The sequence below is a fragment of the Pelagicoccus mobilis genome (assembly GCF_016595505.1).
In the GTDB taxonomy this organism is placed as follows: domain Bacteria; phylum Verrucomicrobiota; class Verrucomicrobiia; order Opitutales; family Opitutaceae; genus Pelagicoccus; species Pelagicoccus mobilis.
On the sequence record NZ_JAENIL010000053.1, the window covers coordinates 1 to 48,832 of the forward strand.

Below are 48,832 nucleotides of genomic sequence, written 5' to 3' on the forward strand. Positions count from 1 at the left end.
CGCGTGACAAGCACGCTCCCACCCATCTCAAATTAAGATTTCTCGTTTAATTAGACAGTCTCATCGTGAATTTCGTGGGCAAATCCATCGTCCTGCTTATTCGCTTCTCAATCAATCTTCACTCGCGGCGCTGCCAATAGCCCTGTCGCTTCCAACAAGGGCGCGTCGCTAAACTCATCGCCCTCCGTTACCCAACAAGTCGGATTATTCCAGTACCGCTTACCCACTGCATCATGCAAAGGCCCAAAGGTGTTTCTCCGACTCAAAACGACTTCTACCTGTGCCAGTTCTCCGGATACAGCCACTTCAAACGGATCCCAGCCAAGCACCACATCATCCACCTTCGCACAAGCACCGCCCACTTCCGGCAATCGCAACCAGCTCACCCCTTTCGGAAGTGGTAAGTCATAACGCACTGCCCCCGAATAAAAGGGAAGACCTTGCCCACAAAGATCGCCAATCTCCAAACGAGCCGGCAGGGCCACCAATCTCCTATCAATCCCGTCCAAATGCACACCGAAATCTCCTAGCAGATAGATCGCCTCCAAATTGCTATTTTCGGTATACCGAGTTTTCAATACGATCTCATTCTTCCCCTCCCTCAGAAACTCCGCAGGGATCCGAATCCGATGAAACGCGATATCGATCCATCGCTCCGTCTGCGAAAGATCCAAAGCCTCTCCATTCACTAAAACGGAAAAGTTCTCCGGTTCCTCGATCGCCAAATCCACTCGACCCGGCAACACCGCCGCCTCGAAACCATACCTCAGTTCAACATCGCACAAATCCCGCACTGGCTCCTGAGCGACAAACCACGGCTGCAGCATCTGCCCGCCGCGACGCATGACGCCATACGCATCACGCACCTTTTGATCGATCTTCAAGATCTCCATCGCTGGAGCCCAGTCTTCACCTTCGAAGCGATACTCCGCAAAATCCAACACGCAAATATTCGACTCCGAAAGGCTGTATTCAAAATCCCCCTCTATAGACTCTGAGAACTCTCGATCATCCAGCAACCTCTGAGCGTCTCCCGAACCATCAGGATTTTCCTCGTTCGCCACCCAAAGCTTCAGCCCGCCAACGGAAAAATCAGTCTCGAACACTTGCCAACCCTCTTCCACACGGGTGCTGACCGTTGCGATTTCCCCCGTTTCACAATCCCATTCGGCAATCGGAAGTTCCGTTTTGATACGCACCATCGCATTCTCGCGACGCTCCTTCCGGTTCACGTTCAATGCAGCGAAAACCAGCCCTCCGTTGACTTCTCTCAATTGGCCAAAAACATCCGAAGCCTCAACCGTCGCCAAAGCAGAAGGAACTGTCGCCAATACGCTCTCCTTCGAGAACTCGACAAACCGATACGCACCCCCGTCAATCGTTGCAGGCAAAGCATCCACATGCGTCGGCCCCGCTCCCGCCACGATGACCTCGCCCCCCGCCGCAACAAATCGATCCAGCAATTTCAGCGTCGACGACCGAATCGTCTCCAAGCCCGAGATTAGCACCTTCGAGTACTTCGCCAAACCGACCTTAAGCATTCCATTCTCAACCTCGCCTTTCTGAGCCAACATCGCTTCGTCTCCATAATCGAAGTCCACCTGCGACTCTAGCAGCCAAGTGAAGAGCGTTTGATAATGCTCTTCCAAACGCTTCACATTTTCATCGATCAGCCCCAATCCTTTCGACCAACCGAGATGGACCTGTGCCCACACGCTTTCGACAGGATTCAGCACCAGTAAATCGCAAACCGGCTCTCCTTGCGCCATCATCAAACCGAAACGAGCGAAGTAGCTCTCCACGTAACCATAATCCTCATACCAGGGAGATTGATGCAAAATGCTCGCCGGGTAATCGCGCTTAGCCTCCCCTCGCATCGTGTACCAAGAAAGGTGATGACAGCGGAAATTGATTCCCAACAGAGCCTGCCAATCCCCGACTGCCTTGTGTCCCGCGAACGGCATCTGCCAGCCCGTACAGCCGTACATCTCCGAAAGCAATTGCGTCTTGCCCACCTGACGAGCCGCCGAAGAAAGCTGCTTCACAATCCAGTAATTGAGGTTCTCCTCGCCTAACACATCCACTCCCGGAGCGCTCATGTGCTCATAGTAACGCATCATCGAACCCGACATCGCAGTCTGAGCCGTCAAGTTGTCCTCGTGCAGAATATGCCCGGTCAAAACCAGATTCCGCTCCTCGCACCACTCCTGGCAGGGCATTGCGAAATTCTCGAGAAACAGCTGCTGAAGCAGCTCGACGAAATGCCACTTCACCGGCGAAATCCGCTGCCCTTCTACCTGCAGAAACAATTCCGGCAACTTCGGTCTCAAATCATAACCAAAACGGGCTTCGAACTCCTCAAACAATTTTGGCGTATAAGGCACAGTCATGTGCCCGTCCTCTCGATACATTGAGAACCCATCCAACAACGCCCCCCGGTGAGGCTCATCCGTAAAGATCCCCTTGATCGATTTCCCCAAACGGTCCCCGCACTTCTCCGCATACTTCTCGTGCGTCGACTGCAAAAACGCCTCCGTTGCGGCCCGATTCATCGTATCGATGTAGGTATAGCCATTATAGAACCCGCACTTGCCTTGCTCCACCACCGAAAATCGAATCGTCTGACTCCCTGATCCCAAGTGCGTACAAACCGAACCGTCCAAGTAGCAAGTAAACTCCGCAATCACATCCTCCCCTTCGCCCGCAGGGTCTATCTCCAACAAAATCGCCTTCTGACGATACTCTGGATTTTTGGATACGATTCCTCCCGCCAATCCGGAAGGCCAACGATCCTCGTCATAGATCCATGCCTCCAAGCCGATGGACTCCGCATAGTCTGCACAGGCATTGATCAGTTCGAACCACTCATCCCCTAAGTACTCGGTCTCCAAGCCCGTCCTCGAGTGCATGAAGAATCCACCCATGCCCATCTCCTTCATCACATCGATCTGATAAAGCAGCTCCTCCTTCTCCAACTTGCCATTCCAACTCCAAAACGGCTTCCCTCGAAACATCACCGAAGGATTTTCCCACTCCTTATAAAAACTATCGTTATCCGAAAATTTCATAACTCACTCCGCTAAATACAAATCTGATTTCAACCACCGATAAAACCGATACACACCGATTCAGTCCCATAGCAGACCCCCACTTCAACGGGCTCCACAGAGCCCTCATCTTATCAAAAATATCAGTGCGATCTGCGTCATCTGCGGTCGATGACTCTTCCCAGAAGCCTATCATCGCTGAATCCCGATTCGAACTCCGCCATCAGTGCACATCAGTGTCATCAGTGGTTTGATGACACACTCAACACCCCGCGGTCCGTCCCCCTCTCTCCGTAGGAAAATAGTCCGGAGCTGGTATCAACGGCAACCTACCCCCCGTGTGCCCGGGCATGTACTTGTCGCTCACCGTATCGCCATCATCGAAAGGATCCTCTGTGCGCTCCAACCAATGCTGAAGTTTCTCCTTCAACTGCGATTGCAAAGCCACGATCGCTTCATTATCCCGATTCGTCCAAGTGATCAAATTGTTCTTCTGCAGCGGATCCGCCTTATCGTCATACAGGAGCCACGGCCCCTCCACCGTTTCCGCATAAGTATGCGTCCGCGTCACCACACCTCGAAAGGCAGGCGTCGGAATGCAGTCCACATCCACCGCGAAGTTAATGAATACCGAATCCGGCGCCGCCGACTCGTCGCCCAGAATCAATGCCGACAAATCATCGCCATGCATCCCCTCCGGAACCTCAGTCCCGGTCATCGAAATCAAGGAGGACGTCAACTCGATCAAACTGATCGGCGCATCACTCACCCGCCCCGCCGGAATATGCCCAGGCCAACGCATCAATAGCGGAATGCCCACTGACTCCCGCCAAGGCTGACTTTTATAATACTGCTCATGGTTCCCTAACATGTCCCCATGGTCCGAGGTAAAGACCACGATCGTATCCTCATAAAGCCCCTGCTCCTTCAAAGTCGCCTCCAATCGCGCCACCTGATCATCCAGCGCCATCACATGGGCATAGTAGCCGGCGATGAAATCCCGCTTCGCCTGCATGACTTCCTCGGGCACATAGATGCTGTTGGTTTCCATGAACTCCACATCCTCCGGCTTGTACCGCTCCAGCAACTCCTCCGGCATCTCACGATAAGGGTCGTGGGGCGTGCCGATCGATACGACCAAGAAAAAAGGATCCTCCCCTTTCGCTTTCTCCTTCATGAAGTCGATCGCCAGATCCGTCTGATAAATCGGCTCGTATCCATCAATAAATACAGGCTTCGGCTCATCGTTGTAGTAGAAGCCTTTCAGGTAGTTGTGGGTGCAATTCGCCACCGCCCAATAATCATCGAAACCTAAACGACGCGGCCCGGGAGGAGTAAAATCCGTACGCGCCCCCCCATCCAAATGCCACTTGCCGATAATCCCGCACTTGTAGCCTTCGGCCGTCAAGGCCCCCGCAAAACTGGGTCCATCATTTTTCACCCGTACTTCATTATTCACTACACCATGGGCAAGCGTGTGCAGTCCGGTAAAGATCGTCCCCCGCGACGGAGCGCAGGAAGGCGTGTTCGCCACCGCATTGGTGAAACGCGTTCCCTCCGAGGCCAATTTATCCAAGTGCGGCGTTTCAATCTTCTCCACGCCCACGCAACCCATGGCGGTCGAACGCATTTGGTCCGTCAGGATATAAAGTATATTCGGTCTTTTCTGTTTATCGCTCATTCTTCGTACTCCGACTGAAACCATTCGGGAAGCGGCTCTTTCATTATCTGAAAAACATTTCCTTCCGCAGGGTAAAACGTACCAAAATTCCTAGCCTTCCCTTTCGGCTTTCCTGGTTCCCATTGAGGATTGGGACGCATGCGTTGCGCTCCTGTTGCATCAAGGTGAGCTTCCAATTTCGCCTGCAAACGTCCTAACCGCTCTGGATACTTAGCCGCCACGTCACGCGACTCCCCCACGTCACGCTCAAGATTGTAGAGCTCATAGCGATCCGGCTCGATCATATGCACCAGTTTCCAATCCCCTTCGATCATTGACGACGACGGCTTCGCCCGATGCGGGAAATGCCAAAACAAACGTCTTTCCTCAGCTTCGTCACTTCCTTTCCAAAGCGGAAGCATACTCCTGCCATCCACATGAGCCTCTGGCATGAGTTCCGCTTGAGCCACTTCCAAAAAGGTCGGAAAATAATCCGAGCTATGCACCGGAAGGTTACACTCGCTACCCTGCGCAACCTTCCCCGGCCACCTCACGATCAACGGCACCCGCGTACCGCCTTCATATAAATCGCCCTTCGCACCACGGAACGGCCTGTTGCTCGTCACCGACCGCAAGCCCCCGTTATCTGAAGTGAAAATCACCACTGTATTCTCCAAAAGCCCGGTCGACTCTAAAGCCTCCATCAACATTCCGATCGATTGATCCAAATGCGAAATCATGCCCGCATATTTCTTGTTTTTCTGAAAACGCCCCGGCGGCACGCTCTCGTAAAGCGCCTCTTCCTCCGGCGGACTCGCCAATGGCACGTGAGGCGTGTGGTGCATCAAACAAAGCAGGAAAGGGCCTTCATTTCCCTTCTCCAAAAATTGAATACTCCGCTCCGTCAGAGCATCCACCCCTTTGTCTCGAGCCTTGTCGCGACCTGAAACGTCGAAGGCCTCATCGAAACCATAATCCCGATGTTTCCCCTCCACGAAGAACTCGTATTCATTTCCCAAGTGCCACTTTCCATAAAGCGCCGTGCGATACCCCTGCTCTCGCAAAGCCTTCGCAAATGTCGGCAATTCCAACGGCAACTCCTTCAAGTGGTCCGGCGGGACCAGTTTCGGATTTTCATACAAGCGATCCCATGGCAAGGCATCCGTTAGTCGCACTCGATGCGGGTAACGCCCCGTCAAAAGAGACGCCCGCGTCGGCGAACAGACATTGCACGCCGCATACGCCTGCGTGAAACGCATTCCGTCGGAGGCCAGAGCATCGAGATGAGGCGTCCGGTAAAAATCGCTCCCATAACAGCCAAGGTCGCTCACCCCAAGGTCATCGGTCACGATGAACAGAATATTCGGGGGCTGTTCAGCAGAAGCGCTAAGAACGCCCGCCGTCATAGCGCACACGAAAAGCAGAGTGTTAAGAACAGATCTCATCGGCTGATACCTTAACTTACGCCTCGTCTGCTCGCGCCTGCAACCGCGTTTGTATCTCACGCACTCTTTCACGACTCAGCGGATAGAACTTGAAAATGAACGCCGCGATCAAAAGACACCCCATCGGGAAGAAACTCAGGAAATAACGGAGCGTCTGCACTGTTTCCGGCGACGCCGTCTCAGCGCCCGCCTCATAGCCTGAGAACGCGAGTAGATAACCAAGAGCAATGCCGATCACAGTAAACGCCAACTTCACCACGAAACCAAAAGCTGAGGCGAACATGCCCTCGCGGCGGTATCCATAGGCGAGCTCGTCCTCGTCGCACACATCCGCGATGAACGCCCCATTCAGCAACCAGCAGCAATTGAGCCCGAAGCCGAACATCACGGCTGTAATCAACTGCAAGTAGGGAATATTTGGATTCACCAAGAACAGATTGAGCAAACTCGCAGCGGCACTGATCGACAGGCCGAACAACAGCACTTTCTTCTTGTCCCAAACCTGAACCAAGTAAGGCACAATGAAGGCGCTCACGAACATGCTCACCGCCAAGGTACTTCCATTCAAGGCCGCTAAAGTAGCTCCCGCATCCTTGTCGCCGTCGTAGACGTAGAAGATATTCACGTAGAGCAAAAGCGGATTCACGAAGAAGTTCCCAGTAATCACCAAAAGGATCATCCCCAAAAGAAACGCAAAACCTCTATTCTTCGAAACCAAACGCACTGATGCCCACAATTTGATTTTCTCCTGCTTTACCGTTTTGCTCACGCGTTCTTTTACCAAAAACGAAACAGGAAGAATCGCTATAACAATGAATATCGCGAAGGCGATTGCAGTATAACGCGCCCCCAACACCTCTGCCTTCACCGAAGCATCGGCCGCTAAGTCGCTGAACAAGGTCAAAGGTGTCTGATACCAACTCACATACTCCTGCTCCAGCAAGCCACGTGCATAATCACCCACTGAAAGAGCTGCTTTATATGCCCAAGGGAGAGTAAATGAAGCGACTGAATTGAATATGCTGCGATACTTCTGCACATGTGCACGCTCGTCATAATCATCCGTCAGTTCATAGCCAAGAGCCGTAAACGGAACCGAGTAAATGGTATACGCAAGATAGAAGAGAATGCAGGAAACAGTCGCGTATCCAAACAATGTCCACTGCTCCAAGTGAGGTGGCACCATGTAGATCATCGCGAATATAATCGCCATCGAAATCCCACCCCAGAAAATGAACGGCCGCCTGCGTCCCCACTTGCTGCGACAGTTGTCCGACATGTTTCCGATAATCGGATCGGAAATCATGTCGAAGAAACGCGGAATCGTCATCGCCCAACCGATCAACTTGGAGTCCAGTCCCAACCCCATGTTGAAGACCGGCAAGAACAGGTTCTTCAAGCCGTTGACCGCCACCTGCTCGCTATAACCTCCGAGCCCCCAGGCGAGCTTCTCCTTCATAGGAGGAACGTTGGCCGCTGGTTTCGGCGTTGTTGTTCTTGGGGTATCCATAAGTTAATTATCTTTTGAGATATCGGTCTTCTCCTTTATGGTCAGCTCACTCGCCGGGATCGTCCAGTCGTTGACTTCCATGGTGGTAGAACCGCCCTTCCAGCCAAACAAGAGCTTTGCAGGCCTCTTTCCTTCCGGAGAGCCCCACTTTACCAATACGCTTCCATCCTCCTCATTTTCGATTTCTACCCTATCCGCACCTTCGAGGACATAAGCATGCGTATCACGTTTTCTACCGTCCTGATCTATTAATTGGATACGGTGCGAACCGCTACGATCCGTCTGTATCTCGCTCTCCTCCAATCGAAGCGTTTCTGGTCGATTGGGCGCTCGCTTCGGACTCGAGCGACGTTTCATCGGGTTCCCTTTGAAGTCTTTGTTAGCGATCGGCAACAAGGCATCGGTACTCTTCAAGTGAGCCTCGATCAAACGGTCCAGTTCCTGAACCTTCTCCGGATAGTATCGCGACAACTCGATCGACTCATACGGATCCTTCTTCAAATTAAAGAGTTCAAAGGCATCGGAAGCCGCATTCATCCCCGCATGATGAAAACGAATCAACTTCCAATCCCCCACCCGTACTGCACTCGACGGTGCGCACATGGCGCCGAAGACATGCGGAAAGTCGGTAAAGATGGGCTGGTGCTCCATCGGCCTTCCTTCAAGCAAAGGTACAATACTTTGACCATCCACGACCTGGCCTGATTTCGGACTCGCACCCGTTACTTCCAGAATCGTCGGATAAAGATCGGTCGTCTGCACCGGAATCGTGCAAGTCGTTGCCGCATCGATCTTCCCAGGCCATAGAGCAATCCACGGTACACGGAACCCACCTTCATATGTATTCGCTTTTCCACCACGAAGCGGACGGTTTGAAGTAATTGTATTCCCATCGATTGCCTTATGGGTCACGCCCCCATTGTCCGAGGTCAGAACAATCAGGGTGTTCTCTTTCAGCTCTCGGTTCTCCGGACGGTCCAGCCAATCCAACAGTATGCCCACGCTATTGTCCATGCTCTCGATCATGGTCGCCATCTCCGGGCAACGCTGATCCGACTCGGGATCCCGCAGCTCGCGATACTTTGGCATCAAATCCTCTTTGGGAATGATCGGCGTGTGCACCGCGTAGTGCCAGAGGTTTAAATAGAAAGGCCGCCCACTCCCCTTCACCGATTCCATCCACCGAATGCTTTCCTCTGCCAAGCGTTTGTTGAGATACTCGCCTTCCGGACCTGGCTCGAGATTCGGAATCCCCGTGCCGGGTTTGCCTCGATCATAGGGCGAGTAGTAATTGGGAGGTCCAGGAAGATGCCCGCCGCCGATCACGTAGTCGAATCCATGATACTGAGCGGAAAAGCGATCATCGTTGCCCGGCGTCAAGTGCCACTTACCGATATGGGCCGTTTGATAGCCCTCATCCTTCAACGCCTCCGCCAAGGTATAGGCTTTCAGCGGCAGGAAACTTTTACTCTGCAGATCACCAGTATACTTCCCCTTGGCAGGTAGCAACGCCTTGGGCTCGGCCACGCTTTTTGGGGTCACGGCGACTGTCATGCGCAAACGTGCCGGGTACTGACCCGTCATGATGCTGGCCCGGGTCGGCGAACAAAGCGGGCTCGCCGCATACGCATCGGTAAAGAGCATGCCCTCCTCCGCCATTCGCGTCATGTTGGGCGTTTGGTAGTACTTCGAGCCGTAAGTGGAGCTATCCGCCCACCCCATATCGTCGATCAAGATCACAATCACGTTCGGCTTGTCCGCAGCCAACAAGCTATTCGCCCAGCAGGCGATCACCACTAGGGCAGATCCAATCAGCGCTCTTTTCATACTCTAGTTCTTTCCCAATTTTCCTGACAGGTACCCCGCCTCCGGGATCAACATGAGAGCTCGGTTGGCTCCCATTGAAAAACGAGCAGGAAGCTTTACCTTGCTAATCTCCCCGGTCGATGGATCCAAAACCTGGATACGCCCCGAAGAGTTCTTCGCTCGATGCCCTTCGACTGTCACCTCCAAGCCCTCTTGCTCCCGATTCACCAGCAAATACACCTGCTCGCCGTTTCGATGGAAACGCCCCACCGTCAGATGTTCCGTACCAGGCGTGAAGCTCAAGTCGAACTCCGTAGAATACGAATTCTCGATAGCTCCCGCCAGCTCGTCCACTGCAATCGCGTCGGCGTCTCGCAGAGCGTTTCGCACCACTGAATCATTACGAGCATACTCCCCTCCACCGGGGACTTGACCGACCCAAATCACCTTTCCTCCAGATGCTTCGAACCGCTCCAACTGATCAGCCACCGCCAAAGGGAGCAACTCAAGATGAGGCATCACCAAAGTATGATAGGCCCCGTAGCCGATCTTCATCCACCCATCTTCGATCTCCGCCTCGGAGACTGCCTCTGGATGAAGGATCATGTATTCGATGTCGCCATCGAGCAAAGCCTTTTCTGTATTGTCCCAATTGTCCTGGCGATTCTGATACAAATCCTTGATGGTCGGCCAAAATTTGTCGGAGGCCAGCAGATCCGCCTGAAACATGGAGATCGGATAATAGAGCCCCACCCCTGCATCTCGCCGCGCACCGCGTAAAACCTGGGTCATACGTCCGGTGTATTCATTGAAGAAACGATACTCTTCCTTCGTGTAGCCTGTCGCCTTGTTTTCGTGGCCATTCGTAAAGGTCTTCTTGCGCGTTGCCTCAAAAGGCAGGTAGGAGGTGAAAATGTTCGCCCCGTGAAAGGACGCCATGTTCACCGAGTTGAGCAAGAGCGGCAAACGCGGCGAAAGTCGGCTTCGCCCATAGCCCCCAATGATCGGGTCCAGCAACATGATCGTATCTCCCCTCTCCTTCCAAACGCCGACTGAGCTGAAGAAGCGCGTCTGCTGATAGGCGAAGTCCCGAAACTCGTCGGGGTTGGGAATAGGAATATCCAATGCCGGCACATCGAACTCCGAAACGAATTTCATCATGTCTCCATAGCCCTGCACATGCATGGAAAGAAACTGGTTCAACAAGTAGTGGCCGCTCGACTTGATGCCCCGCTCGTTACACCACTCGCGAATCTGCACGGCGAAACTCTCCGTCAGCAAATTCGCCACCGCCTGACGATAATGAATCCGCGCTCGACGCGCCTGATCATCGTTCCCCTCGAAGATTGCCGGCAAAACCGAGAAAAGCTCATAACGATGCATCTCCTCAAAGTACTCCGGCAATTCATCCGTCCAAGGCGCACAGGCATAAGGAGCATCATAGCCCCCTTTCCAATGCGTCTGCATTAGGTTCGGTTCATTGCAGTAGAAGCCCTCCACCTGGTTCGCCGGATCGTCGATCTGGGCCAAAATCGGTGCATGCATATTGGCGATGAAGCGGGACATCGCCTCGCGATTCATCAAATCAGGATAACGCCCCGCATGTCCGAACTGCCTCATGGTCGACTGCCCCTGCGTATCCTTGTCGCGTACATAACGGGCAAACACTCTCAACTCCCAAGAGCCTTTTAGGCCTTTGGTCTGCAAGCTCTTCTTCGCAGCCGAAACCCGCCTCCCCTTGTCCAATGCAATCTTCCCTCCCTTCACAGGGTAAAGCGTCGCGTAGACGATATCGTGCAGGTCCTGCGGCAATTCGTAGTCAATCCGTTCAGGCCCATTTCCTGAAACGCTCAGCATGGTCAAGCTCTTGACCTCGAATTCCGGATTCTCCGCAACGACTCGCCCCCCCGCAGATCCGCTCGGATAGCCCCAGTCATCCGCCAACCACACCTTGTAGTCGATCGCTCGAGCCGCATCAACCAAGTCTCCGATCACTGCAGCACCCTTCCCCCCTGTATCGTAAGCCAACTTCCCCGATTCCGGATAAAGCGCTGAGTAAAAGAAGCCCATCACTCCCCCGACGCCATATTGCGGGTACTTCTTCAAAGTCTGCGGCGTCAGCTGGTACTGTGTAATCCTGTATTCATTCGGTGGATTCCTAAAGGTTTCCTTGGAGATATCCAAAGGAGCTCCAGCGGCAATCACCGATGAGAAGCATAGTCCCAGAGCTAGGGCAGTCGAACTTCCAAAACTGAGTTTCATGAAAATGAGAGTAATGAGGTGATGCGAAAATTTAAAAGAGCCCATCGAGGCTCCTAAGACACAGCCTAGCAGCTTTTTGAGCGGATCGCCTCGTTCTGAATGCCATTAACTAGCACATGAGTGCCACGCAACTCAACAACGCAACCGGAAACCCCAAACAAATCCATCGCAGGTCAAGGGAATCTCTACAAAGAACCGCGACCTGGCACCCCAGTGCTAGAACGCGGCACCGAAGCTACGAGTCTCCGATCATCCCCTCGTAAAATGACCGAGACGTGTATCCTGCACCGCAGTCATGGATACAATAAAAGCGGCGCCAAACGAACGTCTGGCACCGCTTTATAACGTACTAATACTAATAGAACTCGAACTCTAAAACTTAAGAGTATTGGTCAATTGGAAGGAACGCGGCGTTTGATAGTTCCAACGCACCACTGTGTCAGACCGATCGCCAGCCGTCATAGCTGGAAGAAGATCATCCTCACCGAGCAGATTGCGGACATTCAACTGGATGCTCCAATCTACCTTGGAATCGAACAGCTTTCTGCCGTAGCGAAGCATCGCGTCCAAGTAGAGCGTACTTCCTCCCTTGTAAGCGTTCGCCGTATCCAAGCCGCCCTCATCATCGAACGGGAATCCTAGGAAACGATCCCCCCTCCAACGAACGGTACCGCCCACTCTCACACCTTTGAACATAGAGTCCTGCTTGAAGGAATAGGAAGTCACTAAGTTGTACGAAGCCAATGGTTGACGCGTATCGGATGAACCATCCAATGTCTGAATACGCTGATAATCCTTTTGGATAGCCTCGAGCAGTCCGCCCAAGGTCCTTACCGCACCCTCTGGATAGGGTTCGCCAGTTGCTGGATCTATCTCGCCGGGCCCGAACTCGCCCTCCGCGAATATTTTATTTTCCGACAAAGGTTCATCGTTCCATTCGGACTTCCATTCGCTTGGTATGAATTCATTATAATACTCATCCATCCGCGGACCTATATTCGAGAGGATGCCTTCCTGCTCGCTGTAGTTGAACATGATGCGCCACTGCTTGGTCGGATTATACACCATTTGGACTTCCACACCCGTGGAGCTGTTCGAAATCGTCGGCGTAAACCACTTCCCTTGGTCGAAGTAGTAAGGCAATGTCATGTATTTATCATCACCGGTCAGATTCGCGATCTCCTCCCATAGGAAGTTCGTTGAAGTATTGAAGGGGTTGGAAACTCCTTGAGCCCCCGCTCGGACATGGCCGGAAGGCAGATTATTCGCGCTCGTGTCGAAAAAGGAAACGGAAGCGGTCAGCTTGTTGTCCATGAGGAAAAGCTTGATTCCATAGTCCTCCCCTTCTCCAGATTGGAACGCGACAGGCTCGCCGAATATATCTAGCACCTGTCCACCTGGCACGAAGTTGTCGGAACGATTGTAGAAAACACCCAACCAATCGAGTGGATGGGCCACCACTCCTGCAGTAGAGGTACTCCCTTCGTAAATGGCGAATGGATCCGTCTCTGTTCCATCTGCGAGATACTTCGCGTCATAGTTTCTCGGATCCGGATAAAGCCAAGTGTCTGGATTTCTATCCGCAATGATTCGGCTGGTGGCATTCCAATTCTCTTGCTCGTCTTTACGCCAACCGAATGTGCCGACGACCTTATCGTTGAGGAGAAACCATTGCAAGGCAGCAACCTTGGACTTGTTAACGCTCAAGCTATTGGTTCCTTGGAAGTCGGCGACCATACCTAGAGTCACACCGCTTTCATCTGCCATGTCAGTCGGAATCGGATCGTCTGCGAAGTAGATCTTCGAAGGGTATCCATACAACTCCGACACTGGATTCGGCGCGGTCATCGTTCCGTCAGCATTGAAATAATGCCTGAGCTTGGCACGGTTTTGAGGGTTGCCGGGCTTTGCGTTGAAGGCACTAGGACCTTTTAAGCCCAAAGTCGTATTCGTTAAAGCGGGCGTCAAGTTATGCAAACCTACAAATTGCAGGAGATGGTCATTGTCCGAACGCTCATATGAAACAGCCGCACGAATACGCCCCAAATGCTTGATGACATTATCACTTTCCGTAAAGTCATAATCATAGGATAAGGAGTACCGCTGATTTTCCCCCGTCTTCTCACTAAATGGCTGATTCCGCACGATGGGGCCATCGATGTAAAAGCGACCAGCATAAGGATTTACGTCACCATTTGGCAAATACACATTGGGATCGACCATCAGATGACTGGAGCGGCTTTCTTCAACCGAATTCCGGTCGTAAGTCTGACTATTTAGAGCCGCCTCGAAATGAAGCCCCTCGAAGAGCTTCTTGTTCAGAATAACCTGAGTATTGTCGAAACTATCCGTGTACCGGCGAGTACCCCCGAGGTAGTTCACATCAAAAGGCATAATACTTTCGTCGAGAAGAGATCTATTCCCTTTGATATCGCCCTCAGCCTGCGTAGGCCTGGCCCCCATGGCCATGCGGCGCCAACTTAGGTTGGGAACGCCGCCATTCGTCACCGAAATGAGCCATCGGTTATTATTCACTGACGTCAGGCCTTCCCCCGCATTGCCAGACGTTGTGACACCAACCGTTTCAACCATCGGACGTCCGGCCTCGATCCATGGCGTCACGCGGTCGAGAATTGGGCTATTCCCTCCGAGACGTTGCGAATCCGTATGCCCTTCTTCGTAATTGAAGTGGAACTCAAGATCATTCAACCAACCATCAACCTTGCCGAAAGGCCGCAAGTTTCCGGCGAAATACGTACGAGCGGAATCTTCCCACTCTGGATCCCTCCAGTACTCTTGGTTGTTTGACATCGCCGCAAAACGAACCGCCAAAACGTCCTCGATCAAGGGCTTGTTCACATCGATGGTAAAGCGCTCGCTCCCTTCGTCGTCGATCCGGTTCGATATCGTCGCAAAAGAGCTTCCACGACGAGCGCGCTTGGAAATTGCATTCGTCACCCCGCCCGGCTGAGCAATGCCAAAGAGGATGGAGTTTGGACCACGGGAGAAGGTCAAACGCTCCGTGCTGTATACGTCTGGCCGATACAGAGTGGGAAAAAAGTCGCGGCTCAATGAACTGTTGGTGAAACCACGAACGCTGTACACGTTCTCGCTACGTGTGCTAGTGCCCTCTAAATCAGTAAGATGCCCGCCCTCATAGGATGAGGTATTGGGAGCATACTCCAGAGCTTCCTCAAAGCTGGTTGCCCCGATGTCCTCGAGAAACTCCTCCGTCATGATTGTGATAGCGGAACCAACATCCTTGAGCTCAGAGCTCATGCGGGTGCCGGCAAGGGTTTGAGTCGCACGGTAGCCCTGATCCTCCGATCCATCTATCGTGAATGGAGAGAGTTCAAAAACTTCTTCTCCGCCTTCTTCGCTCTGAGCAATCAAAGCGGAGGACGAACAGAAAGCGAGCATTGGAACGAGGAAAAGGGCCGCTCCAGGATACCGCGATAAGCGGCTCCCATCCTTGGAATCATTCATAGGTGTCATATTTGCAGTTCTAAGATTCCCCTCTCATTGCACATAGCGAAACAACAAGGACCATTGCCACAAAACGTGGCACGTTATCGCATCGACTTGGTAAGTTCAACTTGGGGTATTTGCTAGGAACAAAACCTTACAATATCACTTTTTTAATGACCATAACTCGAGTGCCAAAAAATAGCACAACCGTGCCAGAGCACTTTCGCACCTACCACTAGCGTCCTACTAAGGACTTATAAGTTAATTTTACAGAATGATAGGTCGTCTTTGCTTTTTTGACGTATGTGAAAAATCCAAATATTGCGGAACCTAAGCGGAGTTTTATCCACTATTTCAATACATGAACAGCCAGGGATTTGCCGATATTGAGCACTCCCTCGCTATTGTAATGCACCTGGTCGTATTTGGGAAAGTCATCCGGTTGCTCCACTGTTGAGCTTGGAATAACAAAAACATTATCCATTTCCACGGCCAATTCCTCCTGACTCCTTCGAACCTCCTCAATAAAGCGAGATTTCATATTGTTCACCTGCAAGTAGACGAACTTGAACTCGGAGTCCGGCAAGTCCCGCCTGAGATTCCCGATGAACTTTTTCAGGTTCTTTTTGTAAGCTTGCGCTGAAAACTCGCGTCCCGCATCGCTCTCTCCCTGCACCCAGGCCACTGCCTGAATATCAACTCCCTGATACCCCTTCTGCTGGGCGAATACTTCAAGAGCCTCAATTTTTTCCAGCATCAGCGCATAAAGCCGATGCTTAATCTCGCGCGTCTCCTTCACCTGTTCGGCCTTTTCCCGCGTCCACTCCTTTTCCCATGCCGCGTAGAGCGTCGTCCCGCCAACCGCATACTTGAAAAACAACAGCTCTTCTTCGGAGTAGGCCTGGGAGACCGAATCGATGAAGCTATACTCCGGTCCAAAGGTGCCATTTACTTTGTACGGTTTCTCCACCGCTCTGCGGCTGGGGCTCAAGCCGGAAACCTCCCACCTCGTCTCTTTGCCACAGAAATGGATTCGATCACTCTCCTCCAGGCTCTTCGTCCATTCGGAATCCAGCGAGGAATAATCCCCCCATCCCGCCATATTCGACTGTCCGAGCAGCAAATAGGTTTTGAGCTTTCCCTTCGACGCCTCCGCGAAGCCCGCCGCAATCGGCATCAGTAACAGCGCGAACAAAACGCCCTTCAGCTTAAGGTTCATATTTCTTTTTTTGCTTTGCGCTTCGATTTACTCACCCAGCTTACGCTGCTGGATCAACGTTCGCACTTCATCACCTGCGGGGAGCGGTTCATCTACGTAACCGTTTTGGGCGAGGAAATTAAAGTAGCTGAAATAGATATGCATTAGCTCCGGCGTCAGATAGGACTTATTCTGCGCAGTAAGGCCGTGCCCTTTGCCCGGAAAAACCCACCATTCGAAATCAGAACCGGCATCGATCACGCCTAGCCCGAAGATCTCCATCGTTTTCATTGGGATGACTCGATCGGAGTCGCCGATTATCGCGATGGTATTAGGCAGATTTTCATTCAAATTGTGCACTGGCGATATATCCTTGCCGAAGTACCCGCCCAGGTCCAAAGCCGGAGACCCCAGCAACAACAGGTTTGGGGTGGTTTTGATCGAGAGATCGTCGGCCGGGTGGTTATGGCCTTCAAGCGTTGCCAGCGCAGCCGCAAGATGACCACCCGCAGAGTTTCCACCAACAGCGATCCGTTCTGGATCGACGCCCAGTTTCTCCGCATTGGCACGCAGCCAGCGCATGGCGCTTTTGGCATCCTCTACGCAAATCGTCGGCTTGCCGCGCTTTTTCCTGTCCAAAAGCCGATACTTGAGCGCGAAAGCCGAAACCCCGTGTTCTGCGAGATAACGGCTCCATCGATAGAATCCTCTGGGGCTCCCTCCCCGAAAGCTGCCACCGTGGATATAGATATGTGCTACGTTGTTGCCAGGAGCACGTGCATTCGCCGGAGCAAAATAATGCAGCTCTACGCCTTCGCGCACCCTAAAGATCTCTGTCGGCTCCAAAGCGCCTGCTTTATAAGACGCCCAAATCTCGTCCGAAAACTCACTCGCGCCGCCGGAGCAAACCAATGCGAGCATTACCACCATCCCAATGATCGATCTATTTCTATTCATAACGCTTCCCTTAAGTTGCTAGTGCAAGCTTTACCCACTCCCCCTCCGCCAAGGTCTTAGCTCACGACTATTCGTAATCGGTATTCGGATACTCCTCGTATAGATTCGCGACAATCAATGCACTTGCCTAGAATCGAGAGAATTGGTCTATCAGCGATTACTCCAAGTGATCTCCAATGCCATTTCCATTCTCGTCCGTAACTCCCGAGAGAGGATGCTCCACGACCGCTTTCCAAGCGATTTCACGGAAGATCTTGTCTAATTCCTCGCTCATGAAACTTGGATTGTTCTTGAACTTGATAGGCTCTGAAATGAGTTCGGGGGATTTGCCGTAAATCGTAGCATAGAAGACATAACCCTCCAGACGATCGAAGCCGGGTCCCAAGTGTCCACGTTGGTCATTCCAGATAGAATACTCTTTTCCACCCACTACCTTATACAGGCCCTGAACCCCAGGAAGCTCGCCCCGATTGAACCGCTTGGCCGCCTCGGTCATGGCGGCATTGGTCGGAAGGATGTACACTTTCTCTGAGGTTTCGCGCAGCGCAGTCACGAGCTCCGCAAAGGTTTTGTTCGCGGCATCGTTGAGCTCATCGAAAACCTCATCGGTAAAAAATGATTCCGATTCCGGGTTTCCTTTCCGCTTATATTGCATCTGAACCTGACCCAGCGTAGGCCACGCGTCGATGAGGAAGTACTTCATGCCCGGATTGTATCGTTCGCAAAAATCGATCCAGCTCGTGTAGAATTTCGGTCGATCAGCGGTGTAAGGGCCCCATATCATCCCTTCCCATTCCGCATTGGAAATAGCGGCCAGGAGTTTCGGCAGAGGCTTACCGTCGAATTCGAATATGCCGTTTTCCTGCTCCCACTTGTAACTCACGCTACCCGTGCGCCCACCGCCATTGTGCAGACTAAGCGGTTGTTCGAACCCAGCGGCGCGGGTGATGGACGGAAAGGTTCTATAACCGGGCGCTGTAAAGCTGTGGCCCGTCCCCACAATGCGGAGAATACCATCGTCAGGTTTGGGAAAGGACATGGCGTCTCTAGAGTCTGCATACGTGCGTCCAGACTCGCCGCGCTTATAAATGGCCATAATCTCTTCCGGCGTTTTGAGACTGACCGCGTGAGGCGGGAATTCATCCTTCTCCCAACCGGGATCGAATGTCGGAATCGCTCGCGCTGCAGCGGCCTGACGTGCATTTCGCTGCTCGGAGTCTTGTGACTGTTGACGGGCATTGCGCTGCCTGGATCGCTGTAATTGTTGGCGAGCAGCTTTAAACTCCTCCGGCGTCAGTTTGCCATCGCCATTCAGATCCGCTTTGGGAAAACGCTTGAGCACTTGAGCCAGACGCTCCTCGGTGAGCTGTTGGGCTTGCACTTGAGAGAACGGAACGGCAGCCCCTAACGCGAGACCAGCAAAGAACAGAATTGAGAGTTTGCATTTCATAATCGATATTTCCTTCAAGGTCCCTTCGTATTTGTTATTCGACGACAATAATTTTTCCAACAACTAGGAGCTACATCCGGACAGACCTGGATAGCAGAGTCAACAGTCGGCACAAGCAGTTCGTCCCTACAGTCATAAGCACTCTTTTTTGAGTTTTCAGATCTACTCACCTTACTTCACTCCAAAGTAGTGTCGGTACCATGCAGCTTCCCTTCCGAACTTATTGGAAAATCCCGGTCGTTGCTGAGCGTCGCGCCAGCGTTCTAATTTTTGCTGAAGTCGGTCCGCAATTTCTGGATACCTCTTTAGTACGTTCTTAGTTTCATGAGCTTCGCTATCCATATCAAACAACATTCGTACTCCGTTTTCCAACTCGTAAAACTTCCACTTTCCTTCGCGAATAGCGGACTGCCCCCAGAAACGCCAATAGAGAGTCTCGTGCGGGTCCTTTGTGTTCCCTCCCACCAAATGCGGCATCAGATCAACGCCATCGATTTCTCCGGGCTCGGTTTCGACGCCCGCCAACGCTAAGGCGGTCGCTCCCGAATCAAGCGACAAGACGGGAGCCTCATAGACCTGAGCTGGAATATGATTTTTCCAATACACGAGATAAGGCACGCGAATTCCGCCTTCCGAGATCATCCCCTTCTCGCCGACCATCGGGCCATTCAACGAACCATCCCAGCCAGGCTTATTAAAGGGATCGTCAGCCATGTGAATTTTGAGCGGTGCGCCGTTATCACCGAAATAGAAGATGATCGTATCGTCCTCGATACCGTATTCACGCAGAGCCTCTACGATCGCCCCCACCCCGTCATCAATGGCGGCAATGGAAGCCAAAGCCCAACGGCGACGTTCCGGCATATCTCCGGGAAAACGATCAAAGTGTTTCTTAACCACCTCTATCGGAACATGCGGGGCATAGTAAGCGAGATACAAAAAGAAAGGCTCGTCCTTGTGCCGCTTGATGAAGGCCAGAGCCGCCTCGCTTTGCTTATCGACACGAAAGGTCTCCTGATCCACTTCGCGCTCCAGTGGCAGGTCATTACCCTCCAAATCGAAGTTGCGCAGATAGGTGTTCATTGTGCCATCATAGACATCAGTAAAACCTCGGCTAACTGGGAGGTAAGGTCTTCGTAGCCCCTCAGGAACCCTTGGGTTCTTTTGCTTCAGACCTTCCGACCAATCTCTCTCCATCCAAAATCGACTATTGCGGTTCGGCTCGAGGTGCCACTTGCCGACGAATCCTGTCGCATAACCCGCCTCTCGCATTCGCTCCGCTATTGTGACCTCCTTAAGGTCCAACGGGGCACGATGATTTTCATCCAACCCGAACCGAGTCTGATAACGCCCCGTAACGATGCCCGCCCGCGACGGGATGCACTGCGGAGCGGTCACATAACCTTGCGTCATCAATGCTCCGCCCTTGGCAAGAGCATCCAAGTGCGGTGTGCGAATGTCCCCAGAAAGTCCATACGCCCCGAGATCGACGTACCCGTGGTCATCGGTGACGATTATGATGACATTCGGGGAGCGCGAAGCTACCCCCTCTGAGGCCGATGCGTTTCCAATCATTGAAAAAACCAGCGCGGAGAACAGCAGCCTTTTCGCAAACTTAACACTTCTCATTTTCATCTCCTTCTAAATTCGTTTTTCTTCCGCAAATGCATAGGGAAAGAGCATGTGCATTCCCTACTTAACTTTGAGCAAACGGACCGGACCAATCAGGCCTGAGGGATGCAATGCATCGGTTTGTTTCCAGTGCTTTGCATTCCCCCCACCGAAGCGAAACTCAAAGGTCTTTCGTTGACTATCGGCAGGAAACGGTTGGCCGTCGCGAATCTGCGGATAGATGTTTTCATACGAAGCCAGATACTCGTCGCCGATGAAGCGATTGATCCAAAGGTTCGTGACTTCAATCTCCAGCACATTCTTTCCGGGCTTTACCGCCTTGCTGATGTCCACCTGGTACGGGGAGCACCAGAGCAGGCCCAGATCCCTGCCGTTGAGCTTCACCCGGGCCATAACCCCCACTTCGCCGAGGTCGAGCATCAGCGAATCCGATTTGGGAACCCTAGGAAGCGTGAAGGATCTACGGTAGATCGCGCTACCCGAATAGTATTTAATTTCTTGATACGCGTGTTCGTTCCATGGAAGTAAGGTTTTAAACTCAACAGCGCCTTCCGGCCCCCAGTTCGAATCGAAGGTAGCCGTCCAATCCTCGTTGAGCTGCATAACTTCCTTGGGCTTTGGCAGGGGCGCGGTTTCGCCGGTTGCCTGAGTGGGCGAGCGAAAAGCGACAAAGATGGAGCCGGAGGCAGGCATCTGAAGTCGCACTTCCGTACGGCCATCTTCGAGAGCTTTCCAGCTTGAAGCCGGTTGCGTTTTACCCGTCACCGGATTCCACAACTCAGGCAATTTTCCTTTGATCCGGAAGCTCGCAGCTACCTCACGTGGACGATCCGTCTGATTGGAAAGGAAATAAAAGTCGTCTTCTCCAACCCGGTGATGATTGAAGAAAACCTTTTCCGGAACTTCGCAGTCCTTGGTCAGTTTTGCAACGGCAGCCTCAAAGGCGTCTGGGCTTTGGATGAGTCCGCTGTCCCAATATTTCTCCACTAGCGCAGCCAGTTTCGCATCCTGCGCTTCATGGTTGCGGTATGAAGGCGAACGCAACGGTCTCGGCGCGAAAATTTTCGCCCCCTGTTCTGCAAGCTCCCCGAGTTTGGCCACACGCTCCGGAAGCATTAGTTCGGCTCGTTTGAGCAACAAAACCTGATAGCCGGTATCGAGCCGTTTGCCCTTATGCGTTACTCGGATCACACCCTGGTCATCCACCGAAAGATCGTTCAACGAAGCCATGCCTCCGAGATCAAAATTGAAGCCGGGGATGTCCTTCATATCAACGGGCTCGTTGCCTGCGATGAACGAATTGAACCCGCGCCCATCTCCGTAGAGCGCCAGCACGTCCGCCTGATAGCTGCCCGACTGCATCAGAAACTGACACCGCGCGATGTAGTCCATCCAATCGCGGGACTTGCTGAACCAGGTATTGTTGCGGTGGAAATTTCCGCCATACGGCCCAAACGTCATGCCCGGCTGAACCGAATCGTCGAAGGGCTGGTGCGCGAAGGTGTGGAAATAATAACGGTTAATCCCCCGGGCAAAGGCGCGATCGCCCCATTTTTTAATGCGTCCGGGATGCGCAGTCCAGTCGGCTTTGAGGCTGGTGAATGCCTCGGCACCGACAATCGGGTTCCCGGAAAGATGGGCACCGGATGGAATGATCTGCGCCGTCCAGGTCCACAAATTCCGATCCGCTTCCCGCTGCCAGAATTCGGTCAATACCGTATCGCCGATCAGGGCGGTGGCGGTGGCGTCAAACGCTCCGCTCCCATAGGGTTCAAGCTGCAGCTTAAATCCTTGCTCATGGCATTTTTCCTCAAAATACCCAAAGTAGTTCTCCTGCATCAATTCAGCAACGGTAACCCGCATGTCCCAGAGCACCCGCTCGGTCGTTTCGGTATCATCCACGACGCGTCCCGTAATACAGAGCAACCAGGGTAAAAAGTCATACCCTCGCCGCTGGGAAAACTCTCGCGGAAGCGCCTCGGTCCAGTTCTGCATACCCACTTCAAAGCTATCGATACAGATCGTCGTTAAGGCCTCGCGGCCTTGGGCGTTGGCGATGAGCTTGTTGATATATTCCTCCCAGTGCAGATCAACGGCTTCGCGACTGAGCTTATCGATTTCCAACCCGGTTCCCCCTTCAGTTGCCGGTTTGTTCTGGGCACCGGTTGACATGTATCCAAATCGTAAGACCGTCCACTCGCCGTTTTCCGGAGCCCAGTCAAGATTGCCCTCGGCATTCATCCGGTCGGTCAAATTGATAATCGAATCGGCGGATATAATGGCATCGGCCGGAGCCTTGCGGAGGTCGGGAATAAAATGGATTCCCTTTGCATGATGGTCATGGAGCCCCTTCTGTTCCCAGCGCTCGATACGATAGTCATCATTTGTCGGCGTGGGAAACGCCATGACAGCGATATCGCGGTAAAAATCGACATCCTTCATGTGAGGTCGTTTGTCTCCCACCCTTTTGCCGATACCCAGCGTCACCGACTCGGCATCACCAGCGCGGATGGTTGCTTCACTCCAAACCACCATTTTCATGGAGTGCTCCGGCGGCACCCACGGACCGCCCGTACTCGACCAGCCGGACGCATTGTTAAACCCTGCATCCAGCCCAAGGCGCTCGGCCTCGGCAACCGCAAAAGACCGAAGCTGATGCTCCTCCTTTGAATTGTATGCAACGGGGCCGACCGGAATACCCACCGATGCATCAAACAGCACGAAACCACCAATGCCCACGGCCTTCATGGCCTCCAGGTCTTTAGTGATCCCCTCCTTCGACACATTGCCGTTTACCCAGTGCCACCAAGTGTAGGGCCGGGCGCTGTCCGGTGGTGACCTAAAAAGCTGCTCAAGGTTCTGCGCATGCGCCGCTGTTGCGGCTGCAATCATCAATCCGACAATCCACTTCTTCATTACTTACTCACTCTCGACGGGCGGCCTACCGGCCAATCCATATTCTGCTTCTCAAAAACGTTTTCAAACGACCTCGCTTCGGCATGCGTCGCATCGTAGCGACTGTTGGTCTTCGGGATGTAGCGAGTTTCGACGTTTTCATTGATCCACCCAACCAACTCTTTGAATAGCGCCTGCGTACGCTCAGGCTCGCTCGCCGAGAGCTCCCTTGTTTCCGAAATATCCTGGCGAACATTATACAGCTCCAAGTGACCTTCCCAATCGAGGATCAGCTTCCAGTCCCCTTTACGAATGGCGGAGCGCGGCGCGGTGAGCTCGCCCTTTTTCAAGCCAACGCCCACATAATAAGGGTAGTACCAGAAAAAAGTGTCGCGGGAATACTCGCCGGCTTTGTTCTTCGGATCGTGCAGCAAAGGCATCAACGATTCGCCGTCACCAGAGTTCGAATACTCTCCACCGAACTGAAGCAGAGTTGGATAGAGGTCGTTGCAATCGACCGGCACATCGCACAGGGCCGGGTTGAACCCTTCGGGATACCAGACCATTAGCGGGACGCGGATACCTCCTTCGTAGACGAGCGCCTTTTCACCTTTGAGCGGAGCGTTACAGCTAAAGGTGGGCTTTCCATTTCCATCCAGGCGTTCAATGCCACCGTTGTCGGACATGAAGACGATCACCGTGTTATCCGCCTGCCCAGTCTTCTCCAGAGTTTGACGTAATGCCCCGATGGAGTCGTCCAAGCTGCGAAGCATGGCCGCATAGGTCGGGTTGTTCTGCTGGTTCCAGCCACGCGTTTTCTTGTTCTCAAAATGCACGATATCCTCTGGCTTAGCGCCAAACGGGGTGTGTACAGCGAAGTGGCAGAAGTAGAGGAAGAAGGGATTATCCGACTTCGCCTGCCGTTCGATATAGCGGCAAGCCTGCACCGAAAGATCATCCGTCAGGTAGTCCTCTCCAGTCTCCTCCCCGGAGTATCCTTGATGCAACTCCGCCTGAGCCATTTTGGGATGCTCCTTCTCTTTCCGGTCCCAGCGATCGCGCCAGTTGAAGTAAACCGATCCCCCAGAGTCGAACCAAGCCAGCTCTTCAAAGCCCTGGTCGGACGGCGAGAAGCCTTCCGATCCATGCCCGCCCAAATGCCACTTGCCGATAAAAGCCGAATCGTATCCAGTCAACGCTTCGGCGATCGTGGTCTCCTCGAGAGGCAACGCGATATTGGACATCCCCTGTGTCAAAGGCCAAAAGGGGCGATCGGTCTTATTTTCAAAACCGTCATGATCGTAGAACCCGTCCGGCGTATCCAATCCTTGGTTATAGTGAGTCTTAAACGCCCCCGGCGTAGCAGTCATGAAGCCAAGACTGGCAGAGTTTTTGCCCGTAATCAGGCTTGCCCGAGTCGGCGAACAGAGCTGGTAGGCGTAGGCCTGCGTAAACACCACCGACTCGTCAGCCAACTGATCGAGGTGCGGCGTTTCGTAGTAGCATTCCGAACGTTCGACTCCTTTGACCCGTGCCGCATAGGACACCAGATCCATGTAGCCTAGATCGTCCGCTAAGACGAATATGATATTCGGTTGCTTTGCAAAGGCAGATCCAGCGCCACCTAGGATGGCGATAGCAATAAGTAGATTCTTCATGCGTTCTCTTTCAGGGTACCGGGGTAGCTTTCTGAAATCCTGATAATCAATTTGCCCATCCCCTTCACGCATGTCAGTCAGGAGATCGCTTGACTGTCAATTACCCCAAGTCTTGCGAGCCGTGCCAGCCCAGAGCCAACTGATGCTGCAACCACCTACCCTTGCATAAATGACCTCTCTTCGCCCCCTACTCGCACTCGCAAGCACAATAATCATCGCTCTAAGCACACAGGCTAGCGAACGCTACAATGTGCTCCTCATCTCAATTGACGATTTGAATGATTGGACCGGAAGCCTCGGAGGCCACCCGCAAGCAAATACGCCCAATATCGATCGACTCGCCGCCGACGGGATTCTTTTTGAGAACGCCCACTGCCAGGCCCCCGTTTGCCAGCCCTCGCGGGCCAGCTACATGACGTCCCGCTATCCCTCTTCCACCGGTCTTTACTTCCTCAATCCAGGCATCCGCTCATCCCCTGCGCTTGAAGGTAGCCTTACCCTTCCGGAACGCTTTGCCAAGGAAGGCTACAAAATTATGGCAGGCGGCAAAGTCTTCCATTCCACCGAAAGCGAAGAGATCCTCGATCCAATCGGCGAATACGCCGGCAGAATGGGCGGCTTCGGTCCAATTCCCGAAGAGAAAATCAGCCAACCTTTTGGTCATCCCCTTTGGGACTGGGGAGTGTATCCTGAAAACGACGACGAACTGCCCGATTATAAAGTCGCCAAATGGGCTGAAAAACGCCTGCTCGAAGAGCACGACCAACCATTCTTCATGGCCGTAGGATTCTTCCGACCCCACGTCCCCATGTACGCGCCAAAGAAATGGTTCGACCAATTTCCCCGCGACCAGGTGATGCTACCGGAGGTAAAAGACGACGATCGGACTGACCTGCCATCCTACGGAGAGAATCTCACCCGTCTGGAACACGTTTCACCTCCCCACCAGTGGCTGGTCGAAAGCGGCGAATGGAAACACGCGGTACAAGCCTACCTCGCCACTACAACATTCGCGGACTACTGCTTGGGGATCGTTTTGGATGCTCTCGAAAGAAGTCCCCATAAAGACAATACAATCATCGCGCTCGTTTCCGACCATGGTTTTCATTTGGGCGAAAAGAGCCACTGGGCCAAACGCACGCTTTGGGAAGACGGAACCCGTGTGCCTCTCATCTTCGCTGGTCCGGGCGTCAAACCCGAACTGCGCAGCAACCGCTCAGTCGGCCTCATCGACCTCTACCCGACACTTCTGGAGCTCAACGGACTCGACGCCGATCCAAAGCACGAAGGCCTATCGCTAATGCCTCTGATCGAGGATCCCGAAACGAAATGGAATAGACCCATTCGCACCACTTTCGGAAAAGGCAATCACGCCCTACGAAACCAACGCTGGCGCTACATTCGATACGCAGATGGTTCGGAAGAACTCTACGATCACAAGAATGATCCCAACGAATGGGACAACCTCGCATCAAATCCCGAATACAGCAAAATCAAGAGACGACTGGCCAAGCATCTCCCCACAAGCGAACAGCCCATCCTAGGCAAAGGCTCTACCGGACACAAAGCCCTCTCAGCAACCGAAGCCGCCTTACGCAAGCAGTGATATCCAAGCTCAAGACACCGTTAATCGAAAAACCGAGCATGCTCTTCTCCAGCTATCGAGTAGAGCAGCAACAGACTCAGACCGCTTCTCCCCCGTCTCCAAACGGCACTCTCATCTTTCGCAGCTTCCCGATCTAGGACAGAAGCGACATAGCTTCTCTCCGCACAGATATACCGAGGGCAGGAAAGCCTTCGTACCACTACGACGCATCGCCGTCCTCATCGCCAGCCTGCATGAACCTGCTCCCGTTCGAGAACTGCGTTTTCGAGTGGCGTTGAGGAATTTTTTGTCCTACTGCCCATTCGATCCAGCCGACCTACCAGCCCCATTCGGAACTGGCACGGTAGGAGGGACTTGAACCCCCGACCCACGGATTAGAAATCCGTTGCTCTATCCAGCTGAGCTACTACCGCACATCCGCCAAGCAAGCCTCAACTCGCTCAGCTTCGGCAGGTTAAAAGTCCTGCAACCAAGCTTGTCAAAACGGAAACTCGAATAAACACAAGCCGAGCGCCGCAAACAATTTCATAGACAGGCGCTACAATAGGACTAGCTTCTTGCCCTATTTCCTAGAGCTCAAGAGATATGGCACACCAACTACACCCAAACATCGACCTCGAGACATTCGAATCGCTCGCCCAGAAGGGGAACGTTATCCCTGTCTACGCAGACCTGATGGCCGATCTCGAAACGCCGCTCACAGCCTACGCGAAGCTCAAGACCGACGGTCCCGCATTCCTGCTCGAGTCCATCGAAGGCGGCGAGCGCCTCTCCCGCTACACCTTCATCGCCTGCCGTCCTCGCAAGGTATTCAAGTGCTACTGGGAAAAAACCATCATCGAGGAGTCCGGGCTCGCCCCTCGCGAGATCGATACCCCGCAAGACCCTCTCTCTTTAATAGAAGAGGAGATCGCCAAACACAACCCGGTCGAAATGCCCGAGCTCGCCCCTTTTACCGGCGGAGCAGTCGGGTATGTCTCCTACGAATACATCTCACGCGTCGAAACGGTAGTGCCTATCGCTAAGGCAAACCAGCACAGCTCGCCACTCGCTTACTACATGCTAGCGGACTCCATGGTCATTTTCGACCGGGCCAAGCAAACCATGCGTCTCCTCGTAAACGCTCGCCTCGAAGGTCACGCCTCCCCGACCGAGGCTTATCAAGCCGCCCTCGAAGAACTCGCCCAACTTAAGGCCAAGCTCGAGAGCCAATGCTCGCTCGCTCCCGCCACCCTCAACCCTCCTTCCGAAATCAAGGTCCCCCAGGGCAATTTCGTGAAGAAGGATTTCGAAGACATGGTCGAGCGCACTAAAGAGTACATTCGCTCCGGGGACATTATCCAAGTCGTCCTCAGCCAGCGCTTCGAGAAAGACTTCGGCAAAAGCGCTCTCGACCTCTACCGCGCCCTTCGCACCGTAAACCCATCCCCTTACATGTTCCTTCTCGAGACCGACGACTTCGCTATCGTCGGCGCCTCTCCAGAAGTCCATGTACGCCTCACCGGAGACAAGGTCGAAATCCGCCCCATCGCCGGCACACGCCACCGCGGCAAGACCGAGGAACAGGACCTCGCTCTCGAGAAGGAACTGCTCGCAGACGAAAAGGAAAAGGCGGAACACCTCATGCTGGTCGACCTCGCCCGAAACGATATCGGCCGCGTTTGCGAGTACGGCACCGTCGAAGTACCCGACTACATGATTGTGGAACGCTACTCCCACGTAATGCACATCGTCTCTCAAGTCGAAGGCCAGATCGCCAGCGACAAGAACGCGTTCGACCTCATGCGGGCAACCTTCCCGGCCGGCACCGTGAGCGGCGCCCCAAAAATCCGGGCCATGCAGATCATTTCCGAAAACGAGCCCGACCAACGCGAGTTCTATTCAGGCGCCCTGGGCTACTTTAGCTACAACGGAAACCTCGACACCTGCATCACGCTCCGTACCGCCATGGTCAAGGACGGCAAGGTCGTCATCCAGTCAGGCGCCGGCATCGTCGCCGACTCCGTACCCGAAAGCGAATACCAAGAGACCATCTTCAAAGCGTCCGCTCTCTTCAAAGCAGTCGGACTTGCCGAAAACTTCGAGGGCTAGTCACCGCCTTTCCAGCTCCCTCAGGAAGCTATACGCCCTTAGCATTTCGCCTAGGACGATAACCCCTTGTCCCTCTATAGAAAAAGGAGCGGTTTTTGGCGGTTTTCGACCTAGGACCTTTCCCTATTGCGCGCAATATTCGCCAACCGCGTAGAATGACCTAGCTGGCTCGCAGAGCCTGTCATCACTTGGCAGTGGCTAACACCTACCCCTAGATACGCAATCAGGGTCTTTACCCACCCATAAGGTTTCTTTTTTCGCTTTTTTCCTAATTTAATGCGGAGAATCCTCGCTTTTTTGCAAATTGATCCTCATAAACGAGGTCAAGAATGTAAAACGCAGTAAGATTTAGCGGTCTTTTTGTAAACGAAGGATTAAACCCCGTGGGTATAGTACCCTACCCGATCTTTAAACTATACACCACCCCCGCTAAGTATTGTGATTCAGAACATAGCCCCAAGCGCCTAGCAAACACCGTCCGATTTCACCTAGCGACCCGCGATTCGAGCCACTCGGCGAGACGGACCCTGAGAAGCGAAACGTTTGTTTTCCAACTGTCCAGCAACTCAAAGTCGACCCCAATATTATGCCTACCGAATCAATCGTCCATCTCTCTTCGAATCCAACCATGAACTCGCAAACCTCTAACCTCAAAATCTTTAACGAAGACGAGGTTTCAAATGTCACCACCATCAACTTTCGCGCCCCCACTCCTGCCCAGAAGGAAAAAGCGGAGCAACCGGAGCGCAACAGCATCAAAACCTACCTGCATGAGATCGGTAAGATCGACCTTCTGACCCCCGCTCAGGAGATCACCCTAGCGCGGCGCATCCAGGCAGGCGACAAAGAGGCTCGCGATCTCATGATCAAGTCCAACCTTCGTCTCGTCGTGAAAATCGCCCACGACTACAAGGATTTCGGCCTTCCCGTACTCGACCTTATAAGCGAAGGAAACATCGGCCTCATCAAAGCCGTCGAGCGATTCGACCCTGAAAAAGGCGGCAAGCTCAGCACTTACGCAGCCTGGTGGATCAAGCAATCCATCAAGCGAGCCCTCGCTAACCAAAGCAAAACCATCCGCCTCCCGGTACACCTCGTAGACAAGATCTCCCGCATGCGGAAAATGGCCATGGCTTTGACCGAAGAACTCGGCCGCGATCCTACAGACCAAGAGCTCGCAGACATGCTCGAGATGCCAGTCAACAAGGTCTCTCACCTCAAATCTGTTAGCGTACGCCCTACCTCGCTCAACGCTCCGGTAGGAGACGACGGCAATAGCACCGAATTTGGCGAAATCGTCGGCGACGACAACGCCCCTACTCCTTACGAGAATCTACACGAGAAGTCACTCCGTGGCGACCTCCATGAAATGATCGAGGGCCTCGACCAGCGCGAAGCCGAAATCATCCGCCTCCGCTTCGGACTCAACGGCGACTCCCCACTCACTCTCGAAGAAGTCGGCCAACTCTTTAACATCACTCGCGAGCGCGTCCGCCAGCTGCAAAACATCGCTCTCTCGAAGATGCGGAAGATCATGGCGAGCAAAGAACGCCAGCACTCCGCCGAGGAAATCGAAATGGAAAACCGTGAGCGCAAGCGCATGGAAGTATTTCGCGAGTTCTACGAAGCCACCGCCGCTAGACACTAATTTTCACGCGAGGCGCCTTTTGCTGAGGCCAGCCGTTCACTAAGACGCCCTGTCTCCAAATTGAGGAGACAGGGCGCTTTGGGTTTTGGATTTCAAGCAGGGATCGAGTTAGAACAAGCGGCACGCGAGCAACTCGCGCTCGAAGATCAGCTCCTTGGGCAAGTGATCATGCAGCTTCAAAAACAGCTCCTCGTGCATCACGACCTCGCGTTTCCAAACCTCGCGATCGACCTGCATTATGCTGTCCCATTCTGACTTCGAAAAGTCGAGCCCCTCCCAATCGATGTCAGCGTAGTGAGGGACGTAGCCAATCGGCGTCTCCTTGGCTTTCGCCTTACCGGTCGCTCTTTCCACGATCCACTTGAGAACACGCATGTTCTCTCCAAATCCTGGCCAAACGAAATTGCCCTCCTCATCCTTGCGGAACCAATTCACATGGAAGATCCGAGGGGTTTCGCGGATGCGACGCTGCATCTTGATCCAATGACGGAAGTAATCCCCCATATGGTATCCAATAAAGGGTAGCATCGCCATCGGATCACGCCGAACTGATCCGATATTTCCGAACGCGGCCGCCGTCATTTCAGAGCCCATCGTCGCGCCCACGTAAACGCCGACCGACCAGTTGAAGGCCTCGAAGACCAGCGGCATAGTAGTCATCCTTCGGCCACCAAAAATGATCGCCTTGATCTCAACTCCATGCGGATCTTCCCAAGCTGGGTCGATCGTCGGACATTGCACCGCTGGAGCGGTGAAACGAGCATTCGGATGCGCAGCCGGAGTTTCCGATGCAGGAGTCCAGTCGTTGCCCCGCCAATCAAGACAGTGGCTCGGCGGTTCCCCATCCATGCCTTCCCACCATACATCGCCATCGTCCGTCAAAGCGACATTGGTAAAGATGCAGTTCTCCTTGATCGACTCCATGGCGTTCGGATTCGTGTGGTACGACGTACCTGGCGCTACGCCGAAAAAGCCCGCTTCAGGATTGATCGCCCGCAGACAGCCATTCTCGTCCGGCTTGATCCAAGCAATGTCGTCCCCAACCGTCCAAATTTTCCAGCCGTCAAACGACTTTGGAGGAATCAACATGGCGAAGTTCGTCTTGCCGCAAGCGCTCGGAAACGCCGCAGCCACATAGGTACGCTCTCCTTCCGGGTTTTCGACCCCTAGGATCAACATATGCTCCGCCATCCATCCCTGGTCTCGAGCCATACAGGAAGCGATTCTCAAAGCGAAACACTTCTTTCCAAGTAAAGCGTTTCCACCGTATCCACTTCCGTATGACCAGATGGATCGCTCTTCCGGAAAATGTACGATGTACTTGTTAGCTGGGTCGGACTCGCAAGGCCAAGGGACATCCACATCCCCAACTTCTAACGGCGCTCCCACCGAGTGCATACAGGGCACCACTCGCTTATCCCCCATACTATCGAGCACGTCCTTTCCCATGCGGGTCATGATCCGCATATTTACAACGACATATGGCGAATCCGTAATCTGGATACCGATGTGAGAAATAGGAGATCCGATCGGTCCCATACTGAATGGGATGATATACATCGTCCTGCCATGCATACAGCCCCTAAACAGCTTCTTGAGCTTCTTCTTCATGACCAAGGGATCACACCAATTGTTGGTAGGACCCGCCGCATCCCGACTGTTACTGCAGATATAGGTGCGGTCCTCCACGCGAGCGACATCGCTCGGATCAGAGCGGCAGTAGTAACTATTTGGCCGCTTCTCTTCGTCGAGTTTCACAAAGGTGCCCGAAAGCACCATCTTCTCGCACAGCAAATCGTACTCTTCTTTAGAACCATCACACCAGTGGATATCGGCCGGCTCACATAGCGCAGCCATCTTATCGACCCATTTGATGAGAGGTTTGTTGTCACTCAACGGGATATTGGGGCTCTGTGTTTTCATCACCGAAAAAAATATTAAAATTTCAGTAAAGAGCAAACGACGCCCCCCCGCCCAAACGCAACTAGCACGCCCCATCTTTCCGGAGATTAGGTTCCCTAATCCAAGGACCTAAAATCCTATTCAAAACCGCGTAAATCGATCGTTAAGGCTACAGCAGGCGCGGGTGATTACCGATAAGTGAAGGGATCCATTCCACCATCACGAACAACTCCAAACAAAGTACCAGTTTTGAATAAGAAGATTCTCATCGTTCGAGGCAACCGACAGAACGCAAAGGCGTTGTCGTTCCTGCTCGCGGGCTCCGGGTATCAGATTTCCGCGCATCACACAGCAGGAGAAGCCGTAGAAGCCGCTCGCCACCAGCGTTTCGATCTCGCGATCACCGACGAGGCCCTACCTGAAAACCAGCCCGACCTTTCCCTGGTTTCCAATCTCAAGCAGGCTCAGCCCGCCTTGCCCATTCTCTACATCGCTCAGGAGCAAAACCTCGAGACAGTCATCAGCTGCATCCGCGCCGGAGTGACCGAGGTTCTCGACAATCCCAACGATCTCAAGCAAGTCATCGAGACTACGAACTCAATGTTCCGCTCTCCCAATACCGACGTCACCGACGAGGACGTCACCTGGGAAGACATTCTCGAGGTCGAACGCATGCTCGAGTCGACCTCGCTCAATACCGACGGCCAATCGAGCTCCACCGTCAATTCCGCTGAAATTCAGCAAATCGAGGAGAAACTCCAAGAAGCCCTCAACGAACGCGACCGGATCGCAGGCGAACTCGCTTCCAGCATGCAGAGCCTCGAAAAGTCACGCCGACTCGTCGACGAGCTGAAAAACGAGAGCGGCAACTCCACCACCGACTCCGAAATCGCCGAACGCTCCGCCGAGCTCGACGAACGAGAACGACGCCTCAAAGAGATGTCCGGGAAACTCTCCCAGCAAAAGTTCGAAGTCGAATCCCAGCTCGCAGAACTCGAGGCCCAGCAAATCGAGTTCGAAGAAGCCCAGAAAGATGCAGGAGCAACCGCTGGGGCCGACATTTCCAACGAGCAACTCGATCAAGAACGAGCCGAGTTCGCGGCCCAACGCCTCGAAATGCAGGCCACCATCCAGGATCTCCAGCGGAAAGTCGAAGTTCTCAAGGCAAACGCCTCAGGAACCGAAAGCCTCCAGGAAGAGCTGCGCGCCCTCCGCGAAAAGCTCCAGGACGCCACCGAACAAATTTCCGAAAAAGACTTCATCATCGAGCAACGCGATCGCGAGCTAAACGACCTTAAGTCTCAAACCGCGGATATCGCAGACAATCCAAAGGTCGAGGAACTCGAAGACGAGAAGCGACTCGTCGAAATCGAGCGCCACAAGCTCCAGGAACGCATCGACCAGCTCGAGCTCGAAAAACGCCTCTTCGAGGAAAGCCACGAGAAGAATCAACGAGAGATCCTCGTCGAACGCCGCGATGCAGAAGTCTCCCTCCGCGAGCTCCAAAACACCATCAAGGAAGAGCAGCTGAAGCTGAAGGTCGACCAAGCGACCCTCAAGGAAGACATGCGCCAGTTCGAGCACGCTCGCACCAATTTCCAGGAAGACGTACAAGATCTCCAGTCCAAGCAAGCAGAACTCCGCAAGCTGGAAGCCTATCTCAACCAGATGGAGAGAAGCATCAAGGACCACGGAAAGATGGCCGAAAACACTCTGCCAAAACCCGACAGCTCAGCCCTCGAGCCACTCGAAACCAGCTCCGCGACTACGCCAGAAGTCGGCCTCGCGCCCAATCCAGCGTCCCCCGCTCCAGCAGAGCAGGAGAAGAAACCCGAAAGCTGGGGCAAGCCGAACATGGAAAAGAAAGCCGGACGCGGACCGCTCCGCATCGGACGCCGCTCTTCCTTCTAAAAGGCACCCAGCACATCCATTTAAAACGAAACGCCCCGCAAAAACCTGCGGGGCGTTTTCATTTCCAGAAAGGTAGCGGCCATCGTCCTCGATGGCCATTCTTAGCAATCGCTCACACCACCCCGCTAATCGCGAGGATCAAACTAGCCAGGAAAAACTAGCTGCGACCAAAGACAGCGTCATCAGCGGTCGAATCAGCCGCTTCATTCGCAAGATGCCGGAAAAGAGCCCGATTCTTGTCCCATACGCCCAAACCTGCCGCTTGGGCCCGGGACTCCGCTTCCACCAGCTTTCCGATGAAACCGACTCCGGTCGATTCGTACCGGCCAAGGCCTTTCTCGAGCATCATCACGTTGAGGCAGTCGCCATTGGACGAGGACAAAGTCACGTAACGGCAGCCAGAGACCTCCTTGAAGACCTCCATATAAAGGCGACGGCCGGCGACGACATCCTGCACCACATCCGCGCATTCCGTCTCCGATCGCGCGTCGCCCGGCGGAAATCCGATGCCAGCCAACACCACTCGCTCCTTACGCTTGTTCAGCACAACCTCCACCGTGCGGCCATCAATCGCCCCAATCACATCGACAATCGCCGTGTGCGTCGTCGTCGAACTACGAAGGGTCATGTAAATGAGACCGATCGCGAGAGCTGCAACTGAGATGAAAGCAAATACCATGGAGAAAACGAGTTGGAGAGAGTTAGACTCAACCTATATCGTCGCTCCCCTTCCCAACGTTTAGGAATTCCCGCCAAAACCTTTTCCCTCGGGCGACAATTTAACGATCACCACTCAAAAACGCATCAAGCACGCTGAGGCACCTCGCCATTTGCCCCCTCTCGATAAACTCGTCGTTCTTATGAGCCTGAGCAATATCGCCGGGTCCAAAAACCACCGAGGGAATTCCAGCCCCTTCGTACGCAACCGCGTTGGTCATGTACGGGACCTGCCGCTCCTTCAGGCCAAACCCCAACACGTCTCCCGCCCCCAGCAACTCCTCCACGAACTCGCCTGAACGTTCCCCCACCAGAGGAGGGCGTTCCAGAAAAACCGTCAGCTCAGCTCCCGGTTCCGCAGCGCAAATCGCCTCCAATTCGCTGCGGGCCAGCTCAGCGCTCTCGCGCCTCCCCAGACGCCGGTCAATATCGAGCTGGCAGCGATCAGGGACGATGTTGAACCCGATTCCGCCGCCGATCACTCCCACGTTCATCGTCCCACGATCAATCTCCTCCTCTACCGCTTTCGAGTGCAGCGACTCCCCATATTGCTCCAGACGCCCGCAGAGCCGAGCCGCCTTGTAAATCGCATTTTCTCCCAATTCCGGAGTCGAGGCGTGGGCCGCCTTTCCCGAGGTCGAAACCAGGTAGCGTCCCACCCCTTTGTGACGTGAGATCACATCGCTCCGAGTCGGCTCACCCGTGATCGCCCAGGCGATTCCGAGCTCCTCCTTCAACTTCGCGAGCTCAAACGCTCCCAACTGCTCGCTCTCCTCGTCCACCGACGCCGCGAACACCAGCGCCCGATTCAGTCGCTCAGGAGCCTCCGCGAAACGTTCAAGCGTGAGCAAAAAGCAAGCAAGACTGGCCTTGGTATCACAAGAACCGCGCCCATAAAACCGCCCCTCCCTCTCAGACAAGTCAAACGGGCTACCAGACGCCCAACCCTCCACGCCAACGGTGTCCATATGCGCCTCCAGCAACAACGCAGGCGCATCGTCCGGACCAATCCGAGCGTAGAGGTTCTCCCGCCCCGGCAAAACCGCCTGACGCTGAAACTCGATCCCCTTCGCCCGCAGCCTCTCTTGCAAATAGTCCGCGACCCCACCCTCACCAGGTCCGCCATACACAGGATTAACGCTATTGATCGCCACCAAATCCCTCAGCAGCTCCAGCTCATTCACTTCCAACTCTCCACTCATCTCGTCCGCAGTTTCAAAATCAAACCACTAGGTCAACATAGGGTATAACTGCAAACGCCATTTAATTCGCCGTAAAATTGAGCGCGCGTGTTGTCCCCTGCTTGCGAATGATCTAGAATCTAGCCCATCCACTATTCCATTCCAGTTCTCTCCTAGATGAGACCTCACCATTCCACACAAAAGCCGAAGCAAAACGCAGAAGGGACCCAGGACGACCCGTCCGAAGAAATCCCGCAGCTAGAGCTGGGCCTAGAGAAAGAAACCACACGACTCGCTTCCGAAGTCGGCAATCCAGCCTTCATGATCGACGAAGTGTTCAACGTGGTCGCCTTCGCAAATGGCGCCCGCAGGATCCTCGGAGCTCCCCACGCCAAAGCGTTCTCCCTCTCCGATTGCGGCTCCCTCACCTCCGATCAGATCGCCAGCCTCAGCGACAACGTGCGAGCCCTGCTCATCAGCGACAATCGCGACGAGGAACGCTATCTCCGCCTACCACTCGAAATCGAAGGCGAAAAACGCGTCTTCTGCGTAACCCTTCAAAAAGATGAGCTCGAATCCGGCGATCCCTGCGTGCGCGGCATAGCCGAAGCCATCCTCCCCCAATCCGCCGCTCAATCCACTTCCGAAATCGCCAGAGATCCAGAAGCCTCCAGCCTCGGCTGGACCCTCGATATCGATTCAAAAGCCTTCGAGTACTTCGGAAAGGAAGTCTCCAAGGAAACCGGACTCGTCTCCCTCTCGGAATGGCTCGCCTGCGTTATCGAAAACGACCGCCAAAACGTAGCCGAAGCCTTCTACCGCCTCCTTGATCGAGAAACCTCGACCGAGCGTATCCAGTATCGGATGACATTGCCAAACGGCGCCATCCGCTGGGTCAGCACCTTGGCCCGCCACGCTCCAGAGGTTGGACAAACCGCCCCCTCCACCATCATCGGCATGCACAGCTTCGATCAGGACAATCGAAGCCTTGTCGAGGACCTTCAACTATTCTCCCACCTCGCTCGCAAAGTTCAGCTCTCCATTCTCGTCTACGACCAACAAGGCAACATTAGCTGGTGCAACAACGCCTTTACCGAAATCACCGGCTATCAGCTAGACGAGATCGTCGGACGCGATCCGCACGTTCTCCTACGCGGTCCCATGACTGAAGTTGAAACCGTGAACCACATGCGGGAGCGTATCAGCAAAGGCAAAGGCTTCCACGCCGAGCTCGTCCAGTACAAGAAAAACGGAGCCCCCTACTGGGTCAGCATAGACGGAAATCCACTCGTCGACGAAAACGGCGTCAGCACCCGATTCATCTCGTTCCAGACGGACATCAGCGAATCGAAGAAAGCCCAAAGCGCCATCCTTCGAAACGAGATCAAATTCCGCTCCCTTTTCGACAACTCCATCGACGCCCTCCTTCTCATATCCCCACGAGACGGAGTCATCATCGAGGCAAACAGCTCCGCCATCCAACTGTTGGATACCGACCGACTCGTAGGGCAACGCCTAGAAGAGATCTTTCCTGAAAATCAGGATTTCCGAATCGAACATCTCAACGAACTGATCGACGCCCAAGAAGGCTCTCGCCGCGAGAGCGGAGAATTCATCACCGCCAAAGGACAAGTGCGCCCAGTCGAGATGACAGTCAGCCGCACCCCTATCGGCGAGTCCATCGCCCTATTCGTCACCCTCCGGGACATTTCAGAAAAGCGGCTTCTCGAAGAACAGCTACGCCACACCCAACGCATGGAGGCTGTCGGCCGCCTCGCAGGTGGTATCGCCCACGACTTCAACAACCTGCTCGCCGGACAAAGAGGATTCAGCGAGTTGCTCTGCAATTCCCGCGACCTGAGCAAGAGGGATCACGTCTACGCCAACGAGATTCTCAAAATCACCGACCGAGCCAGCAAACTGACCAGTCGCCTTCTCTCGTTTAGCCGTGGCAAAAGCGAGAAGCCCGTGGTTGCAAACCTGAACGACACCATCAGCAACATGATGCCGATGCTGTCTCGCATCCTCAAGACCGACGTAAGATTCACATCGCAACTAGACCCAAATCTCTGTAACGTAAAAGTTGATACCAACCAGATCGACCAGGTCATCATGAACCTCGTCGTCAATGGACAGGAAGCCATCACTTCAAACGAAGGCATCGTCGATTTAAAAACGAGCATGGTCGAACTCGATGGTAGTGAAATCTTCATTACCGGAAAAAGCGACCCCGGCCGATACGCCAAAGTCGCCGTCAGAGACAACGGACAAGGCATTCACCACGAAGTCTTGGAAAAGATATTCGAACCATTCTTCACCACGAAAAAAGGAGCGGGCACCGGCCTTGGGCTCTCGATCGTCTATGGAATCATCCAGAGCAATGGAGGACACTTGATGGTAGATAGCGTCATCGGCTCTGGCACCGAATTCGCCTTCTATTTCCCCGAAGTGCTCGAAGAAGTAGAGCAAGAAGACAGCCCTGATTTGCGCGAACAAATGCCGAGCGCGTCTACTTCCGACGAGGGAGAAGCGCCCACCATTCTCGTAGCCGAAGACCAAGAGCAAGTCCGAGAAATTCTAGAGCTCGGCCTTGGCCAAAGCGGATACAATCTCATCATCGCACAAGATGGACAGGAAGCCATCGACAAGGGAACCAATCATCGAGGAAAGATCGACCTCTTGCTCACGGATTCGATCATGCCCAAAGCCTCAGGCTGCAGCGTGATCAACCACATGCGATCCGCGTATCCAGATATCAAGGTCGTCCTCATGTCAGGGCTCCCCCAACAGGAAAGCGAAGAATGCAGAGGCATCGAAGTCGACGCCTACGTCGACAAGCCCTTCTCCATTCGCAAACTGCTAGAGCTCATAAACGAGCTTGTAGCCGCCCCACACCAATAAGAGCCGGAGAAAAACTCGCTTAACCTCCGATCAGCCCCAAGCCGAAACGGATCCACAGCGGCATCGTCAGCATGCCCACGATCGTCGTAGCCAAGGCAACCCGAACCGCCACCACCGGCTGGCCTCCGTAGTGCTTCGTCAATACGATCGGCATGATCCCGGCAGGCATAGCCGCCTGAAAGACGAGAACTCGCTTAAGCTCGATCGATAACGGAAAGTACCAAGCGATCGCCAATCCCACCACCGGCAGCACCCCAAGTCGCAAGGCAATTCCAGCCACGCTGTCCCGATTGTCCCATAGTTTTTCCCCATCTCGGACATGATCGAAGAGATTCGCCCCGATCGCCAAAAGCCCCAAGGGAACCGCGCACGCCGCCAGCATCGAGACGCTACTCGTCACCTCCGACGGAAGCTTCGTATTCCACCCGCTCAAGTTCAATGCGAGCCCGACCAACAAAGCGACCACCATCGGATTGAAGATCTTTTTCAGTCCTTCCCCCAACGAACCGCCCGCCAAAAACGAAATCCCCACCGTCCAGATCGCGATTTCGATTCCCACATTATGCATGAACAGCACCGCCAACTCGTCAGCCCCATAAAGATCCACAATCAACGGCACCGGCAGATAACCATAATTGTAGATCCCTGCCGAAAACGCGAAGGTCCGCAGCCCTTTACCCTTCTTGATACCAACGACTCTACCGACAACGCTACAAACGAGAAATCCGATAACAATCGTCCCGAAACCAGCCAAAGGCCCCCAAAACGATCCCACGCTCCCGCGAAACGAACTCGCTTCGATCATCGAGTTGATGATGAGACAAGGATAGAAGACCTTGACCACCAATTCCACCATCCCCTTCTCGACCGCTTGCCCCATGAGCTCCTTCCAACGAAGGACAAACCCGATCGCCAACATGGCGAAGATCGGCAGGATCAAACGTAATATAGAGAGATACTCGTCCATTTCAGCTACAGCCTCAATTGCCCCAAGCCGCCACCCCCGTCAAGGAAAGCGTCGCCCTCGCGACACATTCGAGAGGTTGACAAGCGCAGCCTCTCCCCAAAAAATTCGTTCCACAGTTAATGGCTTGGCGAATAGATAAGCACGTAGTTAGGGGCCTGATCCAAAATATAGTTCCAGGCCGGGTAGTTGGCACCGTTTGGCTAAAAGGCCTGAACCAGCCCATCGAATTAAACCTCAAAGGAAATTGCTACCGCGACCTCGCAGGCACTCGCCTCGAATTCAAGAACCCTCACCCTATCGAAGGCGACTACACCGGATTCGACGTCTTCCAAGAAGGCAATGTCGGCGACATGACCGCATCCAAAAAGGTCAAAACCCTGCTCGATTTCGATGAAGAGAGCGAAGAGCTCCCAGAAAGCCCCGCCTTCAAACTCGCCAACTGTCTCTACCTCGAGTGGTTCAGCGAATCGAACGGCCGCGTGCTCATAGAAACCACCGACTTTTCCTGGAAAGTCAGCCTCCCAAAATGGACCCTGTCGGAAGACGACGAACGCGACCAGCAGGAGGCCAACAAGCAAGCCATGTTCAACTTCATGGACGAGCTATCACGCGCCCTCACCCCCGCCGAGCAAAGCGAGGAGCCAGCCGAGGAAGACATGGACGAGTTTCAGTGGGAAGCCTACCTCCAGAAAACCGACGCCCGTTCCGACATGCTGCTCGAGCTCTTCGAGAAGTACGAAAACGATCCCGACTGCGAGGAGATCATCGCCAAAGCGATGGGCTGGGAAATCGAATCAATGGAGGTCACCGAAGAATTCTTCGAGGAATGGGATATCGACCAGAACCAGGATTCTAAAGATCCAGATTCTGAATACCTCCCAAACCATCCCCTCATCAGCCGGATGATGGACATCACCTCCCAGCTCTACTACGAGGCGGAATCCAGAAAACTCTTTACCGAAGACACCAACAACCCCTGGAACCAGCTCATTTGGCACGGGCAAATGACGGTCAGTAAACTCATCGCCGCCCTCGAAGAGGTCGCCGAAGGCATTGAAACAGAGCCAGGATTCGTCGTCGCCACCCTCAAACGCGCCCTGCATCTCCTCCACTTGACCATCGCCACCATGGAAGCCTGCGTCTCGATCGACCCAGACGAACACCGCTGGACAAACGACATCCGCAAGGAGCTCTTCACCCTACGCGAGTCCATCATCGACACCATGCAAAGCTACCGCCAACAGTAGCCACTCGCAGCCGCTCCCAGAAACGAATCGTTGCATTTTGGGCAGGCTGCGCCATTCCAGCCACCACTTACATCATGGAAATCGCTTTCACAAAGATGCACGGAGCCGGCAACGACTTCGTAATGATCGAAAATCTCGACGGAAAGATCGAGCTCAGCTCCGAACAAGTCGCAAAACTCTGCGATCGCCGCTTCGGAATCGGCGCCGACGGACTCATCCTGCTCAATCCCCCCGCCGACGACAGCGTCGAAGCCACCATGGTCTACTACAACGCCGATGGCGGGCGCGTCGACATGTGCGGCAACGGAGCCCGCTGCTTCACCTCTTTCGCCCTTCAAAACGGCGTTGGCGACGGCTCAACCGTATCCTTCAAGACCGACGCCGGTCCGATGACCGCCGACGCAAAGGACGGGCAATTCACCATTCGCCTCACTCCGATGCACGACCTCCGCCTCGACAAGACGCTCGCAACCGAGCAAGGCAGCTTCGACTACCACTTCATGAACACCGGCGTCGAACACGTCGTAAAATTCGTCGAAGACGTGAGCGCCGTCGACATCGTTCCCGAAGGTTCGACCATCCGCTACCACGACGATTTCGCCCCCAAAGGCACAAACGCCAATTTCGCCCAAATCCAAGAAGACGGCATCATCAAGGTCCGCACCTATGAACGTGGAGTAGAAGACGAAACGCTCGCTTGCGGCACCGGGGTAACCGCCGCGGCGATCGCCGCCAATCTCAAAGGTCTGGCAGAGGCACCCGTCCAGCTCCTCGTAGCCGGAGGCGACGTGCTCACCATCGGCTTCGATCGCGAAGGCGATTCCGTCAGCAACATCACCCTCACCGGTCCGGCCAAGAACGTCTTCACCGGCATCGTCGAGATCTAAACAGGTAGAGCCCGCTGTCCCAGCGGGCACTCACCTCCCTTACAGATCCCCGCACTTCTCCGCCAAGCCGCGAGCCACGCGCTTGGCGAGCAGAGGCCCCTCGTAGATCATTCCAGAGTACACCTGGACCAAGGTAGCTCCCGCGTCCAGTTTCTGAGCGGCAGTATCAGCATCGTAAATACCCCCGACCCCGATGATCGGCAGCTTGCCCTCGGTTATCTTGGCGATATGAGCGATCATCTCCGTAGACATATCGGTGATAGGCTTGCCGCTAATCCCACCAGCTTCATTCAGATCCTTAAACGGACCTTCACGCGCCATTGTAGTATTCGTGGCAATGATACCATCCAGGCTCAGATCGTGCAAAATCTGAAGAATGTCATCCACCTGCTCTTCCGTCAGGTCCGGAGCGATTTTCAGCAGGATCGGCTTACGACTCCCCGGATGCAGCTCCTCACGTGCCGCATTTGCGGATACAAGCTCCCCTAATAGCTCTCGAAGACGGTCCGCATCCTGCAGCTTGCGAAGATCGGGCGTGTTCGGGCTACTAACGTTAATAACCACGTAATCCGCATAGTCAGCCAACAAGCTAAACGAGCCGAGGTAGTCCTCCACCGCCTTGTCGAGCGGCGTGACCTTCGACTTGCCAATATTGACCCCTAAGGGAATCCGACGCTCTCCCACCCCAGGCTGTTTCTCCAGCCGAGCCGCGATCGACTGAGCGCCATGGTTGTTGAACCCCATACGGTTCAACACCGCCTCGTGCTCCGGAAAACGAAACAGGCGCGGCTTCGGATTTCCAGGCTGCGCCTTGTGGGTCACCGTGCCGATTTCCACATGCCCAAAGCCGTAGGCCTCCAAGGCTTGCCAACAAACCGCGTTCTTGTCGAAGCCCGCCGCCAAACCGATCCGGTTGGGAAAGGTCACGCCGAACGCCTCGACCGGCTTCGCCGAGCTCGGCAGCTGATTGATCGCTCCCATCATGCGAACCAGCCCCGGGATGGAACGCAAAACGCGTAGCCCATCGACAGCCACTTCGTGAGCCCTTTCAGGATCAAGCTTGAAAAACAGAGGTTTCAGTAGGTTCTTATAAACAGCGCCCATGCTAGCGGTAACAGAAGGCATTTAGCCCTCACTTGAAAATCAAAAACATCAGCTTTCTCCTCCCATTTACCTGCTTACCGTCCAGCAAGAACGCCACTCGTAAACATTGGCCTTGCAAATCGCCAAATTTCCTCACTTCAAAATTGCCTTAAAGCCCCAACAACATTTCGTCGTTTTTAGCCTTTCATTGATTGACTTACACGCCGCGGGACCTTTTTGGATAATCGTAATTTGTAAAACATGCCAAGAGCAGGAAAACAGTTAGATTGGTGCACAGTTCGTCTCGGAGAAGATACGAACTGGTGGGTTGTAGAAGTCAGCGACGATGTCCACTGGGACGTCGATGGACTGAGTATAGTCGACCCACGTCAGATTTCACACATTCTCGACCTCCTCGAGCCCCTACAGGAATACAAGCTCGATCAGGATTTGTTCGATACGGCGTTCATCCCGTTCCGAATTCAGAGAAACCTCGGCGACGGGCATATCCGCCTCACTCGCTCGCAGGAAAGCTTCGCGGACGCGGAAGAGCCGCTCTTCGGCCTCCCCAATATCGTGGACGACGAAAACAGCCCTTACGCTGACTTCATCAACCACATCACGAAGATCCGCGTCGCGATGCTCAACGACCTCATCGATTTCGAGCAAAAGCTCACCATCGACGAAGTCGAGGACGACATCCGCGAGGAAGAGAACAACAATTTCATCGAAGGCAAAGCCGTACACCTCTTCAACGAAGTCACCAACATCCTCGACTACGTACCAGTCGGTTGGGAGCTCGACGAAGATGGCGATGCAGAAAAGTCCGAAGGCGAAGAGTTCGAGGACATCCCTGACATCGAAGAAGAAGACACCTCCCAAATCTCCAAAGACGAAAGTCTCAAATGGGACGAAGAGGAAGAGGAGGAAAAAGAAGACGACACCTACGAAGGTCCTCCCCCCGACGACGGCGAAGAAACCGAACTCGGCGACGACGACGACGAGGAAGAAAAGTAATCACTTTACCAATACAAAGCCCGCTCCTAATCCGAGCGGGCTTTTTCGTAGGAGGGCAACGCTCCGTCGTTGCCTTCACAGCAATAGAGCTACCCCTTTAACTTAGTCGCCACTTCCTTGGCGAAATAAGTCAAAATAACATCCGCCCCCGCTCGCTTGATCGCCAGCAGAGACTCGTCACGAGTCTTCTCATAATCAAGCCAGCCCAGCTTGGCCGCCGCATGGATCTGAGCATACTCGCCCGAAACCTGATACGCCGCCACCGTCACCTCCGAAGCATCCCGAAGCTCACGAATGATATCCAAATAAGCGCCCGCTGGTTTCACCATCACGAAGTCCGCCCCTTCCTCCTCGTCCATCAAAGCATCCATGATCGCCTCGCGACGATTCGCCGGATTCATCTGGTAAGTCTCCTTGCCCAACAAAGTCGTCCCCGCCGCCTTCGCGCTGCCGACCGCCTCGCGATACGGACCGTAATACGCCGAAGCAAATTTCGCCGAGTACGCCATGATCGCCGTATCGATATGCCCACAGGTGTCCAAAGCCGCCCGAATCGCTCCCACGCGCCCGTCCATCATGTCCGATGGAGCCACGATATCGACCCCCGCTTCCGCCTGCAACACCGCCATCTCACAAAGACGCCGCACCGTCTCATCGTTCATCACGTAAGAACCGTCCTCGTTCAAAACGCCGTCGTGCCCGTGCGTTGTATAAGGGTCCAAAGCCACGTCAGTGATCACAGAAATCTCTGGTACCGCCGCCTTGATTGCCTTCACGGCTCGGAGCGTCAACGTGTCCGGATTCCCCGCTTCAGAGCCGAGAGCATCCTTCAAGTCCGGGTCCATATTCGGAAAAATAGCCACCGCCGGCACGCCCAGATCCGCTAGCTCGCGGCATTCCGCCACCAAGCCCTCGATGTTCAGGCGATACAGTCCTGGCATCGAACCCACCGGCTCCTTCTCCCCCGCTTCCTTCACGATCAGAGGCGCGATCAAGTCCTCCACCCGCACGTAAGTCTCCTGTGCCATCGCTCTTAGCGACGCCGTCCGACGCATCCGCCGAGGGCGACGGGGCAAATCCAGCTTGAAATCCTCAGTCTTATCGAAACTCTTCATGGCTCTTTTTCAGCGAAGCTGTGGATTCGCCCGCAACACGCAACCGAAACCTACAGCCTAACCACCTAGCACCTAATCACCTAAGGAAGCGCAGCAACCGTGCAAGAAGTCACATTCCACAACACCCTTTCTCGTAAGGCGGAACCCATCGTTCCCACCAAAGGCAATGTCGTCGGCATGTACTGTTGCGGTCCGACCGTCTACGCTCAGGCCCACATCGGCAACTTCCGCACCTTCCTCAACCAGGATGTCATGCGCCGAGTCCTGCAAACCGCCGGCTACAAGGTCATTCACGTGCGCAACCTCACCGACGTGGACGACAAAACCATCGCTCGCTCCATCGAGGAAGGCCGCGAACTCTCAGAGTTCACCGAGCATTGGACCGAAATCTTCCACCAGGACTGCGGACGCTTCAACATGCTCGCCCCTCAAATCGAGCCCAAAGCCACCGCCCACATCGACGAGCAGATCAAAATGATCGAAGACCTGCTCGAACGCGGACACGCCTACGCTTCCGAAGACGGTTCCGTCTACTTCCGCGTGTCGTCTTTCGATGGATACGGCAAGCTCTCTCGCATCAAGGAACGCGAACTTCTTACCGATGCCGAAACTTCAGACGAGGACGAAGGTCCCGTCGACTCCGACGAATACACCCGCGACTCCGCAGCCGACTTCGTCATGTGGAAAAGCCGCAAGCCAACTGACGGCAATGTCTTCTGGGATAGTCCATGGGGTGAAGGTCGCCCAGGCTGGCACCTCGAGTGTTCCGCCATGGCCATGAAGTACCTATCCCACAACCTCGACATCCACTCCGGCGGCGTCGACCTCACCTTCCCTCACCACGAAAACGAGATCGCCCAGTCCGAGTGCTCCTGCTGCAACGACAAACAATTCTTCAAATACTGGATACACGCCGCCCACCTCATGGTTGACGGAGCCAAGATGTCCAAAAGCCTCAACAACTTCTACACCGTAGACGACATCGAGGCCAAGGGCTACGCCCCCGTCGTGCTTCGCTACGCCCTCACCAGCGGGCACTATCGCCAGACGATCAACTTCACCGACGACTCCCTCGTCGCCGCTCAAAGCGCCCTCGTCAAACTCCGTAAGTTCTCCGACGAGCTCCTCGCCGCAGCCGGTCTCAAGCGTGCCGCCGTTCTCAAAGAGATCACCAAAGGCAAGCGCCTCAAAGACGACTGGGGCATCTTCGCCGACGCCTGGGAAAAGCTCTCCCACGACATGAATATCCCCGGCGCACTCGGTGAGATCTTCAAAGCCATCAAATCCAAGCCCGGAGCCGAAGCGGTCTACACTTTCCACAAACTCATCTTCGCCCTCGGCTACGATCTCGAACAAGTGATCATCGAAAAGCCCAAGGTAGACGCTCCCGAAGAAGTCAAAGCCATCGCCCAAAAGCGCTGGGAAGCCAAGCAAGCCAAAGACTGGGCCGCAGCCGACGCCCTCCGCGACGAACTCGCCGCAGCCGGCTGGAAAGCCCTAGACGGCAAAGACGGCTTCACCCTCGAACAAATCTAAGGTAGGGCTCGACCGCCGGGCGAGCCGCATTGCAGGATCCTTCCCCTCCAAATTCTCATTGCCCCTATCGCCTAAACACCTACAGCCTTTCTCCCTCATAAAATGAAAGAACAAATGACTCCTCTCGAAGAGATCCGACACTCCTCGTCGCACGTTCTCGCCACCGCAGTCCTTCGCCTCTTCCCAGAAGCGAAGCTCGACATCGGACCTCCCACCGACACCGGCTTCTACTACGATTTCGATCTGGATCACAAGTTCACCTACGACGACCTCGAAAAGATCGAGGAAGAGATGGCCAAGGTCATCAAGGAGAACCAACGCTTCGAACGCATCGAAGTCTCCCGTGAAGAAGCCGTAAAGATGATCAAGGAAATCGGCCAAGAGGAATACAAGCTCGGCCGTCTCGACGACATCCCCGAAGACGATCAAGTCTCCTTCTACCGTAACGGTGAGTTCCTCGACCTCTGCGCCGGCTCCCACGTCAATTACACCAAGAAGATCAAAGCCTTCAAGCTGCTCTCCATCGCCGGCGCCTACCACCGCGGAGACGAGAACAACAAGCAGCTTCAGCGCATTTACGGCACCGCCTTCGCCAAGAAGCAAGAGCTCGCCGACTACCTCGAGCAGCTCGAGGAATCCCGCAAACGCGACCACCGTCGCGTGGGCAAGGACATGGGCCTCTTCCACATCGACGAAGCCGTCGGCCAAGGCCTCATCCTCTGGAAACCAAAGGGCGCCATAGTCCGCCAAGAGCTCCAAGACTTCATCTCCGAACAGCTCATCAAGCAGGAGTACTCCCAAGTCTTCACACCACACATCGGCAAGCTCGGCCTCTACAAGACCTCCGGTCACTTCCCGTACTACCAAGAGTCCCAGTTCCCGCCACTCATCGAGCGCGACTCCCTCGCCGACCTCGCAGCCGAAAACGCGAGCTGTTCGACGCTCACCAACAATCTCGAGACCGGCGACATCGAAGGCTACCTGCTCAAGCCGATGAACTGCCCGATGCACATCAAGATCTACGATTCGGAGCCACACTCCTATCGCGATCTCCCGATTCGCCTCGCCGAGTTCGGCACCGTTTACCGCTGGGAGCAATCCGGCGAGCTCAACGGCATGACGCGCGTTCGCGGCTTCACTCAGGACGACGCCCACATCTTCTGTACCGAAGAGCAGCTCCAAGGCGAAATCCAAGGCTGTCTCGACCTCGTCAAGATCGTCTTCGGCACTCTCGGCATGGAGGAATACTCCGTGCGTGTTTCCCTTCGTGATCCGAATTCCGACAAGTACGTCGGCGATCCCGCAAACTGGGACAAGGCGGAAGCCGCCATCCGCGAAGCGGTCAAAACTCTCGGCGTTCCGTTCGTCGAAGAAGAAGGCGAAGCCGCATTCTACGGTCCGAAGATCGACTTCGTGGTCAAGGACGTCATCGGGCGCGAATGGCAGCTCGGCACCGTGCAGGTCGACTACAACCTCCCTGTTCGCTTCGACATCAACTACACCGGTTCCGACAACAAGCCGCACCGTCCCGTCATGGTACACCGCGCCCCATTCGGCTCCATGGAACGCTTCTGCGGTCTGCTCATCGAGCACTTCGGCGGCGACTTCCCGACCTGGCTCGCTCCAGAGCAAGTCCGCGTCCTGCCGATCTCCGACAAGGTTCGCGACTACGCAGAAAGCCTTGTAGCCCAGCTCAAGGCCAACGGCGTCCGCGCTACCGGCGACTACAACTCCGACAAGCTCGGAGCCAAGATCCGCAACGCCGAGCTAGACAAGGTGCCCAACACCCTGATAGTCGGCGAACGCGAAGCCGAAGAAGGCAAAGTCTCCGTGCGCAGCCGCTTCCACGACGGCAAGCCCACCATGCTCTTCGAAGAGTTCGAGACCCAAGTCCTCCAGCTCATCAACGAACGCACCCTTCAAATCAAAAAGTAGAGAGTTAGCGGCCGCCGTCGCGAACCAGCGCAAAAAATCCCCAATCCGCCTCCCAATCGAGGCGGATTTTTCTTATCCTTGTAGCGCGGTGCTTCAGCCC

The 48,832-nt window shown here is 54.3% G+C and carries 29 protein-coding genes and 1 tRNA gene; 10 read left to right on the forward strand and 20 right to left on the reverse strand.

Annotated features, from left to right (window positions below):
• Positions 1-107: 107 nt before the first annotated feature.
• The 13 genes from JIN87_RS22325 to JIN87_RS22385 form a co-directional block, all read right to left on the reverse strand.
• The gene (locus JIN87_RS22325; RefSeq protein ID WP_200357851.1) at positions 108-3,068 is read right to left on the reverse strand and encodes a glycosyl hydrolase; all 2,961 of its coding nucleotides are present in this window, start codon (positions 3,066-3,068) and stop codon (positions 108-110) included.
• A gap of 241 nt (positions 3,069-3,309) precedes the next feature.
• Positions 3,310-4,728, reverse strand: coding sequence for a sulfatase family protein (locus JIN87_RS22330; protein ID WP_200357852.1), 1,419 nt, complete (start codon positions 4,726-4,728; stop codon positions 3,310-3,312).
• Complete coding sequence (locus JIN87_RS22335) at positions 4,725-6,152, reverse strand: sulfatase (RefSeq protein ID WP_200357853.1); 1,428 nt, start codon at positions 6,150-6,152, stop codon at positions 4,725-4,727. The genes JIN87_RS22330 and JIN87_RS22335 overlap by 4 nt, the downstream gene beginning before the upstream one ends.
• 16 nt (positions 6,153-6,168) lie before the next feature.
• Entirely contained in the window at positions 6,169-7,662 is a 1,494-nt protein-coding gene (locus JIN87_RS22340) for an MFS transporter (protein ID WP_200357854.1), read from the reverse strand.
• Positions 7,663-7,665: 3 nt separating this feature from the next.
• A complete protein-coding gene (locus tag JIN87_RS22345) occupies positions 7,666-9,489 on the reverse strand; it encodes a sulfatase (RefSeq protein WP_200357855.1) in 1,824 nt (607 codons plus the stop codon).
• A gap of 3 nt (positions 9,490-9,492) precedes the next feature.
• The gene (locus JIN87_RS22350) at positions 9,493-11,730 is read right to left on the reverse strand and encodes a hypothetical protein (RefSeq protein WP_200357856.1); all 2,238 of its coding nucleotides are present in this window, start codon (positions 11,728-11,730) and stop codon (positions 9,493-9,495) included.
• Positions 11,731-12,102: 372 nt separating this feature from the next.
• Positions 12,103-15,216 (reverse strand): TonB-dependent receptor plug domain-containing protein, encoded by a 3,114-nt coding sequence (locus JIN87_RS22355; protein ID WP_200357857.1) that lies wholly within the window; start codon positions 15,214-15,216, stop codon positions 12,103-12,105.
• Positions 15,217-15,547: 331 nt separating this feature from the next.
• Entirely contained in the window at positions 15,548-16,417 is an 870-nt protein-coding gene (locus JIN87_RS22360) for a sialate O-acetylesterase (RefSeq protein WP_200357858.1), read from the reverse strand.
• A 27-nt stretch (positions 16,418-16,444) separates the two neighbouring features.
• On the reverse strand, positions 16,445-17,353 hold the full coding sequence (locus JIN87_RS22365; RefSeq protein ID WP_200357859.1) for an alpha/beta hydrolase: 909 nt from the start codon (positions 17,351-17,353) through the stop codon (positions 16,445-16,447).
• Positions 17,354-17,510: 157 nt separating this feature from the next.
• Positions 17,511-18,803 carry an EF-hand domain-containing protein gene (locus JIN87_RS22370; RefSeq protein WP_200357860.1) on the reverse strand — a complete coding sequence of 431 codons (1,293 nt, stop codon included), beginning with the start codon at positions 18,801-18,803 and terminating at the stop codon, positions 17,511-17,513.
• Between the two features lie 171 nt (positions 18,804-18,974).
• Positions 18,975-20,432 carry a sulfatase family protein gene (locus JIN87_RS22375; RefSeq protein ID WP_200357861.1) on the reverse strand — a complete coding sequence of 486 codons (1,458 nt, stop codon included), beginning with the start codon at positions 20,430-20,432 and terminating at the stop codon, positions 18,975-18,977.
• A 63-nt stretch (positions 20,433-20,495) separates the two neighbouring features.
• Entirely contained in the window at positions 20,496-23,351 is a 2,856-nt protein-coding gene (locus tag JIN87_RS22380) for a glycosyl hydrolase (protein ID WP_200357862.1), read from the reverse strand.
• Entirely contained in the window at positions 23,351-24,988 is a 1,638-nt protein-coding gene (locus JIN87_RS22385) for a sulfatase (RefSeq protein ID WP_200357863.1), read from the reverse strand. Before JIN87_RS22385 ends, JIN87_RS22380 begins: the two co-directional genes overlap by 1 nt.
• 169 nt (positions 24,989-25,157) lie before the next feature.
• On the opposite strand from JIN87_RS22385, the gene JIN87_RS22390 reads away from it, so the two are divergent.
• Complete coding sequence (locus JIN87_RS22390) at positions 25,158-26,594, forward strand: sulfatase (protein WP_200357864.1); 1,437 nt, start codon at positions 25,158-25,160, stop codon at positions 26,592-26,594.
• A 336-nt stretch (positions 26,595-26,930) separates the two neighbouring features.
• Here JIN87_RS22390 and JIN87_RS22395 read toward each other — a convergent pair.
• A tRNA-Arg gene (locus JIN87_RS22395) sits at positions 26,931-27,007 on the reverse strand.
• 172 nt (positions 27,008-27,179) lie between these two features.
• On the opposite strand from JIN87_RS22395, the gene trpE reads away from it, so the two are divergent.
• A complete protein-coding gene (gene trpE, locus JIN87_RS22400) occupies positions 27,180-28,685 on the forward strand; it encodes an anthranilate synthase component I (RefSeq protein ID WP_200357865.1) in 1,506 nt (501 codons plus the stop codon).
• A gap of 586 nt (positions 28,686-29,271) precedes the next feature.
• On the forward strand, positions 29,272-30,333 hold the full coding sequence (locus JIN87_RS22405; protein WP_234033569.1) for a sigma-70 family RNA polymerase sigma factor: 1,062 nt from the start codon (positions 29,272-29,274) through the stop codon (positions 30,331-30,333).
• A 108-nt stretch (positions 30,334-30,441) separates the two neighbouring features.
• On the opposite strand, the gene JIN87_RS22410 is transcribed toward JIN87_RS22405, so the two are convergent.
• Positions 30,442-32,256 (reverse strand): phosphoenolpyruvate carboxykinase (GTP), encoded by a 1,815-nt coding sequence (locus JIN87_RS22410; RefSeq protein WP_234033570.1) that lies wholly within the window; start codon positions 32,254-32,256, stop codon positions 30,442-30,444.
• Positions 32,257-32,484: 228 nt separating this feature from the next.
• Here JIN87_RS22410 and JIN87_RS22415 point away from each other — a divergent pair, with 228 nt between their 5' ends.
• Positions 32,485-34,146, forward strand: a complete 1,662-nt coding sequence (locus JIN87_RS22415; protein WP_200357867.1) for a response regulator — start codon at positions 32,485-32,487, stop codon at positions 34,144-34,146.
• Positions 34,147-34,303: 157 nt separating this feature from the next.
• On the opposite strand, the gene JIN87_RS22420 is transcribed toward JIN87_RS22415, so the two are convergent.
• Entirely contained in the window at positions 34,304-34,825 is a 522-nt protein-coding gene (locus tag JIN87_RS22420) for a thermonuclease family protein (RefSeq protein WP_200357868.1), read from the reverse strand.
• A gap of 100 nt (positions 34,826-34,925) precedes the next feature.
• On the reverse strand, positions 34,926-36,065 hold the full coding sequence (locus JIN87_RS22425; RefSeq protein WP_200357869.1) for a M20/M25/M40 family metallo-hydrolase: 1,140 nt from the start codon (positions 36,063-36,065) through the stop codon (positions 34,926-34,928).
• A 156-nt stretch (positions 36,066-36,221) separates the two neighbouring features.
• On the opposite strand from JIN87_RS22425, the gene JIN87_RS22430 reads away from it, so the two are divergent.
• Positions 36,222-38,945: a hybrid sensor histidine kinase/response regulator gene (locus JIN87_RS22430; RefSeq protein ID WP_200357870.1), complete on the forward strand. Its 2,724-nt coding sequence runs from the start codon at positions 36,222-36,224 to the stop codon at positions 38,943-38,945.
• A 19-nt stretch (positions 38,946-38,964) separates the two neighbouring features.
• On the opposite strand, the gene JIN87_RS22435 is transcribed toward JIN87_RS22430, so the two are convergent.
• Positions 38,965-39,912 (reverse strand): AEC family transporter, encoded by a 948-nt coding sequence (locus JIN87_RS22435; protein ID WP_200357871.1) that lies wholly within the window; start codon positions 39,910-39,912, stop codon positions 38,965-38,967.
• A 119-nt stretch (positions 39,913-40,031) separates the two neighbouring features.
• On the opposite strand from JIN87_RS22435, the gene JIN87_RS22440 reads away from it, so the two are divergent.
• Together JIN87_RS22440 and dapF are read left to right on the forward strand one after the other, a co-directional pair.
• The gene (locus tag JIN87_RS22440; protein WP_200357872.1) at positions 40,032-41,159 is read left to right on the forward strand and encodes a hypothetical protein; all 1,128 of its coding nucleotides are present in this window, start codon (positions 40,032-40,034) and stop codon (positions 41,157-41,159) included.
• 74 nt (positions 41,160-41,233) lie between these two features.
• Positions 41,234-42,046 carry a diaminopimelate epimerase gene (gene dapF / locus JIN87_RS22445; RefSeq protein ID WP_200357873.1) on the forward strand — a complete coding sequence of 271 codons (813 nt, stop codon included), beginning with the start codon at positions 41,234-41,236 and terminating at the stop codon, positions 42,044-42,046.
• A gap of 39 nt (positions 42,047-42,085) precedes the next feature.
• Here dapF and JIN87_RS22450 read toward each other — a convergent pair whose 3' ends face one another.
• Complete coding sequence (locus JIN87_RS22450) at positions 42,086-43,171, reverse strand: quinone-dependent dihydroorotate dehydrogenase (protein ID WP_234033571.1); 1,086 nt, start codon at positions 43,169-43,171, stop codon at positions 42,086-42,088.
• Between the two features lie 219 nt (positions 43,172-43,390).
• Between JIN87_RS22450 and JIN87_RS22455 the strand changes: the two genes are divergently transcribed.
• Positions 43,391-44,146, forward strand: a complete 756-nt coding sequence (locus JIN87_RS22455; protein WP_200357874.1) for a hypothetical protein — start codon at positions 43,391-43,393, stop codon at positions 44,144-44,146.
• Between the two features lie 89 nt (positions 44,147-44,235).
• Here JIN87_RS22455 and hemB read toward each other — a convergent pair whose 3' ends face one another.
• Entirely contained in the window at positions 44,236-45,261 is a 1,026-nt protein-coding gene (gene hemB, locus JIN87_RS22460) for a porphobilinogen synthase (RefSeq protein WP_200357875.1), read from the reverse strand.
• Positions 45,262-45,360: 99 nt separating this feature from the next.
• On the opposite strand from hemB, the gene cysS reads away from it, so the two are divergent.
• Positions 45,361-46,797, forward strand: coding sequence for a cysteine--tRNA ligase (gene cysS, locus JIN87_RS22465; protein ID WP_200357876.1), 1,437 nt, complete (start codon positions 45,361-45,363; stop codon positions 46,795-46,797).
• A 102-nt stretch (positions 46,798-46,899) separates the two neighbouring features.
• Positions 46,900-48,732 (forward strand): threonine--tRNA ligase, encoded by a 1,833-nt coding sequence (gene thrS / locus JIN87_RS22470; protein WP_200357877.1) that lies wholly within the window; start codon positions 46,900-46,902, stop codon positions 48,730-48,732.
• Positions 48,733-48,832: the final 100 nt, after the last annotated feature.

Coding starts and splice junctions, on each gene's coding strand:
- JIN87_RS22325 (WP_200357851.1), bottom strand. CDS start 3,068: ATGAAATTTTCGGATAACGATAGTTTTTATAAGGAGTGGGAAAATCCT.
- JIN87_RS22330 (WP_200357852.1), bottom strand. CDS start 4,728: ATGAGCGATAAACAGAAAAGACCGAATATACTTTATATCCTGACGGAC.
- JIN87_RS22335 (WP_200357853.1), bottom strand. CDS start 6,152: ATGAGATCTGTTCTTAACACTCTGCTTTTCGTGTGCGCTATGACGGCG.
- JIN87_RS22340 (WP_200357854.1), bottom strand. CDS start 7,662: ATGGATACCCCAAGAACAACAACGCCGAAACCAGCGGCCAACGTTCCT.
- JIN87_RS22345 (WP_200357855.1), bottom strand. CDS start 9,489: ATGAAAAGAGCGCTGATTGGATCTGCCCTAGTGGTGATCGCCTGCTGG.
- JIN87_RS22350 (WP_200357856.1), bottom strand. CDS start 11,730: ATGAAACTCAGTTTTGGAAGTTCGACTGCCCTAGCTCTGGGACTATGC.
- JIN87_RS22355 (WP_200357857.1), bottom strand. CDS start 15,216: ATGAATGATTCCAAGGATGGGAGCCGCTTATCGCGGTATCCTGGAGCG.
- JIN87_RS22360 (WP_200357858.1), bottom strand. CDS start 16,417: ATGAACCTTAAGCTGAAGGGCGTTTTGTTCGCGCTGTTACTGATGCCG.
- JIN87_RS22365 (WP_200357859.1), bottom strand. CDS start 17,353: ATGAATAGAAATAGATCGATCATTGGGATGGTGGTAATGCTCGCATTG.
- JIN87_RS22370 (WP_200357860.1), bottom strand. CDS start 18,803: ATGAAATGCAAACTCTCAATTCTGTTCTTTGCTGGTCTCGCGTTAGGG.
- JIN87_RS22375 (WP_200357861.1), bottom strand. CDS start 20,432: ATGAGAAGTGTTAAGTTTGCGAAAAGGCTGCTGTTCTCCGCGCTGGTT.
- JIN87_RS22380 (WP_200357862.1), bottom strand. CDS start 23,351: ATGAAGAAGTGGATTGTCGGATTGATGATTGCAGCCGCAACAGCGGCG.
- JIN87_RS22385 (WP_200357863.1), bottom strand. CDS start 24,988: ATGAAGAATCTACTTATTGCTATCGCCATCCTAGGTGGCGCTGGATCT.
- JIN87_RS22390 (WP_200357864.1), top strand. CDS start 25,158: ATGACCTCTCTTCGCCCCCTACTCGCACTCGCAAGCACAATAATCATC.
- trpE (WP_200357865.1), top strand. CDS start 27,180: ATGGCACACCAACTACACCCAAACATCGACCTCGAGACATTCGAATCG.
- JIN87_RS22405 (WP_234033569.1), top strand. CDS start 29,272: ATGCCTACCGAATCAATCGTCCATCTCTCTTCGAATCCAACCATGAAC.
- JIN87_RS22410 (WP_234033570.1), bottom strand. CDS start 32,256: ATGAAAACACAGAGCCCCAATATCCCGTTGAGTGACAACAAACCTCTC.
- JIN87_RS22420 (WP_200357868.1), bottom strand. CDS start 34,825: ATGGTATTTGCTTTCATCTCAGTTGCAGCTCTCGCGATCGGTCTCATT.
- JIN87_RS22425 (WP_200357869.1), bottom strand. CDS start 36,065: ATGAGTGGAGAGTTGGAAGTGAATGAGCTGGAGCTGCTGAGGGATTTG.
- JIN87_RS22430 (WP_200357870.1), top strand. CDS start 36,222: ATGAGACCTCACCATTCCACACAAAAGCCGAAGCAAAACGCAGAAGGG.
- JIN87_RS22435 (WP_200357871.1), bottom strand. CDS start 39,912: ATGGACGAGTATCTCTCTATATTACGTTTGATCCTGCCGATCTTCGCC.
- JIN87_RS22440 (WP_200357872.1), top strand. CDS start 40,032: ATGGCTTGGCGAATAGATAAGCACGTAGTTAGGGGCCTGATCCAAAAT.
- dapF (WP_200357873.1), top strand. CDS start 41,234: ATGGAAATCGCTTTCACAAAGATGCACGGAGCCGGCAACGACTTCGTA.
- JIN87_RS22450 (WP_234033571.1), bottom strand. CDS start 43,171: ATGCCTTCTGTTACCGCTAGCATGGGCGCTGTTTATAAGAACCTACTG.
- JIN87_RS22455 (WP_200357874.1), top strand. CDS start 43,391: ATGCCAAGAGCAGGAAAACAGTTAGATTGGTGCACAGTTCGTCTCGGA.
- hemB (WP_200357875.1), bottom strand. CDS start 45,261: ATGAAGAGTTTCGATAAGACTGAGGATTTCAAGCTGGATTTGCCCCGT.
- thrS (WP_200357877.1), top strand. CDS start 46,900: ATGAAAGAACAAATGACTCCTCTCGAAGAGATCCGACACTCCTCGTCG.